General features: G+C 71.7%; 47 protein-coding genes and 1 pseudogene (2 of these 48 cut by a window edge). 33 read left to right on the top strand and 15 right to left on the bottom strand.

What is annotated here, in order from left to right; all coding sequences use genetic code 11:
* The 13 genes from R6Y94_RS24955 to eccB all read left to right on the top strand — a co-directional run.
* Positions 1-551 carry the end of a YcaO-like family protein gene (locus R6Y94_RS24955; protein ID WP_318398275.1) on the top strand. Its footprint begins 595 nt before the window's first position, so the window shows 551 of its 1,146 coding nt (coding positions 596-1,146); its start codon lies off the left edge, out of view; the stop codon is at positions 549-551.
* Positions 544-1,260, top strand: coding sequence for a TfuA-like protein (locus R6Y94_RS24950; protein ID WP_318398274.1), 717 nt, complete (start codon positions 544-546; stop codon positions 1,258-1,260). The genes R6Y94_RS24955 and R6Y94_RS24950 overlap by 8 nt, the downstream gene beginning before the upstream one ends.
* Positions 1,260-2,111, top strand: a complete 852-nt coding sequence (locus R6Y94_RS24945; protein WP_318398273.1) for a class I SAM-dependent methyltransferase — start codon at positions 1,260-1,262, stop codon at positions 2,109-2,111. Before R6Y94_RS24950 ends, R6Y94_RS24945 begins: the two co-directional genes overlap by 1 nt.
* Entirely contained in the window at positions 2,105-2,794 is a 690-nt protein-coding gene (locus R6Y94_RS24940) for a 2OG-Fe(II) oxygenase (protein ID WP_318398272.1), read from the top strand. Before R6Y94_RS24945 ends, R6Y94_RS24940 begins: the two co-directional genes overlap by 7 nt.
* Positions 2,795-2,805: 11 nt before the next feature.
* Positions 2,806-3,465, top strand: coding sequence for a TylF/MycF/NovP-related O-methyltransferase (locus R6Y94_RS24935; RefSeq protein WP_318398271.1), 660 nt, complete (start codon positions 2,806-2,808; stop codon positions 3,463-3,465).
* The gene (locus tag R6Y94_RS24930) at positions 3,462-4,361 is read left to right on the top strand and encodes a serine/threonine protein kinase (RefSeq protein ID WP_318398270.1); all 900 of its coding nucleotides are present in this window, start codon (positions 3,462-3,464) and stop codon (positions 4,359-4,361) included. The genes R6Y94_RS24935 and R6Y94_RS24930 overlap by 4 nt, the downstream gene beginning before the upstream one ends.
* 68 nt (positions 4,362-4,429) lie before the next feature.
* Entirely contained in the window at positions 4,430-5,293 is an 864-nt protein-coding gene (locus R6Y94_RS24925) for a hypothetical protein (RefSeq protein WP_318398269.1), read from the top strand.
* Positions 5,290-5,970 (top strand): dTMP kinase, encoded by a 681-nt coding sequence (locus tag R6Y94_RS24920; RefSeq protein WP_318398268.1) that lies wholly within the window; start codon positions 5,290-5,292, stop codon positions 5,968-5,970. The genes R6Y94_RS24925 and R6Y94_RS24920 overlap by 4 nt, the downstream gene beginning before the upstream one ends.
* Positions 5,963-6,415, top strand: a complete 453-nt coding sequence (locus R6Y94_RS24915) for an NUDIX domain-containing protein (RefSeq protein WP_318398267.1) — start codon at positions 5,963-5,965, stop codon at positions 6,413-6,415. Before R6Y94_RS24920 ends, R6Y94_RS24915 begins: the two co-directional genes overlap by 8 nt.
* On the top strand, positions 6,408-7,499 hold the full coding sequence (locus tag R6Y94_RS24910; RefSeq protein ID WP_318398266.1) for an aminotransferase class I/II-fold pyridoxal phosphate-dependent enzyme: 1,092 nt from the start codon (positions 6,408-6,410) through the stop codon (positions 7,497-7,499). Before R6Y94_RS24915 ends, R6Y94_RS24910 begins: the two co-directional genes overlap by 8 nt.
* On the top strand, positions 7,490-8,425 hold the full coding sequence (locus R6Y94_RS24905) for a Rossmann-like domain-containing protein (protein WP_318398265.1): 936 nt from the start codon (positions 7,490-7,492) through the stop codon (positions 8,423-8,425). The genes R6Y94_RS24910 and R6Y94_RS24905 overlap by 10 nt, the downstream gene beginning before the upstream one ends.
* Before the next feature lie 446 nt (positions 8,426-8,871).
* Positions 8,872-10,254, top strand: coding sequence for a type VII secretion integral membrane protein EccD (gene eccD / locus R6Y94_RS24900; protein WP_318398264.1), 1,383 nt, complete (start codon positions 8,872-8,874; stop codon positions 10,252-10,254).
* Between the two features lies 1 nt (position 10,255).
* Positions 10,256-11,680, top strand: a complete 1,425-nt coding sequence (gene eccB, locus R6Y94_RS24895) for a type VII secretion protein EccB (RefSeq protein WP_318398263.1) — start codon at positions 10,256-10,258, stop codon at positions 11,678-11,680.
* Between the two features lie 160 nt (positions 11,681-11,840).
* On the opposite strand, the gene R6Y94_RS24890 is transcribed toward eccB, so the two are convergent.
* The 3 genes from R6Y94_RS24890 to eccCa form a co-directional block, all read right to left on the bottom strand.
* Entirely contained in the window at positions 11,841-13,343 is a 1,503-nt protein-coding gene (locus R6Y94_RS24890; protein WP_318398262.1) for a hypothetical protein, read from the bottom strand.
* Between the two features lies 1 nt (position 13,344).
* Complete coding sequence (locus R6Y94_RS24885) at positions 13,345-13,665, bottom strand: hypothetical protein (RefSeq protein WP_318398261.1); 321 nt, start codon at positions 13,663-13,665, stop codon at positions 13,345-13,347.
* Between the two features lie 86 nt (positions 13,666-13,751).
* Positions 13,752-17,753 (bottom strand): type VII secretion protein EccCa, encoded by a 4,002-nt coding sequence (gene eccCa / locus R6Y94_RS24880; protein ID WP_318398260.1) that lies wholly within the window; start codon positions 17,751-17,753, stop codon positions 13,752-13,754.
* Between the two features lie 193 nt (positions 17,754-17,946).
* Between eccCa and R6Y94_RS24875 the strand changes: the two genes are divergently transcribed.
* Together R6Y94_RS24875 and R6Y94_RS24870 are read left to right on the top strand one after the other, a co-directional pair.
* Positions 17,947-18,297, top strand: a complete 351-nt coding sequence (locus R6Y94_RS24875) for a WXG100 family type VII secretion target (protein WP_318398259.1) — start codon at positions 17,947-17,949, stop codon at positions 18,295-18,297.
* 29 nt (positions 18,298-18,326) lie between these two features.
* Positions 18,327-18,623 carry a hypothetical protein gene (locus R6Y94_RS24870; RefSeq protein WP_318398258.1) on the top strand — a complete coding sequence of 99 codons (297 nt, stop codon included), beginning with the start codon at positions 18,327-18,329 and terminating at the stop codon, positions 18,621-18,623.
* Between the two features lie 168 nt (positions 18,624-18,791).
* Here R6Y94_RS24870 and mycP read toward each other — a convergent pair whose 3' ends face one another.
* Complete coding sequence (gene mycP, locus R6Y94_RS24865) at positions 18,792-20,084, bottom strand: type VII secretion-associated serine protease mycosin (protein WP_318398257.1); 1,293 nt, start codon at positions 20,082-20,084, stop codon at positions 18,792-18,794.
* A 126-nt stretch (positions 20,085-20,210) separates the two neighbouring features.
* Between mycP and R6Y94_RS24860 the strand changes: the two genes are divergently transcribed.
* The 7 genes from R6Y94_RS24860 (at position 20,211) to R6Y94_RS24830 (ending at position 32,998) form a co-directional block, all read left to right on the top strand.
* On the top strand, positions 20,211-20,603 hold the full coding sequence (locus R6Y94_RS24860) for a YbaB/EbfC family nucleoid-associated protein (protein WP_318398256.1): 393 nt from the start codon (positions 20,211-20,213) through the stop codon (positions 20,601-20,603).
* Positions 20,591-20,932 carry a hypothetical protein gene (locus R6Y94_RS24855; protein ID WP_318398255.1) on the top strand — a complete coding sequence of 114 codons (342 nt, stop codon included), beginning with the start codon at positions 20,591-20,593 and terminating at the stop codon, positions 20,930-20,932. Before R6Y94_RS24860 ends, R6Y94_RS24855 begins: the two co-directional genes overlap by 13 nt.
* Positions 20,933-20,948: 16 nt before the next feature.
* Positions 20,949-29,444 (top strand): hypothetical protein, encoded by an 8,496-nt coding sequence (locus R6Y94_RS24850; RefSeq protein ID WP_318398254.1) that lies wholly within the window; start codon positions 20,949-20,951, stop codon positions 29,442-29,444.
* Positions 29,441-30,043, top strand: a complete 603-nt coding sequence (locus R6Y94_RS24845) for a hypothetical protein (protein WP_318398253.1) — start codon at positions 29,441-29,443, stop codon at positions 30,041-30,043. The genes R6Y94_RS24850 and R6Y94_RS24845 overlap by 4 nt, the downstream gene beginning before the upstream one ends.
* A gap of 1 nt (position 30,044) precedes the next feature.
* Entirely contained in the window at positions 30,045-30,689 is a 645-nt protein-coding gene (locus R6Y94_RS24840; RefSeq protein ID WP_318398252.1) for a hypothetical protein, read from the top strand.
* Between the two features lie 10 nt (positions 30,690-30,699).
* Positions 30,700-31,251: a hypothetical protein gene (locus tag R6Y94_RS24835; protein ID WP_318398251.1), complete on the top strand. Its 552-nt coding sequence runs from the start codon at positions 30,700-30,702 to the stop codon at positions 31,249-31,251.
* A 268-nt stretch (positions 31,252-31,519) separates the two neighbouring features.
* Positions 31,520-32,998, top strand: a complete 1,479-nt coding sequence (locus R6Y94_RS24830) for a hypothetical protein (RefSeq protein WP_318398250.1) — start codon at positions 31,520-31,522, stop codon at positions 32,996-32,998.
* 487 nt (positions 32,999-33,485) lie between these two features.
* Here R6Y94_RS24830 and R6Y94_RS45295 read toward each other — a convergent pair.
* Positions 33,486-33,608: pseudogene (locus tag R6Y94_RS45295) on the bottom strand (helix-turn-helix domain-containing protein); the annotation flags it as partial.
* Positions 33,609-33,763: 155 nt separating this feature from the next.
* Between R6Y94_RS45295 and R6Y94_RS24825 the strand changes: the two are divergent.
* Both R6Y94_RS24825 and R6Y94_RS24820 read left to right on the top strand, forming a co-directional pair.
* Positions 33,764-35,458 (top strand): right-handed parallel beta-helix repeat-containing protein, encoded by a 1,695-nt coding sequence (locus R6Y94_RS24825; RefSeq protein WP_412102868.1) that lies wholly within the window; start codon positions 33,764-33,766, stop codon positions 35,456-35,458.
* Positions 35,459-35,676: 218 nt separating this feature from the next.
* Positions 35,677-37,365: a serine/threonine protein kinase gene (locus R6Y94_RS24820; protein ID WP_318398249.1), complete on the top strand. Its 1,689-nt coding sequence runs from the start codon at positions 35,677-35,679 to the stop codon at positions 37,363-37,365.
* Positions 37,366-37,372: 7 nt separating this feature from the next.
* On the opposite strand, the gene R6Y94_RS24815 is transcribed toward R6Y94_RS24820, so the two are convergent.
* Genes R6Y94_RS24815 through R6Y94_RS24790 form a run of 6 tightly spaced genes read right to left on the bottom strand, consistent with a single transcriptional unit; the run spans position 37,373 to position 45,641 of the window.
* Positions 37,373-39,601 carry a transglutaminase-like domain-containing protein gene (locus R6Y94_RS24815; protein ID WP_318398248.1) on the bottom strand — a complete coding sequence of 743 codons (2,229 nt, stop codon included), beginning with the start codon at positions 39,599-39,601 and terminating at the stop codon, positions 37,373-37,375.
* Complete coding sequence (locus R6Y94_RS24810) at positions 39,583-40,776, bottom strand: DUF58 domain-containing protein (protein WP_318398247.1); 1,194 nt, start codon at positions 40,774-40,776, stop codon at positions 39,583-39,585. Before R6Y94_RS24810 ends, R6Y94_RS24815 begins: the two co-directional genes overlap by 19 nt.
* 2 nt (positions 40,777-40,778) lie before the next feature.
* Positions 40,779-41,735, bottom strand: coding sequence for a MoxR family ATPase (locus tag R6Y94_RS24805; protein WP_318398246.1), 957 nt, complete (start codon positions 41,733-41,735; stop codon positions 40,779-40,781).
* Entirely contained in the window at positions 41,732-43,675 is a 1,944-nt protein-coding gene (locus R6Y94_RS24800) for a fibronectin type III domain-containing protein (protein WP_318398245.1), read from the bottom strand. Before R6Y94_RS24800 ends, R6Y94_RS24805 begins: the two co-directional genes overlap by 4 nt.
* 53 nt (positions 43,676-43,728) lie before the next feature.
* Positions 43,729-44,979, bottom strand: coding sequence for a HAMP domain-containing sensor histidine kinase (locus R6Y94_RS24795; RefSeq protein ID WP_318398244.1), 1,251 nt, complete (start codon positions 44,977-44,979; stop codon positions 43,729-43,731).
* Between the two features lie 5 nt (positions 44,980-44,984).
* On the bottom strand, positions 44,985-45,641 hold the full coding sequence (locus tag R6Y94_RS24790; protein WP_318398318.1) for a response regulator transcription factor: 657 nt from the start codon (positions 45,639-45,641) through the stop codon (positions 44,985-44,987).
* A 210-nt stretch (positions 45,642-45,851) separates the two neighbouring features.
* Here R6Y94_RS24790 and R6Y94_RS24785 point away from each other — a divergent pair, with 210 nt between their 5' ends.
* From R6Y94_RS24785 to R6Y94_RS24770, 4 genes are all read left to right on the top strand, one after another.
* A complete protein-coding gene (locus R6Y94_RS24785; protein ID WP_318398317.1) occupies positions 45,852-47,600 on the top strand; it encodes a BTAD domain-containing putative transcriptional regulator in 1,749 nt (582 codons plus the stop codon).
* A gap of 162 nt (positions 47,601-47,762) precedes the next feature.
* Complete coding sequence (locus R6Y94_RS24780; protein WP_318398243.1) at positions 47,763-48,500, top strand: helix-turn-helix transcriptional regulator; 738 nt, start codon at positions 47,763-47,765, stop codon at positions 48,498-48,500.
* A gap of 36 nt (positions 48,501-48,536) precedes the next feature.
* Positions 48,537-49,190 (top strand): response regulator transcription factor, encoded by a 654-nt coding sequence (locus R6Y94_RS24775; RefSeq protein ID WP_318398242.1) that lies wholly within the window; start codon positions 48,537-48,539, stop codon positions 49,188-49,190.
* Between the two features lie 303 nt (positions 49,191-49,493).
* Positions 49,494-50,987 (top strand): family 43 glycosylhydrolase, encoded by a 1,494-nt coding sequence (locus R6Y94_RS24770; RefSeq protein ID WP_318398241.1) that lies wholly within the window; start codon positions 49,494-49,496, stop codon positions 50,985-50,987.
* Here the strand turns inward: R6Y94_RS24770 and R6Y94_RS24765 are convergent.
* Both R6Y94_RS24765 and R6Y94_RS24760 read right to left on the bottom strand, forming a co-directional pair.
* Positions 50,974-51,408 carry a hypothetical protein gene (locus tag R6Y94_RS24765; RefSeq protein ID WP_318398240.1) on the bottom strand — a complete coding sequence of 145 codons (435 nt, stop codon included), beginning with the start codon at positions 51,406-51,408 and terminating at the stop codon, positions 50,974-50,976. The genes R6Y94_RS24770 and R6Y94_RS24765 overlap by 14 nt on opposite strands.
* Before the next feature lie 242 nt (positions 51,409-51,650).
* On the bottom strand, positions 51,651-52,292 hold the full coding sequence (locus R6Y94_RS24760) for a GNAT family N-acetyltransferase (RefSeq protein ID WP_318398239.1): 642 nt from the start codon (positions 52,290-52,292) through the stop codon (positions 51,651-51,653).
* Positions 52,293-52,677: 385 nt separating this feature from the next.
* Between R6Y94_RS24760 and R6Y94_RS24755 the strand changes: the two genes are divergently transcribed.
* The 4 genes from R6Y94_RS24755 (at position 52,678) to R6Y94_RS24740 (ending at position 55,039) form a co-directional block, all read left to right on the top strand.
* The gene (locus tag R6Y94_RS24755; RefSeq protein WP_318398238.1) at positions 52,678-53,691 is read left to right on the top strand and encodes an RNA polymerase subunit sigma-70; all 1,014 of its coding nucleotides are present in this window, start codon (positions 52,678-52,680) and stop codon (positions 53,689-53,691) included.
* A 5-nt stretch (positions 53,692-53,696) separates the two neighbouring features.
* A complete protein-coding gene (locus tag R6Y94_RS24750) occupies positions 53,697-54,071 on the top strand; it encodes a hypothetical protein (protein ID WP_318398237.1) in 375 nt (124 codons plus the stop codon).
* Positions 54,072-54,076: 5 nt separating this feature from the next.
* Entirely contained in the window at positions 54,077-54,523 is a 447-nt protein-coding gene (locus R6Y94_RS24745) for a DUF6069 family protein (RefSeq protein ID WP_318398316.1), read from the top strand.
* A 375-nt stretch (positions 54,524-54,898) separates the two neighbouring features.
* Complete coding sequence (locus tag R6Y94_RS24740) at positions 54,899-55,039, top strand: hypothetical protein (RefSeq protein WP_318398236.1); 141 nt, start codon at positions 54,899-54,901, stop codon at positions 55,037-55,039.
* Positions 55,040-55,363: 324 nt separating this feature from the next.
* Here R6Y94_RS24740 and R6Y94_RS24735 read toward each other — a convergent pair whose 3' ends face one another.
* Positions 55,364-56,032, bottom strand: a complete 669-nt coding sequence (locus R6Y94_RS24735) for a response regulator transcription factor (protein ID WP_318398235.1) — start codon at positions 56,030-56,032, stop codon at positions 55,364-55,366.
* On the bottom strand, positions 56,032-57,207 hold the full coding sequence (locus tag R6Y94_RS24730) for a sensor histidine kinase (RefSeq protein WP_318398234.1): 1,176 nt from the start codon (positions 57,205-57,207) through the stop codon (positions 56,032-56,034). Before R6Y94_RS24730 ends, R6Y94_RS24735 begins: the two co-directional genes overlap by 1 nt.
* A 132-nt stretch (positions 57,208-57,339) precedes the next feature.
* Here R6Y94_RS24730 and R6Y94_RS24725 point away from each other — a divergent pair, with 132 nt between their 5' ends.
* Positions 57,340-57,671, top strand: the 5' end (the start) of a protein-coding gene (locus R6Y94_RS24725) for an ABC transporter ATP-binding protein (protein WP_318398233.1). 403 nt of this gene lie beyond the right edge of the window; 332 of the gene's 735 nt are visible here — the first part of the coding sequence; the start codon lies at positions 57,340-57,342; the stop codon falls past the right edge of the window.

Here is a 57,671-nt window from a genome sequence, read left to right as displayed (position 1 = left end):
CCATCGACGAGTGCTCGCTGCCCGACCGACTCAGGGACCTGGTGGCGCGCGCTCGCCAGGCCGACGTCGCGGTGCGGCTACTGGTCGTCAGGCAGGAGTTGGGACTGCCGGTCGCGCACGTCGTGCTCTGGGATCGGGCCGAGACGGACCGGCGGTTCGTCAACGGCGGGCACGCCTGCGCGCGTTCACTCGAGGCGGCTCTGGAGCGTGCCCTACTCGAGGCGCTACAGAGCCGTGCCGCCTTCATGCACGGCGGCCGCGAAGATCTGCCGAGCCTCGTCGAGGTCGCGACGGAGCAGCCCCGGCCGGGTGACGGGTGCTCACTGTCCGACGTCAGGCATCAATTCAGCCAGGCGATACCCGACGACTGCGCTGGTCTCGCACACTGGCTGGCCGAACGCGGCGTCGGTCCGACGATCCGGTTCGTCCTCCGTGACGGGAGCATGGGCGGGCCGTGGGTGGTGCGCACCGTCATTGTCGGCTGCGAATCATACGTACCCCGGCTCTCGCCTCGAGTGGGTCCGAGGCTCGCGGCGTGGTCGCATGGCTGACCGTGACCTGATCTTCGTCGGGCCGACCGGCTACCAGTCGAACCGTCTCGGCGCCGCCTCCGAGCGGTACTCGGTGTTTCCGCCGCTGATCCGAGGCATGTTGGGACCGGTGCTGCACGATCACCCCTCAGGCCGGGTGATCCTTGTCGACGGTGGCTTCTACCACGAGTACGCGGTGGACCACCGGGAGATCTGCGCCGCGTTACGGGACGGACGCGAAGTGATCGGGCTGGGCTCCATGGGAGCGTTGCGCGCGGTCGAACTGCGGTCCCACGGCATGCGCGGCTACGGCGCGGTGGTGGAGCTCATCGGACGCTACGGGCTCTACGACGACGAGGTCATGCTCCTACACGGAGCCGAGCCGCCGTACCGGCCGGTGACTGTTCCTCTCGTGGAGGTTCGCGCGGCGCTCGGACATCTGCTGCTCGCCGGGCTCGTGGATGCCGACGATGTGGCAGGTGTCATCGCCGAGATAGCCGGCCTCTGGTTCGCCGACCGCAGCATCCCACGGATCCTGCAGGCACAGCAGCGCCGGACTCCAGGCCGTCCCCAAGCTGTGGAGGCGCTGCGCAACCAGTTGCAGGGACCGGCGCTGTTGAAACGAATCGACCTGGAGTGCCTGCTCGCCGGCTCAGCACCGCCTGCGGTCCGCCTGCTGCCATGCGGCGCGGTCGTTCCGGACTCTCCGCACGGGTTCGAGCCGGCCTGATGTTCACCGCACTCAGCATGCCCGCAGACTGGGCCCACATCTCCGCCAACGGCGTTCCCTATCATGATCCCGTCATCGGACCCCGCCTCGCCGAACTGCAGTGCCGCGACGACAGCGAGGTCGCCGGCCGCAGTGCGGCGGCGGTGCGCCGGGAGCTGAACTGGCTCGGACTCACCGGCGACGAGCGGATCTTCCACCCCTGCTGCGGCCCGGGAACCTACGCCCGCGAGATCGCGAACGGCACGGGCTGCCGCCGTTACCTGGGTGTCGACATCAACCCGGCAGCGATCGCTGCGGCGACTCGTCGCTGCACCGATCGGAGGTGCCGCTTCCAGCTCGGCGCGTTCGGAACAGACTCCGCTGTGCCGGCGCATGACCTCTGCCTTCTCAGCTACGAACTGATCAACCAATTCGCACCGCCGGCGCTCGTGGCGACGCTCGGTCACATCGCCGCCGGGCTCGCGCCCGGTGGGCGGGTCTTCGCCGACGTGCGCACTCGGGCGGGCTCCGGGATGCATCCGGTCGACAGCCGGTCGAGTCACTATCCGGCCGGCACAGGAATCTTCCTGCACGACGAACACGACGTCGAGTTCCAGGCTCGGTTCGCCGCCGAAGGGCGCCTCTACCTGCAGCGTTTCCGGATCACGCGGGACGACGGGACGGGACGAGAGTTCTACTCCTGGCTGTGGCTGTACGACCAGGACGAGGTCGCACGCGCGGCCGCATCGGCCGGCCTCGACCTGGCCGCGGCCGCGCACGTTCATGCCGGCACCGATATGCGGCCGCCGTCCGCGGCCGGCTCGATCCAACTGGTGTTCGTGAAGAAGAGGAAAGGCGCACGACCATGTTGACGACCTCGGAATCGCTCCTGGTGCACAGTATCGAGCAATTCCTGACCCCGACCGAGTGCCAGGCGGTCTGCGATGCGGTGGATGAGCAGATCGCGGCCGAGGGGCGTTCCGCTTTTGAAGGGCAGCGCTCCGTGTCGGTTCACGCCGTCGACGGAATGAGCACCCAGGACGTGATGGACCTCTATGAGCCGGCGGGCCGCCTGGAGCTGTTTCCGCTGCCCGAGGCGGCGACGACGGTGCTGGATGAGGCCGCAAGGCGCGCTCTTCCCCACCTGCGCAGCCTGTTTCCCACGGGCCGCCGGCTGACCTCCTGGATCTATCTCGAGTACGGCGTGGGCCAGTACATCACGCCGCACATCGATATGCCGTTCGACGAGAACCAACCGGATCACGTAAAGGTCGCCGGAGTGAGCATAACGCTCAACGACGGCTTTACCGGCGGCGAGTTCGTTGTCGAAACCTGCGGCAGCCCGGACTTGTGGACCGAGCCTACGGATGAATTGCGGAGAGTCCGTGAAGGAGGGGACTACACCACGCCGTGGTACAAGGCGCTACCGCGGACTCAATGGCGCACCCGCGTAACAACGGGCGACCTGGTCATGTTCGGCAGCCAGCTCAGCCACAGTACGGAGCCGGTCACCCAGGGACGGATCAAAAAAGTCATCGGCTTCTTCACCAACTGACGGAGAGTGCAATGGACGCGCGTCTCGCATACGAACTGGCTGCGCTCAATTCCAATATGTCCGATGTAGAGCGGCTGGTCTCACTGCACTGGGGCCTGTCCTCGGTCCTGCGGGCCGGGGTCGCGGGCGACGTTGTGGAGATCGGTTGCAACGCCGGTTACACCAGCGTCTGGCTCGCGACAACCATGCTGGCGCTGGACCCGGAACGTGAACTGGTGCTGTTCGACAGCTTCGCCGGGATGCCCGCGCCCGGGGATCTGGACACCCATCTGCCAGAGGGCGAGTGCCTGGCGTCGGCGGAGCAGGTCGAGCACAACTTCCGCACCCGGAGTCTGCCGATGCCTCGCGTCGTCGCAGGCTGGTTCGACGAGACACTCTCCCAACTACCCCAGCGGGTGTGTTTCGGTTACCTCGACGGCGATCACTACCGCTCCATCCAGCTGAGCCTGGAGCAGGTGTGGCCGCGCCTGGAGCCCGGTGGGCTGCTCGTCATCGACGACTACTGCGACTTGAGCCGCAACGAGCGGGCCTGGGATGGGCTGCCCGGTGTGAAGAAGGCTTGTGACGAGTTCTTCGCCGGCACCGGCTGCGCGGTGGAGGTCATCCCAGGCACCTCCGATCTGACGCTCGGCTACGTGTACAAGCCCGCGCCGCAGGGCGAGTCCCGATGACGGCCGACACGCCGGCGATGCACCTCGAGTCCCTGGCAGGAGTCTCGCCGACCCACGTGTTCCGCGACGTGCTGGAGACGACCACGGCCTACAAGTCCAGGTCGGTGGTCTCGTTCACCGGATGGAGTACCCTCCTGCTGGTCGAGCGGGCCGACGTCCCGGGCGTGGAGTTCGTCGCCAAGGGGTTCTTCGGCTACCACAGCGTCATCGACGCCGCCCCGGTCCAGCTGCGTGCGGAACTTCATGGCTACTACTGGTACCGGCAACTGCCGGAACAGGCACACCAGTATGCGCGGGACCACTTCGTTCAGGAGGCCGACCTGCTGTCGCGGCTGAGCGGCTCGCCGTACTTCCCCAACCTGGTGGAGATGAACCTCGCGGCCCCGGTGCCTCATTACGTGATGGACTACCTACCGCTCGGCTCGGTGCGTCAATGGCTCGCCACGCATGGGGCGCCGTCGCCGAACGCCGCCGTCGCCTTTGCACGCCGGCTGCTGACCGGGTTGGCCGTCCTTCATGACGCCGGGTATGTCCATCGGGACATCAACGCCGAAAACGTGCTGATGGCCGACGACGGGCCCGTCATCGCCGATCTGGGTTGCGTCCGCGCCCTCACGGCCGCCGAGCCACGATCGCCGAAGTCGGCCTTGATCTCGTGGCCACCGGAGTACGACGCGGGGTACCACGAGGCGGACTTTGCCAGTGATCTCTACTGTTTCGGAATGGTGATGTACGAGCTGCTCGCCGGCACCATGCCCCGGTACGGCGCTCCGCCGTTGCGCAGCGTGGCGACCGCGCACGACCCACGATTGGTCGATCTGGTCGAGCGGTGCGTGCAGTGGAGGCGCGACGGCCGGCCGCAGAGCGCCGCCGCCGCCCTGGAGGCGCTGTCGTGACTGCCCGGACACTCGCACCGCGTTCGCCGGTGACCGCCCCGCCTCATCCTGACGACCTGATGCGGCACATGTTTCTCGGCCGGTTGATCAGCCAACATACGATGATCTTCGAGCCTCTGGTGTACGCGGAGCACCTTCGCGTCCTGGCGAGGCTGGTCGACGACTCCGTGCTGACCCCGACCGGCGCCGGACAGCTCGCCGCATACACCCCCGCGAATGTGGCTACCGTATGTATGGCCGCCGCCGCTGGTGTGCCGGACGGCGGCTGGCCGGCATTCGCCACCAGCCTGCGATCCCACGAACTGTCCGTCGGCGTCCGTAGCCACCGGTTCGTGGTCAGTTCGTCCAGCACGGAGGACCTGCAATCTATGCGGGCGGCAGTAGAAATCCTCGTGGACGGCGACCTGAGCGCCCTGGTGGAACTGGGGACGGGTGGATTGGTACCCGTCGCGGCGCTGCCCGGGCAGGGAAGCCTGGGCGCCAGGCTGCTACTGGCGCGGGATCGAATGTTCGCGCCGGGCGCCTCCGTGCTGGAGTGCCTGCTGTACGAGGTGATCGCCGCCCCCGCGCGGATCTGGGCGGCAGTCGAGCCGTCCGTGTACGAGTGTCTTCGTCGCATTCTCGCCCCGGTCCGAGTCGAGGACGTCTTCGTCGCCGGCTGCGTGGCTCAACTACTCGAGCGGGCGGACGACCGCGGAGACAATCTCGCCGCGCGTATACCTGCACTGGTCGCACTGGTGGAGACAGTCCGTTCGCCGCAGACGAGCGCCGCTCGAACCGTCGCCCTGGGGCTGAAGGAGGCATCGTTGTTCGCCGAACTGCTGTGCTGCTGGTGGCCGGGAACCGAGCGGGCGGTGCATCTGTTCACCTCCCGGCTCGACTACCTGACACGACACCCAGCCGGGCATCGAGCGCAGGAGCGCTGGTCATGATCCCGGCGAGCCGGCGGGACCGGAGGTTTCCGTTCATCGCATTGGAGGGAACCGACGGCAGCGGAAAGTCGACGCTACGGATCGAACTGGCGAAGGCGTTACGGCGAGTCGCACCGACCGTGACGGAGCTCGGCCAGCACAGCTGGCTTGACGCCGCCTCCGCACGTGTCATCGTGGGCAACCGGATGGCTCGCAGCAGTTGGAACGCCGAAGCTGTCGTGGAGGCATACCTTCGGGACAAGCATCTCCACTTCGAGTTCAACATCAAGCCCGCTCTCGCCGTCGGTCCGGTACTCACCGACCGGTACGTGCTGAGCGATATCGTCTATCACCACGTCCTGCACGGTGTACCGATGGAACGCATCAGCGCCGCCATGGAAGCACTGCGAATGCCGGCCCCCGACGTGATCGTCTTCGTCGACACCCCACCCGCGCTGGCATGGACGCGGATCGGCACACGCAACAAGGAGCTGCGTCCCTACGAACGTCCGGACACACTCGTCCAGCTGTACGACGCCTACGACCGCGCTATTCAGGCCAACCTTGTGCCGACGCGCATCCTGCGATTCCGCAACAACGACCAGCTGTCGGAGAGCGCTGTACAGGGCCTCGTTGACTCGCTGCTGCCAGAGTTCCCACATTTGTCGACCAACCGAGAGGCGCCCACCGATGTCTGAGGTCCGAGTACGCGTTGCCGCCTATGTCGTGCGTGACACGCCCACGGGACCGGAACTGCTGGTGTTCGACCATCGCGATCAGCCCGAAGCAGGCACGCAGGTCCCTGCCGGAGGCGTGGACGCTGCTGAACCGCTCGAGGACGCGGTCATTCGCGAGGTGGCTGAAGAGACCAGTACCGTCGCGGTCACCGTGCGGAGAAGTCTCGGCGTACAGCAACGGCCACACCCGCACACCGGTGAGCCACGGGTCACCGTCTTCTACTACGCGACCACGACGGAAAGTCGGGACCGCTGGTCTCACCAGGTCGCGGGCAGTACCGGCACCGATGACGGGATGGTGTTCGACTGCTTCTTCATCCCGCTGACGCAGGCGCTGGACCTGCTGCCGGACCGGCAGGACGAGTTCGTTCCAGCGCTGCTCAAGCTTCTGCCCGAGAATGCATAGCGTATCCGCGGGCTCACCCAGGACGTCTCACCCGGCGTCGTCGCCGAACGACCTCTCGTCGGGCAACCCGGATCCGGACCTGCTCCTCTGGCGCCACGATCGCTGGCCCACCACGGTTCCATCCGAGCTGCTGCTCTACGGCACCCCCCGGATCGTCGATGCTCTGCTCATTCAGGCACAGGCATACCTCGCCGGCCAGGGGGTCGCCCGCGATCACATGACGCTACTGCCCGGCGGGCTCGAGGCGGTTGACCGTGCTCTGGCGACTCTGATGCGCTCCGGAGACCGCATCATCGTGGAAAGCCCCACGTACAACGGGGACCTCCCGCTCATCGCCGCGCTCGGTCTGGTGCCCGTGCAGGTACCTGTGGACGAGGATGGATTCCAACCAGAGGCGTTCGCCGAGGCGCTCGCGGATGCCACAGGCGTCCTGTACCGCCCGCGGGCGCAGAACCCCACGGGGGCGGCGCTCACGGCGCGGCGCGCCGAGACACTGGGTGCCATGATCCAGCAGCATCCGCAGCTGCTGGTGATCGAGGAAGACCACGCCGGGGGGATCGCGGGTGCCGACTATGTCTCCGCCATTCCCGCTGGGCACCCGCGATGGCTACACGTCGCGTCCGTGTCCAAGTGGCTTGCCCCCGACCTGCGGTTCGCGATGGTGTCTGGTGACAGCGAGTCGATCGGGCGCCTGGATCAGCGCAGGCTGCTGGGCGGCGGGTGGATCAGCCGCATGACGCAGCTCGCTGTGGCGGCCCACCTGGCCGACCCCGGACTTCCGGCCGACCTGGCCCGGGTGCGCGCGGAATACGGCACGCGACGCCGGCACATGCTCGGGCAGTTGGCGGAGCGCGGCCTGTGCGGGCACGGGCGCACAGGGCTGAACGTGTGGATCGAGGTACCCGATGAGGCGGAGACCGTGGCGCGGCTGGCTGCGCACGGTTGGCGCGTTGCCCCCGGATCGCGGTTTGCGGCCGCGGTGCCGGCGATACGGGTGACCGTGGCCGGCCTCGGTGCGGCGGAGGCGGGCCGGTTCGCCGATGACCTACTGTCAGCATGCCAGGGAGCAACACCGTGTCGCTAATCGAGGCTACGATCCGTCACGAGCTACGCAAAGCCGCAGATCATGGCAAGCGTTCGGTGGACGAGGTTCTGACGGGAAGGTCCTTTGCGGCCGTGGTACTCGACGACGGCAGCATCGGCGCCGCCATGGACTACGAGCGGTTCCGCCCCGGCGTCGCGTCACCCGCCGCAGTCACGAGTCTGCGAGGCGTCCACCTGGCCGACTACCTCGGGACGTCGCCCGGCGCGTCCCTGTTGGACTGTGACCTGGTGTGCACACCGGCGGCTGGTTCGGACCTGACCAGGCAAGCCGTCAAGATTGCTCTCCTCAGCGCGTTGTCTCGATCCTGGTTCCGGCATGGCGCGCTGGAGGAAGCGGGATTCGATCACCTAGTCGCGCCGTTCGACGAGGTACACCCTCATCAGCCGGGGTCAGCGGTGACGGAGGCACTGACCCGAGCTGTCGGAGACGCCGGTACAGTCGGCATCATCGGCTTCGGCGGGCTGATGGAGCACCTGGCCGAAATCGACGGTGTACGCCGCGTCCTGGTAGCCGACCTGCACGAAGCCCCACGCGCCGAGCGCGTCCGAGAGACTCTCGCCCGGTTCAACGCCAGGTTCGGTGAGCCGCGCATCCAGATGGTGGGCAACGATCTCCGCCGCCTGGCCGACGAGTGCGAGGTCGTCCAGATCACACCCTCGTCGCTCTGCAACGCCACGATGGACGAGGTACTTCGGACGCTGCGCGGGTTGCGGCTGATCGTCGTCGGGCCCAGCGGCGCCCTGCCACCGCCGGTGTGGCGTGGGTACGGCGCGGTCCTGGTCTGCACCGAACTCAAGGACAGCCGCTTCGTACGGGCCTACCACAACGACGACCATCTGTACGAATGGTTCGTGGAGTATGACCGTCGGCTGGTCTATTGGCCGACGAGCGGCGATGGCCGGTGATATCGGGCACCCGTCCTGTCGTCGATCCGGTCACGCCGTCCGGTTGAACTCGTGCGCGACACGGCAGCGGACCCACGAGGCCATTGATCGGTCGCCTGCCTCGGTGCGGCGCTTGACCTCGTGGCGCACGTCCGAGGGAAGCGTGCGGGGATGGGCGAAGTCACCCGCGCTTCGCGGCGCCCAGTGCTGTCACCGGCGTGCGGGTCTCCCCCGGCCGGCCGCTGACCCGTCGGACCCGCAGGTGCGGTGCGAAGCGAGCGTCAAGCTCGCCGAGGGGCCGGACGAGGCGGTGCCGGCGCCCGCACCCACCCTGCCCAGCCGCGTGGCCGCTAGCTGCCGACCCGCTTCCCCGGCGGATCGGGTCGAGTCAGGGTAGGTGCGTCCCCCGCCCCGGGTGGGCCCTCCGGCAGGTTGCTGCCGCCGGGGGCGAATGTCTCGGAGCTGCCATGAACACCACTGGCCTGGTCCGGGTGACCGTCGCGGCGCCCTCCCGACGGATCGACCTGGCCCTGCCCGAGCGGTCGCCGCTCGCCGAACTGCTGCCCGCCCTGTTGGCACACGCGGGCGAGAGCCTGGCCGACGCCGGGGTCGGTTCCGGCGGGTGGGTGTTGCGCCGGGTCGACGGCACGGCGCTGGACCCGGCCCGCACGCTGACCGGGCATCGGGTACGGGACGGCGAGGTGTTGTACCTGACGCATGCCCGTACCGACTGGCCCGAACTGGAGTACGACGACCTGGTCGACGCGATCGCCACCGGCTCCGCCCGGATCGGCGGCACCTGGGGCCCGCCGCACACCAGGGCGGCAGGCCTCGCCGTGGGCGCGCTGGCCGCCCTGCTCTGCCTGGTCGCGGTGGTCCGGGCGGGACCGCCGTGGTCCGGTCCGGCGTGGTGGGCACTCGGTGCGGCCGGCCTGCTGCTCTCCGCCGGTGTCGTGGCGGCCCGGGCGGGCGGCGACGCCGGGGTCGGCGTGGTCAGCGCACTGGTCGCGTTGCCGCTGGCGGCCGCCGGCGGTGGCCTGACCCTCGCCGGTGACCGCGCGCTGACCACGCTCGGCGCACCCCACCTGCTGGCCGCCGGAGCCGCGCTGCTCCTCGCCTCGATGGTCGGCCTGCTCGGCGTGGTGGACCGGGCCGCGCTGTTCGTCGGCAGCGCCACGGTCGGCCTGCTCGGGGTCGTCGGCGGCTGGCTCACCACCCTGGAGTCGCTGGAGGGGCACGAGACCGCCGCGATCGTGGCAAGTCTCGGCCTGGCGTTCTCTCCGGCACTCGCCCCGCTGTCGATCCGGCTGAGCCGGGTACCGATGCCGGTCCTGCCGCGCGTCGCCGCCGATCTGATGCGCGACGACCCACAGCCACCCCGGGCCGCGGTGTACGCCGCCGTGGTGCGGGCGGACAGCCTGCTCTCCGGCATGGTGGGCGGCCTCGCACTGGTCGTCGCCGTCTGCCAGGTGCTGCTGGTACGCGACGCCGGCACCGCCACGGTGGTGCTGGTGGCCGTCCTGACGGTCGGGTTCCTCCTCCGCGCCCGGCTCTATCCGATCGGACGGCAGCGGGTGCCCATGCTGGTCGCCGGGCTCGCCGGGGCAGTGTGCCTGGTCACCGGGCCGCTGATGGCGGACCGGTCGAACCTGCTCACCGTGACCGGACCGGTGCTGCTGCTGGTCGGCCTGCTCGTCGCGCTGGCCGCCGTATGGCACGCGACCCGCCGCCCCAGCCCGTACCTGGGCCGGTACGCGGAACTGCTGGAGGTGCTGGTGGTACTGGCGGTCGTACCGGTGGCCTGTGCGGTGCTCGGCTGGTACGGCTACGTACGCGGGTTGGGCGGCTGACATGGCGTCCAAGCGCGACCAGTTGCACGCACACCAGTTCCTGGTGCAGCGGGTGATCTCGGGGCTGGTGACCAGGGAGAGCGACCCGGAGCAGCCACCGTTCCGCCGGCCGGTCAACGCCGCATACGGCGGCATCGCCCTCGCGGTGATCGCGCTGGCCGTGGTCGGCATCTACGGGATCATCGTGCCCGGCGGCAACAAGAGCTGGCGCGGCGGCGACGCGGTGGTCGTCGAGAAGGAGACCGGGACCCGCTACGTCTACCTGGACGGCCGGCTGCATCCGGTCGCCAACTACACCTCGGCGCTGCTGGCGCTGGACCGGCACGCACCGACCCGGGTCGTGTCGCGCAACTCGATGGTCGGGGTGGGGCGCGGCCCCCGCATCGGTATCCCGGACGCGCCCGACGCCCTGCCCGCGCCGAAACGGTTGCTCGCCGGGGATTGGACGTTCTGCTCCCAGCCCGGCCGGGACCGGACCGGGGCGGCCGTCTCCGAGTCGGTGCTGATGGTCGGGCACCGGCCGGCGGCGGGCCACCCACTGGCGGATCGCGCGCTGCTGGTCGCGGTGGCCGGGACGGGCGAGCGTCACCTGGTGTGGCACGGGTACCGGCACGAGATCGGCAGGGCGGACGCGGTGGCCGTGGAGGTGGCGCTGCGCGCCGGGCCGGCGATCCCGGTCAACCCGGCGGTGGTCGACGTGCTGCCGGCCGGCCGGCCGATCGCGCCGATCGCGGTACGGGAGGTCGGCAAGCCGTCCCGGGCGGTGCCCGGCCGGAAGGACATCCGGGCCGGCCAGGTGCTGGTGGCGACGAGTTCCGGGGGCGTACAGCACTATCTCGCCGAGGTCGATCAGTTGCGGCCGATCAGCGAGTTGCAGTACGACATCCAGCTCGCCTCCCGTGGGACCGCCGCCGCCTACCCCGGGGGCGAGCCGACCGGCGTCCCGCTCAGCCTGCCGGAGGCGGCCGGGTCCAAGCAGGCGGCCGCCGTACCCGTGGCGGCCGGCAGCCCGCCAGTCCAGCGGCCGGAGTTCGCGACCGGTGCCACGACGACCACCATCTGCCTGGTGTTCGCCCCGCGCGGGCCGGTACCGATCGTGCTGCTGGATCCGGGGATGCCGGACGCCGACCCGCTGCGGCAGACCCCCGGCAGCACCGACCTGGGCACCCGGCTCGCCGACCGGGTGCTGGTGCCGGGCGGCGGGGCCGCGGTGGTGGAGTCGATGCCCGGCCCGGATGCTCCGGCCGGCACCCTGCTGCTGGTAACGGACCTGGGCATCGCCTACCCGATGGCCGAGCCGAAGGTCCTCGATGTGCTCGGCTACCCCGGCGTACGCCCGGTCGGCATGCCCGCCGGGGTGGTCAGCCGGCTACCGATGGGCACCACCCTGAGCCATGACGGTGCGCTGCGCCCCAGCCGGATCTGACCCCCGGTCAGCTCCACCGGACCGGCCAGACCTGAACCCCGGTCAGCTCCACCCCACCGCACCGGCCAGACCCGAAACCCGGCCCCTTTCCATCGGAGCAAGCCGGACGCGCCCCGGGGAGAAAAGATCCCCCGGGGCCGCGACGTGGGACGTGACGGGGTCAGTGGCGGTGGATCCGCGCCGCCGGGCGGGAGCCGTCGGTGCGCTGCTCACCGACCTGCCACAGGTCCTCGTCGATCAATTCCACGGTGGCCGGCGCGTCCGCCTCGCGGATCCGTCGCGACCGGGGTGGGACCGTGTGCGGGTTGCCCTTGCCCGCCTTGCCGCTCAGCATCGCGGGCATGCCGGGGGTGGGGTTCTGGGGTCCACGGCCCCGGCCGGTCGACGAGGACCTGGCCGCGCCCGACCCCGGCCCGGTGCCACCGCCCAGTCCCGCCCCGGCTCCGGCCGCCGGCGGCATCATGGGCGGCATCATCGGCGGGATGCCGGCGCCGGTGGCCGAAGCCCCTGCGGTCGTGACGGGCGGCAGCGCGGGCGGCGGGCCGCTCGGCGCGACCTGCGCCGGCACACCAACCGGGGCGGCCGCCTGCGGGATCGAGGCAGAGCCCACGCCGACACCACCGGAGACGCCCCCACCACCGAGGCCCGCCACCCCGGCACCACCACCGGGACCACCGAGGTTCAGCCCCGGGACGCGGGCGCCGCCGCCGAGACTCGCGGCAGGCACCCGCCCGCCTCCGCCGGCACCGCCGGTCGGCGGGCTCATCGGCGGGAGACCCGGGCCGATGCCGGGGCCACCGCCGATCGGCGGGACCGTCGGCGGGGCTCCGCCGGGGCCGGTTCCGCCGGGGGACGGGACGCCGGTCGACGGCAGTGTGGGGGTGGACGGCTGGCCGGAGAGCGACGGCGCCGGCCCGCTGCCGGTGGGTGCCGTGCTGTCGCTCGTCGCGGCATCGTCCGACTGGGTGGGTACGTCCGGCATGGTCTCGGGGACGCTGCCCGGCGGGACGGTGCCGGGGGCGGTGTCCAGAGTGTTGCCTCCGGGGGTGGTGCCGACCGTGTCGCCACCGGGTCCGGCGGTCCGGAGCGGGGCGTCGGCGGACAGCGGGTCCAGCGCGTCCGGGAGCCAGATGTCACCGTTCACGGCCGCCGCCACCGCGTTGGTCGCGTCGTCGAAGAGCTTGCCGAGCGCGGTCATCCTGGCGGCGGCAGCCTGGAGGTACCCCTCGATCCGGGCTGCGAGCTGCGCGGCACCCGCGGCCCAGCCAGGATCGGAGAGGCCCATCGGCGGGTTGTCGGCCACTTTGAGCTGTTCGATCAGCGGCTTGGCCAACTCGTACTGCTGCACCACGAAGGCGTAGGTGGGACCGATCTCCTCGCCCGCATCCTGGATCTTGTGCCATGGCGCCTGCCCGCCGATCTGGTCGCGCCAGCCCCCGATCGCCAACGCATCCTTCTCGGCGGCGTTGCGCATCTTGCCGCCGTTCGAATCGTCCCACGCCTCGTTCAGCGCGGCGGTCTCCTCCGTTATCGACCTCGACGCCTCGACCAGCTCGCCCCAGGCTCGGGTCCACACGCCGATCTGCGCCCAGATGGCCTCCTTGTGATCGTTCTCTGCCTTCATGGTCTGCACCATCTGCTCGAACTGTGCGGTGTAGTCCATGTCATTCCCCCTCCGGGCTCGGTGCGGGCGGGGTGGCGGGCCGTAGGCTCTCGATGGAGATCCGGTTCTCGTCGTTCGCGGCGAGGTACTGATGTCCGCCCTGACTGGCGGCATACTCGAACTGGTCGAAACGGCTGTTGACCATGGTCATGAAGTTCGTCAGGGTCTCCAGGGCTCTGGCGTTCGCGGTGACGAAGTTCTGGCATTCCGGCAGCCCACCGCAACCGGAGAGCTGCTGCTCCGGCGGAGTGGCTCTGGCGAGCGTGTAGCGCAGCATCGCGTCGGGTTGCCCGCTGAGCAGCCCGCCTGATGGATGTGTCATCTGTCCTCCCGGTCCAACTGGGTCGGTGCCGTTGGTGCAGTTCAGCAGCCTGGCCGCCGGGCCGGGTGCCCGACGACCGCAAGCGGTCAGGCCGGATCGGCGGGTGGCAGCCAACCGAGCTGGACGATCTGCGGCGCGCCGCGACGGGTGAGGAGCCGCCCGCGGCCCGGGGGCAGCGGCTCGGCCTTGAGCCCGCCGAGCAGTGGTCCCTCGTCCTTCGACCCGGACAGCAGCAGGCCGGCCGAGCCGACGTCCCGGACCCGGGCGACGAACGGGTCGTGCATCGCCCGGCCGGCCCCGCCGGTACGCCGGGTCAGCACCAGGTGCAGACCGATGTCCCGGCTCTGCGGCAGGTACGGCAGGAGGGGCAGCAACGGGTTGTTCGTCGGCGTGGTCACCAGGTCGTAGTCGTCGACGAGGACGAACAGCTCCGGCCCCTGCCACCAGGCCCGCCTGCGCAACTGCTCCGGGGTGACGTCGGGTCCGGGCAGCCGGTCGGCCATGCCCCGGGCCGCCTCCGCGACCAGGTGTGTCGTGGTGACCAGGTCGGTGCCGTAGCCGAGCAGGTACTCGTCGTCCACCTCGCCGAGCAGCCCCCGCCGGTGGTCGATCAGGATGAGCCGCACCCGGTCCGGCCCGTACGTGTGCACGATCCGGCGGGCGAGCATGCGCAGGAACCCGGTCTTGCCGGACTCGACGTCGCCGAAGAGCAACACGTGCGGTTCCGAGTCGAAGTTCAGCCGTACCGGCGCGAGATCCTGTTCGGCGATGCCGATCGCGAGTTGGAGGTTCTGCGGGTCGTCCGCGGGCGGCAGGGCGAGGTAGGGCACCCGGTCGGGCAGCATCCGCACCGCGGGCGCCGGATCGCCCGTCCAGGCGCCGCGCACGGCGTCGACCATTCCGGCCATCCCGGCGGTCAGGTCGTCGGGGGTCCGCCGGCCGTCGACGCGCGGCAGCGCCATCAGCATCTCGTGCTTGCCGACGCTGATCCCGCGGCCGGGCGCGTCCGCCGGCACCCGCATGGCGGTCTTCCGGTCGATCATGGAGTCGATGGGGTCGCCGAGCCGCAGCTCCACCCGGGTTCCGAAGAGGTCCCGCACCGCGGTCCGCAGATCGAACCAGCGCGAGCATGCGACGAGCAGGTGTACCCCGTAGGCCAGTCCGCGGGTCGCGATCCCGGCGACCACCTCCTCGAGGTCCTCGAACTCCTTCCGAAAGGTCAGCCAGCCGTCCACCACCAGGAAGACGTCGCCGTGCGGGTCGTCGGCGACGCCGCCGCCCGCGAGCAGCGCCCGGTAGGCGGTCATGCCGTCGATCTCCCGGTCGGCGAACCGGCGTTCCCGCTCGGTGAGCACCGTCGCCACCTCGGCGACCGTACGCCGGACCGCCGCCGGATGCTGCCGACCGGCCACTCCGCCGACGTGCGGCAGGCCCTGGAGCGAGCCGAGCGCGCCGCCGCCGAAGTCCAGGCAGTAGAACTGCACCTCGCCCGGCGGGTGGGTGAGCGCGAGGCTGGCGACGATGGTGCGTAGCGCGGTGCTCTTCCCGGACCGCGGCGCACCGACCACCACGGCGTGTCCGGCTGCGCCGGCCAGTTCCAGCACCAGCGGGTCGCGTCGCTGCTCCAACGGCCGGTCGACGACCCCCACCACCGCCCGCAACGAGCCGCGTCGGTCGGGCCGGGCCGCCACCAGCCCGCGTGCCGGCTCGGCGACCACCCCGCCGAGCAGCTCGTCCAGGGTCGGGGACTCCGCCAGCGGCGGCAGCCACACCTGGTGCGCCGGCGTACCCCGGCCGGCGATCCGCTCCACCAGGATGTCCAGCAGGCTCTCCCCGACGGCCTCGTCCGGATCCTCCTGCGGCCCGGTGGGCTCGGGCTCCGCCTCGACCTGCGGAGCGAGGTAGCTGGTCGAGTACTCCATCAGCCCGAGCCGTTCCGGCTCGCCCGGACCGGTGGCAGCGGCGACGGTCGGACTGTGCACCCCGGAGACGTACGCCGCCCGGAACCGCGTCATCGGTTCGGTGCCGAACTTCAGGAATCCGTGGCCCGGCGCCCGGGGTAACGAGAACGCGTCGGGTACGCCGAGCACCACCCGGCTGTCCATGTCGGAGAAGGTACGCAGACCGATCCGGTAGGAGAGATGGGCGTCCAGGCCCCGCAGCCGCCCCTCCTCCAGCCGCTGGCTGGCCAGCAGCAGGTGTACGCCGAGCGAACGGCCCACCCGGCCGATCTGCACGAAGATGTCGATGAAATCCGGGCGGGCCGACAACAGCTCGCTGAACTCGTCACAGACCACGAGCAGCGTCGGCACCTCGGACAGCGGCGCACCGGCCGCCCGGGCCTTCTCGTAGTCGCGCATCGAGGAGAAGTTCCCCGCCGCCCGGAGCAGTTCCTGGCGCCGGATCAGCTCACCGTTGATCGCGTCGGCCATCCGGTCGACCAGCGGCAGCTCGTCGGCGAGGTTGGTGATCACCGCGCTGGTGTGCGGCAGCCGGTCCATCCGGGCGAAGGTGGCGCCGCCCTTGAAATCGATCAGCGCGAAGTTGAGCATGTTCGGCGGGTGGGTCACCGCCAACGCGAGCACCAGGGTACGCAGCAGCTCGCTCTTGCCCGACCCGGTGGCGCCGATCAACAGCCCGTGCGGGCCCATGCCCTCCTGCGCCGACTCCTTGAGGTCCAGTTCGATGGGGGTGCCCTCCGGCCGGATGCCCAACCGCACCCGCAGCCGGTCCCGGCTGGGCCGCTGCACCCAGGTGTCCACGGGATCGAACGCGTACGGGTCACCGAGGTCGAGCAGGTCCTCGAGGCCGAGTTCGATGTTCAGCGGCTGCTCTCCACGGCCGCCACCGGTGAGCCGCAGCGGTGCGAGCTGGCGGGCCAGCGCCTCGGCGCCGGCCATCGACAGCGCGTCGGCCCGGCCCAGCTCGGTCTCCCCGTCGGTGGTCATGCTGGACAGCGAGCCGTCGTCGGCGATCTCCAGCACCACGGTGGACCGTTCCATGGCCCGGGGCGGTGCGGTGGTCAGGTCGACCACCGAGACGCCTTCGACGCCGCCGCCGGTCATCAGGTGGTCGGAGCCCGCGGTCGCGCCGCCGTCGAGCACCACCACGAGGTGGGGGCCGGCCACCCGGGCGCCCCCGTCGTCGGGGTCGAAGCGCGGGCGGTTGCCCAGCAGGTCGTCCAGCATCGCCTCGAGGGCGGTGATCGTCGGGGCGACCAGCCGGACGGGGCCGAGCGCGTCGACGCGGTCCGGGTGCAGCCCGTGCGGCAGCCACTTGAGCCATTCCCACTCGGGCCGGCACTCCGGCCCGGTGCAGACCGCGATCCGCAGGTCGTCGGGGGGGTGCAGGGTGGCAAGCTGGCCCAGCATCGCCCGGACCAGGCCGATGACCCGCTCGTGGTCGCCGCGCACGTGGATCCGGCTGAACCCGTTGACCGCCATCGCCAGCGGCAGGTCCGGGATGGCCGAGTGGGTGGTGATGAACCGGCGCAGGGCGAGCGCGGAGAGCGGCTCCAGTTGCTCCATCGGCTTGGTGTCCGGCGGGATCAGCCGGGTGGCCAGGCTCTGCCGGCCGACGCCGATCCGGGTCACGCCGAAGTCCGGGGCGTCCCGCCGCCGTTCCCAGAGCCGGTAGCTCGGCACCAGCGACCACAGCGTCGCGGGGTCCGGGTGCAGGTACCAGAGCGCGGCCCGCTGCCGGTCGGCGGCGCGACCGACGCGTATCCGGTGCTGGGCCAGGCCCCGCAGGTAGAGCCGGCGGGCATTGCCCATCTCGCGCTTGCTCGGCCCGCCGCTGTTGAGGAAGGCGACCGCCACCATGGCCAGCATCGCCACGCCGAAGAGCCCGAACACCACATAGCGCAGGGTGGCGTACCCGCCGGAGCCGCTGCCGCCGCCGAACATGCCACCGCTGAACATGAGCACCATCGCGCCCATCATCGCGATCATGGGCAGGACCATCAGCAGTTGCGTCCACTGCCGGGCCGGTGGCGGTGGGATCTCCGGGGGCGCTTCCAGCAACAGCTCTCCGGAGGGCATCTCCGGAGCCGGCCGGCGGGACGGCCTGCGCACCACCACCGTCGCCATGACCGTGACCTCCCTACGTCTTCCGCCTGCCGCGATCGTCGCCGCTGCCGAGGACGCGTGGGCCGGGATGGCAGGAAGGTGCCGACGGGGCCGCCGGTCGACCGGGTCCCCCTAGCGTCGACACCGGGTGCCGCATTCGCGGCCCGGGCCTTCCGGCTCACCAGCACCCGGCATCAGCAAGAAGGAGCAGCCGATGAGCATGCTTGCCGGTAGAACACCAGGGATAGATTCCGCGTCGCAGGCCACCAACGCCGTCGCCGATTCCATGGCGTCGTACATCTCCAAGTTGGAGGCGATCGTGGCGGAGGTGATGGAGACGTGGCGGGGAGGCGCGGACCAGGCATTCAGGGACAAGCACCAGGAGTGGCGCCTGGCCGGCGAGGACTGCGTCCGCAAACTCCGGGAGCAGACGGTCGCCCTGCAGAAGAGCAGCGGTGAGTACCAGGGCGCCAACACGGAAGCGGCGGGGCTGATGAGGGGGACGCAGCACGGCGGCGGGTCCGCCCCGTTCGCCGGCGCCCTCGGCGGCCCGGTCGGTCGATAGTCCGGACACCGGCAGAGAGGATTCGGCACATGACAGACTGGATCAGAGCCGACTTCGGGGCCCTTGACGGACTCCGGCAGGGCATCGCCACGACCGGCGCCGGCTTCGACGACGAACACGACAGCTGGTCGTCCGTGATAGGCCAGCTCACGCAGGACTGGCCGGACCTGGCCGGTGCCAAGTTCAACGAGGTCACCACGGCGGCGCTGAACTTCGACCGGGTGAACAACGAGTTTCTCGGCATGCTGGGCATCGCCGTCGACCGGGCGAACCAGCTCTACCAGGGCACTCTGGCGGAGGTCAGCAGGCTGATCCCGGACACCTGATCGGTGCGGAGCCGGCGCGGCGGTCCCGGGGAAATCAGCCCCGGGGCCGCCGCGCTGACGGCCGTCCCGGAGATGCGCCCTCCGGGGCACCATCCGGAGCGGGTACGGCAACAGTCAACTCCGGGGCGTCCCTTCGACCGGTCAACTCCGGGGCGTCCCTTCGACCGGTCAACTCCGGGGCGTCCCTTCGACCGGGGGCAGCGGAAACAGGAAGATCTGCTCCGGTGGTTCGTCCCGGGGCAGAGCGGCCGGCAGCAGTTCCGCCCGCCCCGGCAGCCAACGGCGGCGCCGGCCCCGCGGCAGCGCCCAGGCCAGCACGGCGGTCAGGGTGAGGGCCATCGCGCCCGCACCCGCGCCGAGCTTCGCGCTGACGCTCGCCCGGTCCCACCAGCCGGCGACGCGGACCGCGTCCGGATCAGGCGCCGGGAGTACCACCTCGGGCATCGCGAGCGGTTCGCGCCCGGAGAGCCCTTCCGTCACCGCCCGGTACGGGTCGACGACGCCGGCGCCGTACTCCCGGCTGGCCCGGCCGCCCCGGGCCGGTGCGGCGGTCGCCATGAGCCGCTGGGCCACCTGTGCCGCGGTCAGCTCGGGCCAGGCCGAACGCACCAGGGCGGCGGCGCCGGCCACGAACGGTGCGGCGAAGCTGGTGCCGTCGTGGTACGCGTGTCCACGGACCCTGGCCGCGCCGGCCACCCGGGTTCCCGGCGCCACCAGGTCCACGTAGTCGCCGACCTGCGAGCCCGACGAGCGGGCACCGGCGATGTCGATCGCGCCGACCCCGAGCACCCCCGGATAGGCCGCCGGAAACGACGCGGCCGGCCCGCGGTCCTGCCGGTTGCCGGCCGCCGCGACCAGCAGGGCGTCCTTGGACTGGGCGTAACGGACGGCGTTGCGTACCGCCGGGAAGTCGCCGTAGCCGGAGAGCGACAGGTTGATCACCTTGGCGCCCCGGTCGGCGGCGTACCGGATGCCCTGGGCGACCGCGCCGGGATCGATCGGGCTCGGCTCACCCTGGTCGTTGAGTTCGCGGTCGGTGATGCGGACCGGCAGAATCCGCGCCCCCGGCGCGACCCCGCGGAAGCCGACCCCACCCGCCGGTCCGGCGGCGATGATGGAGCCGACCGCGGTGCCGTGCGAGACGCAGTCGAAGTTGCCCGGCAGGTCACCCGAGAGGAAGAAGTCCGCACCGGCCAGCACCCGACCGCGCAGTTGCGGATGGTCCGCGTCCACCCCCGAGTCCACCACCGCGACGACGACGCCGGCGCCCGTGCTGTGCCGCCAGGCGCTCGGCAGGTCGAGTAGTTGCTGCGCCCACGGCAGGTCGGCGATGACCGGCCGCGCGGGCTCCGGGTCACGGCAGGCCCCGGCCGGTGGCGCGGCCGACGCGGGCCCGACCGAGACCGGCGGTACGGCCGCCGCCACCGCGATGGCCAGCAGAACGGCGGTGGGTCTCTTCATGGTGACGCATGTTCCGGTCACGCACCGGGTCCTGGCCCCCCGTGACCGGAACAGGTCAGCGCCGCCCGACGCGGCCAGGGGCACGACATGCTGACGATCGGGTGTGGAGCACAGTGGGAGGCCAGGTTGGACATCTCTGTTGCCGAGCTGTCCGCGCGGCTCGCCGAATACTCGCGGCTGACCGAGGACCTGCTGGCGATGCGCGAGGGAATCGACCAGATCCGTGTCACCGCCTACTCGCCGGACGGACTGGTCACCGTCACGGTCGGCGGCCGAGGTGAGCTGGTCGACCTCGAACTGGACCCGCGGATCTTTCGTGAACCGGACGCGACGGCCCTGGCCGGAAGCATTGCCGGGACCATCCGGGACGCGGCCGACGCGGCGGCCCGGGACGCGGCCCGGATCGCCGCGCGGCTGACCGGAGCCGAAACCGACGACGAGGTGGACCCCCTGTTCGACCCGGTTCTGCGGCTGCTCGACGGTGAGCCGGAGAGGAGTCAGCGGCTGTGGCGGGGATGACCGGCGACGGCATCGGAATGGACATCGGGTCGACCCGGGCGGTGATGGAGGCGCTCGGCCAGGTGGCCGCCGCGTTCCGGGCCGGCTGGACCAGCAGCGAGGCCGAGATCGAATCTCATGCCGGCCAACTCGGTAACGACCGGCTGGGCCGGAGCTTCCGCGAGTCGTTCGACCCGGTGGCGGAGCAGCTCGGGGTCGATGTCGACCTGCTGATCGGCAAGGTCGAGCGACGGGCGGAGACGGGCCGTCTCTCCGTGGACCGTTACGAACTCACCCGGACGGAGACCGAGCAGGTCGTCAGGGACGTGCCCCGAGCGGGCCAGTCGTAGGGTCGGCGGGTACGCCATGGACATCCCCGAGCCGCCCGACCCGAGCGGGTTGTGGGCAGAGGTCAAGGCGCTGGCCAACCCGTGGCCACAGGACAGCGAGACCCGGGCGTACGCGCTGGGGGATGTGCTGGAGACTGCCGCCGGAGTGATCGAGGGAGCCGACGACGACATCCAGGCGATCGCCCGTCAGCTCTTCACGGTCTGGACGGACACGGCGGGATTCAAGTTCGCGGAGACGCTCCGTGTCCTCGACGCCGAGCACATCCCGCTCGTGCTGGTCCTGCGCGAACTGGCCAAGGGCGCCCGCGAGTACGGCCGAACGATCATCGAGACGAAGATCAGCATCTGGATCGAGATCGGCGCCAACGCCGCGCTGTTCCTCGCCCTGAGCCCTATTCCAGGCGGTAGCGCCGCGGTGGCGGCGCGGGTCGCCGGACGCCTGGCAACGCTGGTCGCGGAAAGGGCCGGACAGGTGGCGGCCAGCGGCCCGCTACAGGCGGCGAAGCAGATCGCCACCCAGGCCGTTCTCGGGGCCGCTTCCGAGGCGGGCAACGCGGGCACCACACAGCTGATCAGTATGGCCACCGGTAACCGTGATCAGTTCGATGTCAAGGACGTCCTCGTCGCCAGCATTGCCGGGGCCGGCGGGGAGGTGGCCGGGGACGCCCTCCGGAGGGTGGCCACCGGTGCGATCACGGAGGCCGTGGAGCGGGGCCTCGAGCGGATCGGCGTCCCCGCCCCGATCGCCAGCCATCCGGCGATCGCCGCGGAAGCGATCGTCAACAACGGCCTCACCTCACCGACGGCCAGCTACGCCGCCGACAATGCCGTGAACGGCGACTGGGCGGCAATGACAGACGTCGACGGCTACCTCACCGCCGTGCGGGACGGCGGGTTGAGCGCCGGACTCATGGGTGCGGGCGCCGCCAACACCCTGCATCTCGGCATGCAACTGAACCAGCTCGGCTCGGCGCCCACGACGGTACCCGTCGGTGGGACCGGATCGACGCTGCCGACCGACGGGCTCCCACCGGCCAACCAGCCTGCGGCGCCGCTGCCGGACCGGGCCACGGCTCCCTTATCGCCCGACCAGACGGTGGGGCCGCCAGACGCGGCGGTGGCACCGCCGGTGGACCGGACCGTGACCCCGCCGGTGGGCGATACGGGCTCCGTTGGACCGGGCACCAACGAGCAGGGACAGAGCGCGCCGCCCGCGACCAGCACCGCTCCTCCGGCGGCTCCCCAGGGCGCCGGCACGCCGGGGTCGATGCCGAGCGACGCCGGGACGACCGGATCCGACGCCTCGGCTCCCACGCGGTCCGAGACCGCCGCCGGTCCGGCGGTGAGCCCGTCCCAACCCTCCGGCCCGGTGGCCGTGCACCAGCCCGAGACGGTAGCGCCCGGCGGCGCCTCGGGGACCACCGACGCACCGGTGGACGGCGCAGCGGAGGCCGGTCCGTCGGCAGGCAGCCCACCCGGAGGCGGCCCACCGGGAGGCAGCACACCGGGAGGCAGCACACCGGGAGGCGGCGCACCGGACGCCAGCCCGTCGGCGGCCGGGCCGTCGGATGGCGACCCAGCGGCAGGCGGCCCTTCGGCAGGCGGCCCTTCGGCAGGCGGGCCAGCGGCAGGCGGCCCGCCGCCCGTCGGAGCGTCGGTGGGCAGCCCGTCCGCACCGATCACCGCACCGGCCACGCACACCACCGTGCACCCGACCGCGTACTCCGCACCGCATCCGACCGGCCCGGTCGGTGCGGCCACGAGCGGGCCCCCGGCGGGACAGGCTCCGGTCGCCCCGACCGTCCCGGCCGGGACCGGCGCGGCCACGGCCGTACCGACCGGACCCGCCGCGCCACCGAACCCTACGACGCCCGGCGCACCGACCGTCGTACCGACCGGCCCGGCGACGAACCCCGGCGGTCCGGGCACCGAGTCCGGCACCGGCCGAGGACGGAACGGTATCGCGGCCAGCTCGCCCGGCCCGACACGCGACGGCGGCGACCGGCAGGCCGAGCCCGTCGCAGAGACGGCCAGCCCCGACCCGGCACGGCCTGCCCTGCCCGGTACCCCCGTCGTCCCCGACTCGGCAGCGGCCGGTGCGCTCGCCGCAGCGGCGGCACCGGCCGTCAGCCCGGTAACCTCCGCCGACTCCTCGGCGCCGTCGACGACGACGCCCACGCACACCCGGCTCGCCGGTCCACCCACCCCGGTCGGTCGCGCCGCCGGCCAGGACACGACCACCCCGGGGGTCGCCGACGCCAGGCCCGCCGACCCGGCCGACCCCGACCCGGCGGACCCGACCGGCCCGCCCGACCCCGACCCGGCGGACCCGACCGGCCCGCCCGACCCCGACCCGGCGGTTCCCGATCCGGCCGACCGCGCGGCGACTTCCACGGACGGGCCGGGTACCGCCCCGAACGGTCCGGACCCGGTGTGGGATGTCCGGTCCGGCGACGGGGGGCACATCCGGCCCGACGAATTCGTGTTCCTGGACGACGAGTACGAGCGGCTGGACGCCCTGCTCGACGCCGAACTGGAGCGGCACGGGCTGCGCCGGGACCCGGACAGCGACCTCGTGCGGGTCGGCGTCCTCGACGGGCAGGATCCGCGCGGAGTACTGGTCGGTGCCCTCGCCGCGCGGGCGTTCGGCGGTGGCGACGTACGCACCGAGCTTGCCCAGCGCCTGCCCGAGGCGCGGTTCGACCTGCTGCACTCCGGACTCGGGAACCTCTCGCCCGACCAGGCGCGGCAGGTGTTCACCACCGACGTCGGCACCGTCCTGGACACCCTGGGCCGTTCGGGACCCGATCGGGCGGCGTACCTGGTGGTCACCGACTCCAATGGACAACAGCGCGGGTACGCGCTGTTGTCGCGGTCGCGGGACGGCGAGCGTGTCGTGCTCGGATACGACCCGCAGACGGGCCGGGAGGCGGCAGTCGCGGGCAGCGCGCCCGACACGGTGCCGGTCGACGATTTCCTCGGGGTCAGGTCGCCGGCCCGCAGCGAGGTGATGCTCCTCGGTGACCGGCCGATCCCCTGGGACGACCCGCGGATTCCCGAGTCGGCGCGGGTGCTGCGGGCCGAACAACAGGCGGTCGAGTGGGATGGGTACGCCGTGGTCGGTCACGGCGGCGGCCAGCCGACGGAGGTCATGCAGAGCGGCGGCTCGATCCGCCCGCGTGACGTGTTCGACATGACCGCCCAGAATCGCTGGGCCGCGCATGCGTACGACCGGTTCCGGTCCGATCCGACCGACGTGGCGCGGATCGCGGAGAACCTGGCACAGGTACCGCGTGCGGACGGCTCGGCCGGCTTCAGCGCGCCCGAGATCCAACAGGTCAAAGAGCACCTGTTCGTCAACGAGCACCTGCTGAACGTGTACGACGACAACGGTGACGTGGTCGGTCACCAGATGGGCCACTTCGATCCGGACGCCGACATCGCCGAGGCGTGGCTCCGACTCCGCCGTGGTGAGCCGTTGCCGCAGGACGTACTGCTGCTCGAACACGAGCTGCGCGAGTTGCGTTACGCGGCCGAACACCCGGAGGCTACATACGCTGAGGCACACACGCACGCGAACGAGCGGTTCGACTGGGAACGGAACATCCCCGAGCGTACCGGGGAAGATCTTGACGGCTGGGGATACCAGGATGGCGATACTGCAACGCTTCCGCAAGGCGGAGGAGACCGACCAGGAGGTCCACTACCTCTTCGGCTATCCGGAACTGGACCGGAGGTTGACCATCAACAAGCTGGACCGGACGTTCCGGGTGACGGACCAGCGGGAGGACCACGCCTTCAGAGCGGTGGTACGACGAATCCTGGCCCGGGAGGCCGCGGAGAAGACCTGGCCGCCGGGGGGCGGGATCCAGTCCTAGCCCGGGGCTCGGGAGGGCGAGGTCCGCACCCCGGCCCTCAGGCGGACAATTCCCATACCGCGACCGAGTTGCCGGGGGCACCCGCGCACGATGGTCCGTCGGCTCCCCGACCGGTGTTCAGAATGCTGACGCAGGCGTTGCGGGAACACGGTCCGCTGACGGTCGACCGCAGGAATCTCACCGCGACCCTGCGGTTGCCGGGCAGGCCGCCGCTGCGGTTCCGCGTCGGCACTCCGCCCGAGGGCAAACGATCGCACCGGTCCGACGTCGTGATCGGTGGCGAAACCCATGTCGACGTCGTGGTCTCGGCCAGGGCGCCCACCGGTTCGGCGGGCGCCCGGTGGGCCGCCCGCGTCGTCGGCCACGAGTTGGACGAGGACGCCGCCCTGCGCAACGAGAGCTTCGTGACCCGGGCAAAGGCGAAACTGCGATCGCTGACCGACGGACCAGCGCATCCCGACGCGCTGCGACGCGGGGCCGATCCGTCGCGCAGGAGGCTCAGTCCGCACGACGAGGGCCACCGGGCCGAGGTGAAGCTCCTTGTCGCGGAACTGACGACGGCGAAGGCATTGGCGGCGTCGGGGTCGGCAGTCTCCGCGAGAGCGGTGAAAGACATCGAGGTCGAGTTGGGCCTGCTGCTCGACCACCTCGGCATCGGGCATCCGGACCCGAACGCCCCGGACGCCCGGCACGCCAGACATCGGCTGGGCCTGTTGAACCTCAGCGTCGACGAGTTCGCGACGGTCCGGCGACTGTCGAGCCACGATGCCGAGTGGCGCTCGCCCGGGCGGCGGGTGGCCCAGTTGGCGCGTACCGGCGAGGTCGCGACCATCGAACTCCGCGACGGTACCCCCGTGCCGGTGCGGTTCTCCCGACGTCAGGTCGGGAGCGGGACCCGGTTCACCGTCAACCCGCCGAGCCCGCGACCCGGTCCGGACGGAGTGCCGGTACGCGGCTCCGACGGGCTGGTGCTCACCGGCCCTGCCGAGGTCGTCTTCGACCGGCACGCGAACATCCCGGAGTTGGCGCAGGACGCGATCGAACGACTGCGGACCGAACTGGAGCCGCCCACCTTCGTACCGTGGATGTCGCGGGTGAACGCGTCGCCCCAGGCGCGGGTGAACACGTCGGCGGAGTCGACCCGGCTGCGCGGTGCGTACTTCTCCGCGAAGACCGCGATCGAGGACGGCCTGGCGGCGGTCGACGGGCATCGACTCTTCCTGCTGGAGTCGACCTTGCCGGTCGGCCCGCCCTGGAACGGCGAGGGTCATGTCGTCTGGGTCGACAGCGCTCGGCAGGAGCGGCGAGCCGACGACGGCCCGCTCGCCGTGGTACTGCGGATCGGTCCGCTACCCACGGGTCAGGCATACCGCGTGGAGCCGGTTGCCGGCCCCGGTCCCGGTACGGCACGCCAGGTCCGGGTCGTGGTCGCGGAGACGGTCGGTGCGGACGCGGACGCGTTGAAGGCGATCGTCGCCGAGGCGGTGCTGCGGGCGGTCGAGACGGTCCAGCACGGCGACGACCGGGGGCTGCTGGCGGCCGTCGAACAGGCCCACCGGACGGGCGACGGCGAGCGGGTCCTGAAGCTTCTCGCCGAGGCGGAGCTGCTCAGCGACCAGCCCGGGTCCCGGCGGCACGTCAAGGGACTGCGGAACTGGCTGGCCGGGAGGGCTGAGCCGGCCATCGCGCTGAGGATGTTCGACACCCGGGCGAGGCCGAACGACAGCTTGGGGTTGAAGGTCCTGGATCTGGCCCTCGACCGGGCTGCGGCGGACTTCACCCCCGGCGTGCGTGGTGCCCGGATCCGCGACCTGTCCGACCCGGTGGCGTTCGTCAGGATCGGTGCCTCCTCCTACCAGGTGCCGGTCAAGCCGACCGGGTCCGACCGGCGCGACTTCGCCGTACGGCTCGAGCCCGATCCGGGGGCTCCGCACGGGTACCGGCTGCTGGTGCGTCCGGACGCCAGTGAGGCGGCGATCCTCGTCGAGACCGCCGGCGCACTGGCGGAGTTCGCCACTCTCGGGCCGCGGGCCGGCTCCGGCCAGGCGCCCGCCAAGGCGACGCGGGGGGCTGCCGGCAAGGCGGCGCGCGATGCCCGGGTCAGGGTACTCACGTCGCTCTACCGCGTCGCGACTCCGGCCGAACGGATCATGATCGAACGGTACGTCGACGCGACAATGCCCGACCTGCTCAGTGGCACCGTCACGCACAACCTGCGCGAGTCGGCCGGGCGTCGGCGGGCCAGGATCGACCAGTCGTTGGTGGCCCGGGTGGGGCGCAAGCCGTACTGGCCGCCCATGTTCCGTCGGCTCGTCTCGTCGGTCGGCAGCGGCGGCAACACCCTGATGGTGGGTTTGGAGTTCGGCCGCGACCCGGTCGGCATCGCGACGAGCGTGGCGTCGGGCTTTGCCAACAGTGTCGCCCAGGCCGACGCCGACGCGAGACTCGGCAGCGCGTTGCCGACCGTCCGGCTCGTCACCGACCCCGACAGGTCCCTGGTCGGCGAGGCGCGCAAACCACCCGAGCGGGAGCAGGGCGACCCGATCGCCAAGAACCTTCAGAAGCGCACGCCGGCGGCGCTCGCCGGCAGCGGCGCGACGGCGGCAGTGCAGTCCTCCGGCGGTGACGTGCAGAAGACCGCTGCCGGCGGTGCGATCACGCTCGGGGCGTCGCTCCTGCAGGCGGTCGCGGACAAGGCCGCCGATCCGCGCGAGTTCGACGCGACCAAAAAGCGCACCGCTCTGGAGAAGCAGGAGCCGGACACGGTCCGCAACATCTGGGCGGAAAACGTCTACCACCAGGCCCGGAGGTTCTACGACGACGATCCGACGCTCGACGCGGATCTGGAGCGCGATCTGAAGGCGGCCCGCGGCCACCTCGAAGAGGCGATCAAGGAATCCGAGGCCGAGGTCAGGGACAAGATCGAGGCGCTGAGGCGGCGCCGCAGCGCAATCGTCCAGCCCGCCAGGACCCTGTGGAACCACACGGGCGGGCGGGTCTCCGACTCGTGGAAATTCGATCCACCGCCGGGCCTGACCTACGAGCTGGTCCACCTGCCGAAGGCGAGGGCGGCCCTCCCGGTCAATCCGCTCCGGGTCGGGTCGCAGCAGGCGCTGATGCAGGTGGCATCGCTGTACCTCGGTTTCGCCACCACCCCGGAGCTGCTCACCGCGAACATGCTGATGCAGGCGGGACGCGGCCTCGGCTATGGGGCAGGCTGGACGCCGCTGTCGGCGTGGGAGGCCGACGACAGGACAGCGGCGGCCGCCGCCCGAGCCCTGTACCAGCTCAGGGAGTCCAAGCAGATGATCGACGAGTTGCTCGCCCGCGACCGGCATCCGGAGAACCATCCAGGTGTTCCGGCCGGGCGCCTCGCGATCTTCAAGCAGGTCCAGCAGGACCGGTCGGCCGCGGTGATCGAGGGCAAGGACGGGATCACCGGGATCCCGCAGGAGCAGTCGTTCCGGTCGCAGTCGGTCAAGCACGTCGCGGGCCTGGCCGGCGGGGTGGCCGCCGCCGCTCCGTTGCTCGGGGTGGGAATCCCGATCGGCGACGAGATGATCTGGCTGGTCGGGCAGGCCGGCTACACCGCTGCGTACGCCGCCGGCGAGGGAGTCATGCGGGTGGTCAGCCCGATCATCAAACGGATCGATGCCGACGCACAGCTTCGTGCCGAGGCCGACCGGCTTCCGTTCACACCGCTGCACATCGCGCAGGACCTGAGCAGGATGGCCAGGAATGCCGCCGAGGCGGCCAAGCAGATCACACCGATGCCGAGACCGGCGGACGAGCGGGCGTCGCTGCCGAGCAGGTTCGCCAAGGGCGCGGCCCGGGCAGGGGTCGGCGGTTGGCGTCTCTTCACCGCTGGTACGGCGTTGCGGCCCGGTGACAATCCCCCCGGTCCGGTGCTGCTGGATCGGCAGGACGCCGTGGCGGTCAACCGCCTGGTCGAGCACGCCCGGTACCTGCACCGGATCGCGGCGGCAGAGCAGCAGGGGCAGCGGATCCCCGTCGGCCTGAACCCGGTCATGCTGCGGGGATACCTACGGCTGGAGATGGAGCGCCTGGGGCTGCTGGTGGAGCAGGCCGGTTCTACGGCGCGGTGGGACGCCGTAACCGAGGACGCCAGGCTTCGGTTCGGCCTGGACCTGAACGGGACGACGGAGCTGGGCACGCTGCGCGAGGAGCCCGACCGCTGGCCGAGCGGCACGAAACCGAAGGAGGTCACGGAGTTCGTGGCCGAGGAACGCGAGGGCGACAAGGTGGGATACGGCGTGACCCGGGCGATCGACGTGATGACCCGCGAGGGGTGGTTCAGTTCGGACCCGAACACGCCGGGCGGGGTCCGCCAACTGCGTCTCGTCGCGGAGAACACGGTACGGGTCAGCACCGATCACGGCCGCTTCGAGCTGCGGGTGGGATCCCGCGAGAACGGGGCCGACGGCGGCCTGGCCGTACTCGAACCCCGGCCGAGCGGGGCGCATCAGCTCTACGTCGACAGGTCCGTGATCGCCGACCCGCAGCGACTGGCGATCGTGCTGCGTGGCGCCGTCGACACCTGGCTCGCCGACCGGTTCGGTGGCGCCGCGGCCCTGGTCCTGCGGGACCCGGCCGAGCGGTGGCCGGCACCGTGAGCACCTCCGTCGCCGTACTGGTCGCGATCGGCCACTACCTCGGCCTCTTTCCCGCTGAGCAGGGCCAGTGGGGTCACGAGGTCCGGCGCGGACCCGACATCGAGCGGCTCACCGAGCCGGAGGCCAGGGCCTGGGCGGCACCCGGCGACCCGAGGCACCAACCGTCCATCCTCGACAGCCTGGTCGGCCGCGGCCTGCTGGTGCCGGTCTCCTGGGCCGACGCCACCGGGTTCGCCCGGGCCCATCGGCTACTGCCGCTGCTCTCGGGGCTCGGCCCCGATCCGGACGATCCGGACCGCCGCCGCATCGGCACGTTCGGGCAGCCGATCGTCACCGTGGACCGGCTCGGCTACGAACTGTGGGCCGAAGCGGGCGGCCAGCCGTCACTGTGGGCCGCCTGCCAGGGGTACGCCGCCGGCACCGAACCGGCCCTGACCGACCCGTACACGGTCCTGCTCGCCCTGCTGGACCGGCTCGACACGCTCATCTCCGCCGGGGCGGCCTGCCTCGACCTCGCCGTGCCCGCCGACGAAGACGTAGCAGAGGCCCTTCGCGGCCCACGGCCGGGCGACCAGCTCCGCGGCCCGGGACCGGAGTGACATGCCCGGTAACGCAGCGCCCCTGATGTTCCCCGTCGGCCACTACCTCGGGCCGGCCGTCGACACCTCCGGACCCGTCGCCAACCCGCACCGGGTACGCCTCGCCGGGCAGATCCATCCGCTGCCGGGCGGCGACCCGTACACCCTCTGGCTGCTCGCCCACGGCGTCGCCGGCGGACCACGGCCCTGGACCCCGGCCCACATCGCCGCCTCGGCACCGTGGCTGACCCGGGCCCGCTTCGACCGGGCCGTCGCCCACCTCGCCGAGCGCCGGCTGCTGCTCGTCGTCGACCCCGACTCGGCCGAGGCCGCCGCCGTGGCGCGGTCCTACCGGTGGCACAGCATGCTGCACGGGCACGGCATGCGACTCGGCTGGCACGGCCGCTACGGAATCGGTGGACCCGACCGGCCGTGGATTCTCGTCGACAACCTGGTCCACGACATCTGGCGCTGGGCACCGGTCACCCCCACACTGTGGGACGCGTGCGAAGCCCTCGCTCCGGCGTACGCGCATCCGCCCACCGACGACGATCCCACCGTGACCGGCCCCGACGAACTGCTGCCCCACCTGCTCCGCGGGTTGCACATGCTGATCTGCTCCGACGCGGGCTTCCTCGACGAGGCGCGCCGAGAGCCGGGTGCATAGCATGGGGGGCATGGCGTTGCGGCTGGCGCGGACGAGCGCGGAGGCGCACCTCTACATGGAGCTGCACCCGTGTGAATCCTGTGGGGAGAGCAGTTTCGACCCAGCCAGCTCGGTCGTGGCAGCCGAGGGCGAGCTGGCCAGCCGGTACAGCGGCACCTGCCTGTCGTGTGGCGCGGCCCGCGAGTTCATGTTCCGGCTCCCCGGGGAAGTCCTGCTGCCCGACGACGAGGACCCGCGGTTCGGCGACGATCGGCCGTCCGAGCTGCTGGACGCGGGCGAGTGGCTGTGGCTGGCGGACGTGCTCGCGAGCGGCATGCCGGCCGACCCCGCCGGACCGGACGCCGACGGGCGCCGGAGCGCCCGCGTCGACCTGCTCTCCGCGGCGGCGGCGCTCTCCGAGGTGCTGAAGTTCGTGCCGGCGGGTGCCGACGCGGTACCGGCGGAGGCGTTGTGGAGCGGCCGGGGCCATGAGGTCTACGCGGCCGAACCGGGCCGGTTCCGCCGGATCCGCCTCGAAGCCGTGCGCGACACCTACCGCGACATCGCGGCACGGTTCGGCTGAACCCCGGCCTGACACGATCCGTCGGATGGCGGGCCGCACGTCATGGAAACCTCATGTGCCCGGTCCGATCGTGTACCCGGTGGCGCGAACGCGCCGTCCGGCCACGACGGACAGAGTGAGGACCCGGTGCGCTCTCCCCTGGTGATGGCCACGCTGGCCAGGACCGCCGGAAGCACGTCAGGCGACAGCACGTCAGACGGCCCGTCGCGACGCGACGGGATCCGTCCGGCACGGGACACGGGCGGACCGGCGGGGCGGGAGGTCGGCCGTGGACGCCGCTGACCGGGCCGCCCCCGGGTCAGCCGTCCCGACGCCGGACGCGGGGGTGGCGCCACCGGCCGCCGGTCAGAGCGCGCCCGCCGCTCCGGTTCGGGTCGCCCCCGCCACCGCGCGGCTCACGGTGGCGGCCGCACGGCAGCCGGCCGGCCAGCTGACACGCGCACGACCAGCGGCCGGCCGGGCGACATCCGCCGCACCGGCTGCCAGCCCTGCCACATCCGCCCCACCGGCTGCCAGCCCCGCCACATCCGCCCGACAGGCTGGCGACCCGGCGACATCCGCCCGACAGGTCAGTCGGCCTGCCCAGGCGACCCCGCGCGCCCAGCACCGGGCCCTGCCCCGGACGGCCCCGGCGCACCCCTCGACCGCCGCGACGGCCGTCGCCGCCGGGCCACCGGCGCACGAGGCACCGGTCGACGGTTGGGGTCGGGACTTCCTCGCACATCTCCACCTGATACAGGTCGTCTGCTGGCAGGTCGCCGGGCTGGCCGTGCTGCTCGCCGTCCGGCAGCCGCTGCCGGTGCTGGTCTGCGTGTCGGTCGGCGCGGCGGTGCTGGTCGTGCTGACCACGGTACGGATCGACGGGCGCTGGCTCCCCGAGCATGGCGCGCTGGCCCTCGGCTACCTGTCCCGTACCCGCCGCCGCGACCTGCCGGAGGACGCTGCAAAGACCCCGACGCTGCTGGACCTGCTGGTCCCGCGTTGCACGGTGCGGGCCGTCGAGACCGGCCACGGGTCGGCCATGACGACCAGCCACCGCAGCGGCCTGACCGCCGTGCTGCGACCGGCCGCCGGCGGCACGGACCTCGTCGACCGGTTGCCCACGCCCGCGGCGCTGCTGCCGTTGGTGGACGGGCAGCAGCGCCCGTTGGGCGTCCAGACGGTGTACCACGCCGGCGTCGGGCGGGACGCCCCGGTGAAGGTGTGGCTGGCCGTACACGCCGCCCGCAGCGTCGAGGTGCCCGGCGACGACGAGCTGGCACTGATCCTGCGCAACGCCGTACGCCGGATGCGGCAGGTGCTGGGTCGCGCGGGCGTACCGGCCGAGCCGCTGACCGAGGAGGCCGCGTTCGCGGTGATCACCGGCCTGGCCCACGTCACCGGCGGCCGCAACCAGATACGCGAGGAGTGGCGGTTCTGGCGCACCGGGGCCGTCTGCCAGGCCGCCGTCCAGCTGCGAGGGTGGCACCGACTCGCCGATCCACAGGCGAAGCGGCTGATCACCGACCTGCTCAGGGTGACCGTCGACGCGGCCGCCACGGTGACGGTCACCGCCCGTTCGGGTCGGGACGCACCACGGGTGGACGCCGTGCTGCGGCTCGCCGCGACCACCGAGGCCGCCGTCGAGGCGGCACTGGCCGGAACGGCGACCCGCGCCGCGCGCTGCGGCGTCCGCCCCGCCCGACTCGACGGTGCGCATGCCCGTGGCGTTGCCGCGTCGCTTCCGATCGGAGTTTTCCTGACTTGACTTCCTCCCCACTCTGAAGGACGGGGAGTCCCTGGGACGCCCCAGAGGTTTCCTGTTTCCCAGCCGACCGCAGAAGGGAGGACCCTTGCTGTCTCACATCAGCTCCGCAGGCATCGCCGGCATCGCTCCCGGCTGCGACTCGACCAGCCGCAACGATGTTCTTGACGGCGAGGTCTTCGACGGCGATCAGGTCTGCGGAGCGGACCAACCGGCCGCTGGTCTTGTGCAGGAAGTAGGCGCAGACGTTACGTACCTTGCGGTGGGCGGAGCGGGTGTAGTGCGCCGACTGGCGGCCGTGCCGGGACTTGAAGCGCGGGTAGCGGGCACGGCCGGCGAAGAAGTTGGCGTACACGGTGTGCTCGTGGCGCAGCGTCTGCTGCAACGGCACGGAGGACACCTCGGACAGGAACGCGAATTCGGTCGTCTGTTTCCAGCCGGTCAACGCGGCGTCGGCCTGCCGGTACGAGGTGCGCTCGCCGCGCTGGTGGTAGTCGGTGTGCCGGTCGGCGAGGGTGCGGTTCCAGACCAGGCGTACGCAGCCGAAGGTGCGGTTGAACACCGCCGCCTGTTCGGGGCTCGGGTAGACCCGGCACTTGTACGCCGTACGCATGTTCGAAACTTCACCCGAGGAGGCGAGTTGAGTAACGCGACACGCCGCAGGCCAGCGGGCTTCGCCCTCGGACCGTCCCGGCTCCGCCGGGCCGCTCCTGGCGCAGTCCGGATTCCTCCCCGGCCTGAAGGACGGGGCATCCTCCGGAGGATCCGGTGAACGCACCCACCGTCGACGACGGTCCACACCAGACACCCGGGCCAGGGCCCGGCCGGAGTTCCCGGACGCTGCTGGTCGCGCCGGGGCGGCACGGCGCGTACCGCACGATCGGTGCGGCGCTGCGCGACGCGCCGGACGGGAGCGTCATCTCGGTCGCCGACGGCAGCTATCCGGAGACGTTCGAGCTGCTCGACCGCGCGCTGACGGTACGGGCGGTGGACGGCGCGACGGTGCTCCTGGACGGCTCCGGCGGCGACTGGCCGGTGCTGGACGTCCGGGGCGGGTCGCTGGTCCTGGACGGCATCGACGTGCGGGCGGACCTCGCCGCCCTCCAGGCGGAGAACGCGAATGTGACGGTCGAGCGGTGCAGCCTCACCGCCCGGATGGGTCCGGCGATCAGCGTGCGCGGCTGTCCCCGGTTCGCGGTACGCCGGTGCAGGATCTCCGGTTCCGCCCAGGGCATCGTGGTGGAAAGTTCCTCCGGCCGCATCGACGACACCTCAATCGACGACGTGGCCAGCGACGGTGTGGTGGTGGGGCTCGGCGCCGATCCGGAGATCCGCAACTGCGTCATCTCCGGCTGCGGACAACGCGGCATCTACGTCTACCAGTACGCCCGCCCGGTCATCGAAGGCTGCGACATCTCCCGTACGACTGGCGCGGGCATCGCGGTGGCGCACCACAGCCGGCCGGTCGTACGCCGTACCCGGGTGCGGGACGTGCAGGACGTCGGTATCGCGTTCGGCCCCGACTGCGCCGGCTCGGTGGAGGAGTGCCAGCTGGACAACACCGCCGAACCGGCCATCGAGGTCGCCGAGGGCGCCACGCCGACGGTGACGGAACCCGCGCAGCGAGCGGCCGCCACGGGGGACGTCGGGCTCGACGACCTCCTCACCGAACTGGACGGCATGGTCGGCCTGGCCGCGGTGAAGGCGGAGGTCCGGGCGCTGGTGGACGAGATCCAGGTCAACGAGTGGCGCCGCAAGGCGGGGCTCCCCGTGGGCGGCGTCAGCCATCACCTGATCTTCGCCGGGGCGCCCGGCACCGGAAAGACCACGGTGGCACGCACCTACGGAAAGCTACTCAAGGCGCTCGGCGTACTCGCCCGCGGCCAGTTCCGCGAGGTCTCCCGGCGCGATCTCGTCGGCCAGTACATCGGGCACACCGCGGAGAAGACCGCGCAGGTGTTCGAGGCGGCCAGGGGCGGCGTGCTCTTCATCGACGAGGCGTACACGCTGTCCCGGCAGGCCGGCTCCGGCGGTGACTTCGGCCAGGAGGTGATCGACACCCTGGTCAAGCTGATGGAGGATCACCGGGACGAGGTCGCGGTCATCGCCGCCGGGTACACCGACGAGATGACCGGCTTCCTCGCCGTCAACCCCGGTCTGGCCTCGCGGTTCTCCAAGACTCTCGAGTTCGAGAACTACACACCGGAGGACCTGCTCCAGATCATCGGCAGGATGGTCGCCGACGGTGACTACCTGATGGAGGACGAGGCACGCCCGGTGCTGCTGGACTACTTCGGCCGGATATCGCGCGACGCCAACTTCGGCAACGCCCGGGACGCCCGCCGGCTCTTCGAGGGGGTACGCAAGGCGCAGTCGCAGCGGCTCCGCACCCTCGGGCGGGTGCCGGACGTGCTCGAGCTGCGTACGGTGACCGCCGAGGACGTACGGGCGGCGACTACCTGACCGGACGCGCCCGCCCACGGTGGGGCCTGCATCGGGCCGGACGACACGCGGCGCGAACCCGGGGTCCAGCACGACCACGGCGTCCGGCTGGACGCCACGGCAGCAACCTGCCGCTGGGCGCCGGCGCGGCTGCTTCGTTGCCTACCATGGGGCGACCCGCCGGAGGGGAACCTGCACGGCGGCCAGCGGAGATCGGCCCGGAGAGGACGACCAGGACCATGACGACCGATCCCGAACACGGCGAGCTGGTCCCGCTGGGAGACGGTCCGGTGGCCACGGTGTTGGCGGGAGTGGACGGGGCGACCGGTGAGGCGTTCGCGCTGAAGGTCTTCCCCGGCGGGCTCGACCGGCGTACCCGAGCCGACCTGGATCGCGAACTGACCCGGCTCGCCGCGCTCCGCGCCCACGCCCCGGTCCTCGTAGCCGATCGCGTCGAGGAGCGCCCGGACGGGCGCTGCGCCCTGCGCATGGAGCTGTGCACCCAGTCGTTGCCGGAGCTGCTCGACTCGTTCGGCCCGCTCTCCGTGGCGGACACGCTGGTATTGGGCACCGTGCTCGCGACGGCACTGGCGGCCGCGCACGCGGCCGGGCTCGTGCACGGCGGGGTCCTCCCCGGGAACGTGCTGTTCCGACCCTCCGGCGAGCCGGTGCTGTCCGACTTCGGTCTCACGCTGCGCCACGCATTCCCCCGCGATCCCCTGCGAACCGCAGATCTCCTGCCGCCGGAGACCGTGCGGGACGGTTCCGCCGACGAGCGGTCCGATCTCTACGGCCTCGGCGTGGTCCTCTACCTGGCCCTGTCCGGCCGGTCCCCGCATCAGGGTCCGGCCGGCGAGGAGCCGGAAGCACGCCTGCTACGCGTACTCGGCGGACCGGTGCCACCGCTCGATCGCCCCGGGACGCCACCGGAGCTGGCAAAGTTGATCTCCGTGCTCCTGGCGAGGGACCCGGACGCACGCCCGGACGCCGCCTCGGCGGTCGCCGAGCAGTTGGACGCGCTCCGGATACGGATCGCACCATCGCCCCCGGACCACCAACCGCCGGCCGTGGAGCAGCGCGGATTCGACGACTTCGCCGCGTCCGGCCTGCCCGGGGCGGAACCGCCGAGTCCCGGCACGGAACCACAGTCCAGCGCAGCCGCACCGAACCCCGAAACCGAACCACCCAACCACGGCACCGAACCACCGAACCCCGAAACCGAACCACCCAACCACGGCACCGAACCACCGAACCCCGAAACCGAACCACCGAACCACGGAGCCGAACCACCGAACCCCGGCGCGGAACCGCCGGAACCTGGCCCGGAACCACCGGCCGGCGCAGTGACACCACCGACCCCCGCAGCGGGACCGCCGGCCACCGTGACGGCGCTGCCAACCTCCGCAGCACAGTCGCCGAACCCCGCGGCGGAGGTCTCCAGTCGGGCCGCGCCCCGCCCCCACGGCGAGCCGATTCTCGTCTTCGGCGCGGAAAAACCGCTCCGGCGGGTCACCCGTACCCGGTCCGTGCTGATCGGGGTCGGTGGCCTCGTACTGCTCGCGGCGGTGGCCGGGCCGGTGCTGCTGAACCGGACCGGTGAACTCACGGTCCCGCCGGCCCCCGCGCAGACCGGGGTGGCCAGCCCGGCGACCGCCTCGCCCCGGGTGGTACGGCTGGAACTGGCCGATCCCGCCGATCGTGGCAACGTCGTGGAGCTGTCCTGGCAGAGCAGCGAGCCGCTGGACTTCGCCGTGATCGTCGCGGCCGAGGGTGAGCGGGCCCGGGCGCTACTCGCCCAGCGCAACACCACCTATCGGGTGCCCGTGGATCCGGTACGCCGGTACTGCTTCCTCATCCAGGGCAGCGACGGCAATCAGGTGTACGAGAGCCAGCCCAAACCGATCCGGGGCGCCAACTGTGTGAAGTGACGAGCATTCAGCGACGCGGCGGCAGCAGTACGCGCGGATCGAGCAGCGCCCGCAGTCGCGCCCGCCAGCCGCGCCGGGCCAGTCCACGGCGTACCGCCCGCACCGCCGCCCACGCCTGGCGGCCATCCTGCTCCCCCGGCGCTGCCGGTGACCACAGCGCCCGGTCCACGACGACGGCCAGCCTCCGGATGTCGTCCACGGTGGTCCGATCGGCGACGGCGACCGCGCTGGTGGCCAGGTCGCGTACCGTCATCCCGGCCGACACCGGGACACCGTGCGCGCGTAGCCGGTCGCGGACCTCCGCCCAGGCACCCACCACCGCGGCCGCTCCCGCACGGCGTCGGCGGCGCCAGGCCCGTCCGGCCGTCGCCGAGGGCACGCCGACCAGCCAGGCTGCCAGCATCAGCACCGAGGCGCCGAGCAGCACCCGCCACATCGCGGCACTCGACACGGCGCCGTCGTCCGGTCGCACGGCGGCGGCCGGACGCGGCGCGACCGGTGGATCGCGGAGCTCCTCCGGTGCGGGGAGCTGGGCCCGTACCCGCGCTGCGGCGGCGGCCAGCCCGACACCGGAGACGGCGGTCGACGCCGACGGCGCGACTGCCGGATCCAGCGGTACCCAGCCGACCCCCCGCACGGCGACCTCGGGCCAGGCCAGTACGTCGCCGTTGCGGACCGTGTACCGCCCGTCGGGATCGGGAGCGCTGGGCGCGCGGAATCCGACGGCCAGCCGCGCCGGGATGCCCCGGATCCGCGCCAGCGCCACGTACGCGGCGGCGAACTGCTCGGTCGTGCCCCGCCCGCTGCGCAACAGGAAGTCCGTCAACTGTGGCCAGGAGTGCCCGGTGGGCAGGTCGAGCCCCGTCGCCAGCCGGTAGTTCTGCCGGAGGAAGCGCTCCAGCACCAGGGCTGCCTGGAAGGACGGCCGCAGCCCGCCCGTCGCCCGCTCGGCGAGTTCGGCGACCCCGGCCGGCACCGTGCCCACGCCACCGAGCCCGCCCGGGACGAGCGGGTCGATCGCGGCGGCGGCGAGCGCCTCGGCGTCGACCGCCGGCTGCCACCAGGTCAGCGTGTACCTCGCGACGCCGTCGGCCCCGGGCAGCAGCAACGTGCCCTGCTCCTCCTCCACCAGCGGCTCGACCCCACGTACCCCGGCGGGCCAGGTCTGACTCGGCAGCCACGGGCCGGCACCGGCGGCGAAAGTGTCGATCTCGGCGGACCGGGTCCGCACCGGTACGCTCACCGCGCCGCCCGGCCACAGCTCGGTGCCGAGCCGCCGGTACCGGCCACCGGGCTGCCAGTTGACTCCGTCGAAGGCGTCGAACACCACCAACGGCCAGCGGTCCACCCCGGCCCCGCCGCTCACCCGGAACACGGCGGTGCCGGGGTGGGCGAGCCGGTACGCGATCTCGTCCAGCGGGCTGGTCACCCGGGTCTCGGCGAGCGGGACCGCCTGGTCCGCGCGGAGCGAGTATCTCGGTGGCACGGTGGCCGGCAGCAGCCCGGCGAGGATCACCGCCACCACGGCCAGGACCACCGACGGGACGGCCCTCGGCAGCAGCGCCGCCGCCCCGCCCCGATCCGAATCGCCCGGTCGATGCGGGTGGCGGTGCTGACCGGGGCCGACGCCACGCTGCACCGCGACTACCGCTCCACTGTGGAAGGCCAGTAGGACTCCGCCGACCGCGGCGTAGCCGAGCGCCGCGGCGACGGCCGGACCGGACGGCATCGGGGCGTAGAACTGACTCAGCAGGGTGACCGCGAAGCTCGGGGCGAGCGCCAGCACCGGGCTGTCCAGCCGGTCCAGCAGCTCGACGCCGAGCACGGCGGCGAGCACCACCAGCAGCGGGACGAACAGCAGCAGCGCCGGATCCGGCCGGGCCGGCCAGGTCGACTGGAGGGCGAGCTGCCAGGAGTCGGTGATCCCGGCGGCCAGGGCACGCAGCGTACGCCCGGTGGGCAGGCCCGCCACCGTCGTCGACCGGAGCACCGTCTCGGCGACGGCCAGCAGGCCGGCGACCGCCAGCAGCAGCGGCCGCCAGGGCAGCAGAGCCGCATGCCGGGCGCAGGCCAGCGTGGCCAGCAGCACCGCCACCGCCGGCACGCCGACCGGGAGCAGCAGCGCGGGCACGCCGAAGACCGGCGCGAAGAGCATCCCCGCGACGACGGCCGCGAGCACCGCGCACGAGGCGGGTACCGCCCGGAGCACCGCGCTCATCAGGGCAGCTCGTTCCATCGGCGCACCGCTTCTTCGGCGCCTTCCGCCACGAGCACCCGGACGCCGGTCGCCGGGCCGGATGGGGCGTTCGGCGGCGCCGGTTCGGAGCGTTCGACACCGTGCGGCGCCCCGGAGCCGTCGCCGGTACCGGTCAGGACGATCACGACGATCGCCAGGAACCGGTGCCGCGAGCCGGCCAGCGCGACCGGCGGCGTCGTCCCGCCGGTGACCGCCACCAGGCAGCCGCCGGCCGGACCGCCCACGGCCAGCGACACCGGCACAAGATCGGCTTCCCGCCCGCCCTCCTGCCCCAGCTCACACAGCACGTCGAGCAGCCGGCGTACGCTGTGCGCCCCGCCCGGCGTGCTCAGGTCGAGGCCGGACGAGGTGACCAGGCGGCTGTGGTGTCCCGCCCGGGCGGCGGCACCGAGCAGGGACGCCGCCAGATCCACCGCCTCCTCGAACTCGGCGGCGGTCAGTGCGTCGGGACGGGTGTCGAGCAGCAGGGCGAACCTCGGCTGTTCCGGATCGGCCAGGTCGCGCACCATCAGCCGGCCCGTCCGGGCGGTCGCCTTCCAGTGCAGGTGCCGTACCTCGTCGCCGGGGACGTACTCCCGGACGTCCAGGAGCTGCGCCGAACCCCGCGGCGCGCGGTCCGTGCTGGTGCCCTCGTGGTGGTGCCGGGGGTAGCCGACCATCGGCGCCCGCGCCGGAAGCTGCCGTGGATGCGCCCAGAGGGTCGCGGTCTCCCCGGTATGTGTCTCACTGCGGGCCAGCCCGAACGGATCCACCCGGTGCAGCGTCAATGGACCCACGGTCAGCCGGCCACGCGCGGTGGTCGGCAGCTCGTAGTGCTGGACCGCCTCCGCGCCCGGCGCCAGCGCCCGTACCCGGACGGTCCGGATCGCGCTCCCGGTCGCGTCGGTGGCCAGGAACCCGGCCAGCCGACCGCCACCCGGATTACGCACCCGCAGGCTGGCCAGGGCGGGGCGGCCCCGTTCGACCCGTTCGGGGTAGACCGAGCGCCGCACCTCGACCGTCCGGCGGCCTCCAGTGAGCAGGATGGCGGCCAGCACGGCACCGAGCAGGACCGCACCGAGCGCGCGCAGCATCGGGTATCCGCCCCAGAACCCGAAGGCGAGCAGCGGCGCTGCGACGGCGAGCAGGACGAGTCCTCGGGGGGTCAGGCGCACGGTCAGCGGGCCGCGCCGGCAGCGGGCGTGGGGATCGAGGCGAGCAGCTCCGTGACGATCTCGGCGCTGCCACGCCGGTTCATCTCGGCCTCCGGAGTGAGCACGAGCCGGTGGGCCAGGACCGGCACGGCGACGTCCTTGATGTCGTCGGGCGTGACGAAGTCGCGTCCCTCGATCGCCGCGAGTGCCTGCGCGGTACGCACCAGCGCGATGCTGCCCCGTACGCTGGCGCCGTAGCGCACCGCGGAGTGGTTGCGGGTCGCCGCGGTGAGCCGGGCGGCGTACTCGCACACCGCCCGGTCGAGGTGCGACGTCCGTACCTCGACGATGGCCTCCCGCAGCGCCTCGATGTCGACCACCGCCGGCAGGTCGTCCGGGCCCACCCCGGCGCAGTCACCCAGCATCACCAGCACCTCCGAGTCGAGGTCCGGGTAGCCCACCGAGAGCCGCATCAGGAACCGGTCCAACTGCGCCTCGGGCAGCCGGTAGGTGCCCTCCAGTTCGATCGGGTTCTGGGTCGCGACGACCAGGAACGGCCGCGGTACGTCGTGTCCGGTCCCGTCCACCGTGACCCGGCGCTCGGACATCACCTCCAGCAGCGCCGACTGGGTCTTCGGGGTACCGCGGTTGATCTCGTCGGCCACCACGATGTTCGCGAACACCGCGCCCGGGTGGAAGGTGAAGGTCTCCTCCGACTGCCGGTAGACGGTGACCCCGGTGATGTCGCTGGGCAGCAGGTCCGGGGTGAACTGGATGCGGCTCCACCGCCCGCCGATGCTGCGGGCGAGGCACCGGGCGAGGCTGGTCTTGCCGAGGCCCGGCACATCCTCGATCAGCAGATGACCTTCGGCCAGCAGTCCGGCGATGGCCAGTCGGACCAGCTCGGGCTTGCCACGGATCACCCGTTGCACGTTCTCGGAGATCCGCCCGGCGATCTCCGCCGCCCCGGAACTGTTCATCCCGCACTCCAGAGGTAGCGGTTGGACTGGACACCGTCGACGGTGACCCAGACATACGACCCGACCGAGTCGAACGGAAAGTCCTCGAAGGTGAGGTTCCCCCGACTGTCGGTACGCCGGGTGGCGCCCGGATTGAAGTCCGGCCACCTGCTGGAATCCGGCTTGATGTGGTAGTCGGTGTTCGGGCTGAATCCGCGCAGCACGATCCGGAAGTACGCGCAGTCCGGCTCTTCGCACCTGTCCTCGTAGGTGGTGTCGCTGCCCCGGGAGACCGTGACCGACCGGGGTGGCGGCGGCACGGTGGCCCGGACGGTGGCCGCCGACCCGCGCCCCGCCGAGTTCTGCGCGGCCACGGTGATCCGGTAGGCCGTGCCCCTGGTGAGACCGGTGATCGTCATCGAGCGGGCGCTGCCGGGCCGGGTGGCCGAGCGGGCGGTGCCGCCCGAGGCCGGCGTCCAGGTGACCCGGTACCCGCTCACCGCTGCACCGTTGGCGGCGGCGGCGCTCCAGGTGACTCGCAGGTCGCCGCCCTGGGCGGTGGCGCGCAGATTCGCCGGCATCCCGGGTGGACTGGCCGGTATCGACCGGGGTTCGGGGGGTGTCCGCCGCGGCGAGGCCGGGCCGTCGCCCCGGGGCCGCTCCGGTGCCGGCGGACCCGGGCTGGGCGAGCGCGGGGTAGGGCTGGGTGAGCGCGGACCGGGGTCGGGCACGGAGGACGGGGACACCGGCGTACCCGACGGCACCCGCCTCCCGTCGCCGACCACCGGGACCAACCCGACCGCACCGTCGGGGTCCACCACCAGCACGTGCCGGCCCTCGGCACCGTCGACGTAGACCCGTTCGTCCTCACCACGACTCAGGGTCGGCTCACCGGCCTCCGGCGGCACCGGGATGGCCCGCTGCTGCTCGCCCGCACTGTTGTACGTGAGCACCGCATTGCGGTCCAGGTCGAGCAGTACCACGGACGACCCGGTGACCGACGGGGCCGAGTACGCGCCGTCGGGCAGCGCGACGGTGATCGGCGCGGCACCCGACCGGCTCGTTTCCAGACCACTCGCGTCGACCAGTCGCATTCGCCGCCCTGCGGGGTCGAGGATGGCGACCCGGCCGCCGACGTCCACCGGCGCGACCCGCACGGTGGGCGGGATGTCCACCCCGATCGGCGTCGGCCGGCCGAGGCCGTGCTCGGCCACCCGGCTCAGCGTGTCCGCGGTGGTGTCGACGAAGACGGGCCGCTCGCCGACCACGGTGAGCGCGCCGGTGTGGCCGGCGGGCGCGACGGCCGGGCAGGAGATCCGGTCGGCGCCGGCGGCCAGCCGGCAGAGCACGCCGGAGTCGACGCGGTGCAGCCAGAGCGTGCCGTCCGAGGTGGTGACGGGTTCACCGAGTGCGCCACCCGCCGGAATCGTCGCGGGTGGATCGCCCAGCCGTACCACCCGCCCGGCCTCCCGGTAGACCAGGTACGGACCGCCCGGCGCCTCCACCCCGACCGGTCGCTCGCCGGTCGGCGGGGTCAGCGTCCGCTCGACCGACAGGCTCGACTTGCCGAACTCGACGATCCGGGAGCGGCCGACCACATAGCCACTCGTGTCGCCCTGCACCACCTGACTGCCCGGCTCGATGCCGGGCACCGCCGCCTGGGCATCCACCCGACGCGCGGAGCCGTTGACGTGGACGACGACGCCCAGCGACGGGCTCGCGACCCAGTGCCCGCCCTGGGCGACCTGCAGGCCGGGCGCTGGCGCGACCACCCCGGAGGCGGCCGCCGTCACGGCGGCGAGAGCGGCAGCCACCAGCAGCACCAGCGGCAACCGGCCGCGACGCAGCGGTCCCCGGTCACGCCACGAGCGGACATCGACCCAGGTGCGCAGGTGACGCGAGAAGCGCGTGCCACGCCAGGAGGGCAGAGGCAGGCGAAGCGAATTGCCCAGCTTGGTCACCCGCTGAGCATAGAAGGCCGGATACACGATCGGTCCATCCTCGGTACAACCGTTCAGGAGTCGTTCGTGGGCAGTACGAGTTCGAAGATCGCGCCGCCCTCTTCCGCGTTGTAGACGCGCAGCATCCCGCCGTGTGCCCGGGCCACCCAGCGCACGATGGAGAGGCCGAGCCCGCTCGACCCGCCACCGCTGCTGAACCGGTCAAAGGTCTCCTGCGCCACCTCGGCATCGATCCCCGGGCCGTGGTCGGCCACCACGAGGCGACCACCGGCGACGGTGATGTGCACGATCGCGCGGTCGCCCGGCCGCCGGCCGTGCCGTAGCGCGTTGTCCAGCAGGTTGCCGACGGCCCGCTGTACCAGCCCGGGGTCGACGTCCACCTTGGTCGGCGCGGCGGTCACCGTCACCTGCGCCCCTTCGGTGGGAGTCTCCTCCACCACGGTGGTGACCAACTGGTCCAGCCACACCGGTTGGATGGCGAGCTGCTCGACACCGGCGGCCAGCCGCGCCCGCACCAGCAGCCCGTCGATGATGCTGCCCATCCGGCCCGCGAGCGCAACGGTGCGCGGCAGCAGGTCGGCGCGCTGGGTAGGGTGTTCCAGCGCCGTCTCGGCGAGCGCGCGCAGCGCCGCCACCGGCGTACGCAGGTCGTGCGCCGTGTCGGCGAGCAGTACCTCCTGCTGTTCGAGAGCGGCCACGGCGGGCCGGATCGCCCAGCCGGAGAGCAGGTGCCCGGCCGCCCCGGCAGCGGTCACCAGCAGCACGCAGCCGATGATCGCGATCAGCACCGTCCGGTTGTGGCGGTCCCGCTCCGGCCCCGCGTCGACGGCCGCGACCACGGCGCCGATGTACTGCCCACGGGTGTTGCGGAACGGCTCGGCACCGACCCGGACCAGTTCCCCGTTCGTTCCCCGGACGTAGCCGTTGAGCAGGCGTCCGGTCCGCGCCGCCTCCGCCGCCAGGCTGGCGAGCAGCGCCGGATCCACCGGTACGCAGCTCTGCTGACTGAAGTGGCCGGTGAACCGCTCGGCGCCCCCGGGCAGGATCGCGAACTGCGGACACCGGGTGTTGAGCTCGTCCTCGCCGACGAACGCCGTGATCAGGGTGCCGTCGTACTGGACCAGTCGGGTCGCGGTCGAGGTCACCCGACGCAGTTCGCCGTCCAGCCGCTGCTCCCCCAGCTCCGCGTCCCACCCGACCGCGACCCACGCGAACACGATCGACCCGGCGGCGGTCAGTACGGCGAGGAAAAGCGTGAGCCACCGGCGGCGGCGGCGCAACCGGACGGTCGTCGGAGCGGTCACCGGGGTCACTCCGGCCCGGCGAGCCGGTAGCCGTGCCCCCGTACGGTGTGGATCAGCTCAGGTTCGCGCAGCTTCGCGCGCAGCCGCCGAACCACCACGTCGACCACGTTGGACATCGGGTCGGTGCTGGTGTCCCAGCAGTGCTCGATCAGCTCGGCCCGGCCCACGGCCTGCTCCGGCCGGGCGACCAGGTATTCCAGCACGGCGAACTCCTTCGCCGTCAGGGTGAGCAGGACACCCGCGCGGCGGACCTCCCGGCGGGCACAGTCCACGACGAGGTCGGCGTGCCGCAGCACCGAGGGGCGGCCCGAGCCGGCCCGGCGGACCAGCGCGTGCACCCGGGCCGCCATCTCCGCCACGGCGAACGGCTTCACCAGATAGTCGTCACCGCCCTGTTCGAACCCCGCCACCCGGTCGGCGAGACTGTCCCGCGCGGTCAGGAACAACACCGGTACGGCCCAGCCCTGCTGCCGGCGGCGGTGCACGTACCCGACGGAGTCGCCGTCGGGCAGCATCCGGTCGAACACGACGCAGTCGTACCGTCCGGCGTGCAGCGCCGCGTCGGCGGTGGCGATGTCGGCCGCCTGGTCGACCCGCAGTCCGGTCCCGAGCAGTTCGGTGGTGACCGCCAGCCGCAGGTCCTCGTCGTCCTCGACCACCATCACCCGCACCGGGGACCTCCTGCGGATCGTGTCATCGGAACCTCATGTACCGGAACGGATGGTAGTGCCGACCGGAAACTACCGCTCGGGGTGCTGACGATTGAACCTTTTTTCAACCTGGACAGCGCGGTGCGTCGCCCCGACTCCCACCTGCGGCCACGACGAACCGCAGGGGGAGGTCGAAAGGTTCATTGGGGAGGTCGTGAGTTGGTGCTCTTCCATGTGCTGGGCCCGATCGAGGTGCACGGCGGCACCGCCGTACGCCGGATCGGCGGGAGCAAGCCCGGTGCCCTGCTGGCAACCCTGCTCACGAAGCCTAACGCCTGGATGACGACCGACGAACTGGTCGCGACCATCTGGCCGGAACAGGCCGCGCCGGCCTCGGCGGAGGCCAACCTGAAGACGTACGTCTGGACCCTGCGCCGCGGCTTGCCGGAGCACGACGGTGGCCCACGGATCGAGAGCCGTCCCGGCGCGTACCGGATCCGGGTCGGTCGGGGCGAGCGGGATGTCGACCGGGTCGGCGAACTCGCCGAGCAGGCCCGATGCGCCTCGGCGGGCGGTGACGCCGGCACGGCGGCCACCCTGCTCGACCAGGCGTTGCGGATGTGGCGCGGACGGCCCTTCGCAGACCTTGAGGGAAACGCGGCCACCGGTCTGCTGGCCCATCTCGAAGACCTGCGCCTGGGGCTGGCGGAACGGCTCGCCGAGGCTCAGCTCGCGGTGGGCCGGGGACAGGACGCGGTGGCCACCCTGCGGGCGGTCACCGCAGACGCTCCGCTGCGGGAGGAAGCCTGGGCGCTGCTGGTGCGGGTGCTGCACGAGACGGGCCGGCGGGCCGAGGCGCTGGCCGAGTACCGGCGTGCCCGGCAGCTCCTCTGCACCGAGTTGGGAGTGGAACCGGGAGCCGCGCTCGCCGAGGCGCACCGGCTGGCGCTCGGCGCCGCCCGGATCGGGCCGGTACGCCGGGAGCTGCCCCGCGACGTGCCGCTCGCCGGCCGCCGGGCCGAGCTGGCCGTCGTGGGCGAGGCCGCGCGGGACAGCCCCGCGCCCGTGGTGCTGGTGCACGGCATGGCCGGGGTGGGCAAGACCGCGTTCGTGGTGCACGCGGGCCACCGGCTGGCGCCGGACTATCCGGACGGTCAATTTTTCGTACGCGTGGCCGGAAACGCCGACGGCGGTACGCCGGGAGCGGCGGCCGCGCTGCACCGGCTGCTGCGCGGCGTCGGGGTACCGGTGTCGGAGATCCCGCCCGACCTGGACGAGCGGTCCGCGCTGTGGCGCTCGGAGCTGGCCCGGCGGCGCGTCCTGCTGGTGCTGGACGACGTCCCCGACCCGGATCAGCTGACCCCGCTGCTGCCCGCGACCCCCGGTTGCCTGACCCTGGCGACCACGACGAACCGCGGCTGGCATCCGGACGGCGCGACCCGGGTCGGCCTGGCACCGCTGCCCACGGAGGCGGCCGCCGCGCTGTTCCGGTCCGCACTCGGCGCGCGGCACGAGGAGGCGGACCAGCGGAGCGTCCTGGCCGTCGCGCAGCTCTGCGGTGGTCTACCGGCCGCGCTGCGCGATGCCGCCGCCCGGCTGCTGTGTCGGCCGCACTGGACGACACGGCGACTGGTCGACGAACTCGACGAGGATCCGTGCCGGGTCCTCTCCGACGCCGTACGGCGCTCGATCGTCGACGCCCGCCGGCCGCCGGCCGGTCGGGAACTGGCGCTGTGGTACGCCCTCGGCGACCTACCGGGCGAGTTCGGCACCGCCGCCGCCGCGCGGGCGCTGGGGGTCACCCCGGGTGCGGCACGACCGGTGCTGGAGGCACTGGTCGACCGGGGACTGCTGGACGTCGCCGCGGCGGAGCGCTACCGCAGCCATGTCCTGGTGCGGCATATGGCCCGGTGCACCGCGCCGGTCGGCGGCCCGGTCCGGGAACACCACCGTGGCCGCCGGGTCGCGTGAGGCAGACGATCCGCCGATGACCGCCGAACCACGCAACCGCCCGAGTGGCCCAGCGCGAACCACCGGCCGAGGCCGCGGGCCGGGCCCCGGCGCCTCGCCACCGTTCGTAGGGGTCCGTTTCCTCCCCCGAAGCAAGGTGGGGGTAGCTAAGGAGGTGACCAGATGACCGCGAACCCGCTGGCCGTCGTCCGCGACCGGCACCGATCGGTCCGACCCGCCCGCCCGTCGGGACCGAGCCGCCAGGACACCCAACCGCTGGTGCTGTCGACGCATGCCGGAATAGCTGCGACGCTGGCCGCGGCAGGCCACGACGTCCTGATCGCCAGCACGCGCAGCACGGTCCGCGACGATCCGCTCGGCATGCTCCGGCGTATCGACCACCGGAACCTGCGGCGCGGGGTACGGTACCGCGTACTGTTTCCGGACCACGCCCGTACCGTCCCGGCACTGGCGCTGCGGCTGGGCAGCCTCGCCTTGGCCGGGGCCGAGGTACGCACCGTACCCGACGTGCCGGCGGACGCGACGGTGGTCGACGAGGCGGTGGCCATGCTCCCCTCCGAGTCGCGGGACGGCCGTGCGGGCGGCGTCGCGGTGTTCCGCCTGCCCAGTGTGGTGAACACGGTCGTTGAACTCTTCGAACGGGTCTGGCCCTCGGCCGTGTCGCTGATGGCGTCCGACGTACCGGACGGCGCCGGGCTCACCGAGCGCGAGCGGGAACTGCTCACGCTGCTCTCGGTGGGCTGCACCGACGAGTCCGCGGCGGCCCGGCTCGGCATCTCGGTCCGTACCGTGCGCCGGACGATGTCCGCGATCATGCACCGGCTCGGCGCCCGCAGCCGATTCCAGGCGGGAATCAAGGCGGCCAACTCCGGTTGGCTCGTACGGCCGGAGGGCGGATAACGGCCACGGCGCGGCAGCGGGCTACCGTAGATGGTTGTGCGCGTACTGGTCACTGAGGACGACGCCATTCTCCGGATAGCCCTGGACGCGTCGTTGCGCGGTGCGGGGTTCGCCGTGGACACCGCGGTGGACCTGCCGCAGGCCGACGAGGCGTTGAGCGTCAACGGCTACGACTGCGCTGTCTTCGACCGGATGCTGCCGGCCGGGGACTCGCTCCGGTACGTGGCGGACCGCCGGCGTACCGGCTGGGCCGTGCCCGTCCTGTTCCTCACCGCCCGGGACGCGGTGAGCGACCGGGTCGACGGGCTGGCCTGGGGCGACGACTACCTGGTCAAACCGTTCGCGACCGCCGAGCTGGTCGCCCGGGTGGGCAGCCTGTGCCGGCGGGGCGACACCGGCCGGGCCCCGGTGCTGCGGCATGGGGACCTCGAGCTGGACGTCGGACGCCACGAGGCCCGGCGCGGCGACCGGGTACTCACCCTGACCGCCAAGGAGTTCATGGTGCTCGAGCGATTGCTGGCCGCGAACGGGGAACCGGTCCGCCGCACCGAACTGATCGCGATCGCCTGGGACGAGTTGGTCCCGCCCGCGTCGAACGTGCTCGATGTGCTGATCGCACAACTGCGTCGCAAGCTCGGCCCACCATCGGTGCTGCACACCATACGCGGAGTCGGCTACCTGCTGCGCTGAGCACACAGGCAGGTACGCGACGTTCATTCGTACCTGGCTGTGCACATCAATCCGTACGCCGACAGGAGCCGGCAGGGTGTGGTGCTGCGGTTGCCGTGCCGGCACCGGTAGCCGGCATGGTTGTCGACCCAGTGCGAGTCCATCAACCGTCCGCACAGCCGGCACCAGATCAGCCCCACCAGCAGATAGTGACTGCCATCGAAATTCAGCAGGCCAGCGTCGTTAGCCTTGCGGCCACATTAGGCTTTCTGTAACGCGATCTGACACTTGACGCCATGAAGCAACACCGGCAAGCATTGTTGAATGCCGATGCCTGGAGGCACCCTCGGTAGGGCCGTTGCCGTCGCGGGGGTGCTCGCCGCCACCGTGGTGGCCGCTCCGGCGTCGACCGCGCTGCCGGAGTACACCACCGCCGAGGCGGGCAACCCGATCGTGGCCGGGTGGTACGCCGATCCCGACGTGGCGGTCTACGACAACCGCTTCTACGTGTTCCCGACCGCCTCGCGCCCGTACGCGGAACAGACCTATCTCGACGCCTTCTCCTCGACCGACCTGATCACCTGGACCAAGCACCCGAACGTCCTCACCACCGCGAACGTGAGCTGGGCGCGGTACGCCGTCTGGGCGCCCGCCCCGATCGCCCGCAACGGCAAGTACTACCTGTACTTCGCGGCCAACGACATCCAGAGCAACAGCGAGCTCGGTGGAATCGGGGTGGCGGTGGCCAACCGGCCCGAGGGGCCCTACACCGACGCGATCGGGCGGCCGTTGATCGCGCAGTTCGTCAACGGCGCCCAGCCGATCGACCAGGACGTCTTCATCGACGACGACGGGCAGGCGTACATCTACTACGGCGGCTGGGGGCACGCCAACGTCGCCAGGCTGAACGCCGACATGACGAGCCTGGGCACGTTCGCCGATGGCACGACGTACAAGGAGATCACTCCGAGCGGGTACGTCGAGGGCTCCCAGATGTTCAAGCGGAACGGCAAGTACTACCTGATGTGGTCGGAGGGCGGCTGGACCGGGCCCGACTACTCGGTGGCGTACGCGATGGCCGGTTCACCCACCGGCCCCTTCACCCGCCTCGACAAGGTCCTGGCGCAGGACTCCGCGGTGGCGCGCGGCGCCGGGCACAATTCGGTGCTGAACATCCCGGGCACCGACACCTGGTACATCTTCTACCACCGCCGGCCGCTGTCGGAGACTGACGGCAACGCGCGGCAGGTCGCGTACGACCGGATGAACTTCAACGCCGACGGCACGATCCAGCGGGTGAAGATGCTCGTGGAGGACAACTTCGCCGACGGCAACGCGCTCGGCTGGAAGACGTACGGCGGGGCTTGGTCGGTCAGCGGCGGCCAGTACCGGACGACCGCCTCCTACGGCGGCAAGTCACTGCTCGACGACAACCACGTGAACGCGACGTACGACCTCGACGTCACGGTCGCGTCAGGCATCGGCGACGCCGGGCTGGTGTTCCGGGCCGCCAACGTGGGGACCGGAACCGACGCCTACCGCGGCTACTACGCCGGCATCACCCCGGCCGGGCGGGTGATCCTCGGCCGGGCCAACAACAACTGGATGCTGCTCGGCTCGGCGCCGCTGCCGGTCGCCGCCGGCCAGCAATACCACCTGCGCGTGGTCGCCGACGGCTCGTCGATCAAGGTGTACGTCGGCGACCTGACCACTGCCAAGATCTCGGTCACCGACGCCACCTACACGTCCGGCAAGTCGGGCGTTCGCGTCTACAACGCGGCCGCCGCCTTCGACAACGTCGCCATCACCAACCAGTAGGCGCGGCAGAAGCAGATACCGGCAAGTAGAGTACGCAGCACGTCGCGATCTGTAGCGGCACGTACGCGGGTGGCCGAATTTCGGCCACGGATTCGTCCCACGCTCGGGCCAGGACCGATCGGTATTGGTCGTCGCGGTACTTCTCGTTGGGGGCGTCGCGGTACTTCTCGTTGGGGGCGTCGCGGTACTTCGCGTTGGGGGCGTCGCGGTACTTCGCGTTGGGGGCGTCGCGGTACTTCTCGTTGGGGGCAAGGGACACATCGCGCGCCAGTCGCAGCTCACCGCGACTCCGCAGAGCGGCGTCCGGATCCTCGGGCGTGTCGTACGCGTACGGCTCGTAGTCGAGGTTCTGCTGGCGTTGGTGGTTCGTCGGCAACAACCCGAACGGGCCGATCAGCTTTCTTGTGATCAGCCGGTGCACCGCCGGATGCGTACCCCGGATGGGCTGGGTGTACCGACGGTGTGGCTGCCGTGCCGGGGCGGCGGGTGCGAGGACAACATCCAGCAGCTCGCGGACGACTGGAACGACTACCCTCAGCGACTCCAGCTCCCGGAACGAGGTAGAGCCGCTGGGTCCCCGGACTGACCGGTCGTCCAGCCGGACTCTGCCTTCACCATCTGGTCACATGATCCCTACGGGTGCCTTCGGGCGACCCCGGCCAGTCACGGCTGCCAGACCATCGTCTGCTGGTGGAGTTGCCTGCCGCCCTGCCTGGCACCGGGGACCAATGGAGTCGGACCATGTCTGGCGAAGCCGACCCGTTCGAAGAACCGTACCGCACGCGTGTTCTCGGCCAAGGTCTGCAGATAGCACCCGGGTGAGTCGGTCTGGACGAGTCGATCGAACCATCGCTTCATCAGGCCATCGGCGGCGCCGGTTCCCCGGGCCAGGGGCGTCACGTTGATGTGCAGATGGGCCGGCCAACGGGCATCGTCGAAGCCCCTCGCGGTGGGCTTTCGCCGGACCGCGGCCGACGCCAGGTCGACCATGCCACGAGCGAGGAAGGCTGCGGGCTTGGGTCGGAATACCAGCCGATACTTCGCGATCGCCCTCTCCATCCGCTCTTTCTCGCTGGGAAAGGTCGAGCTGTCCAGGCATCCCGCCAAGTAGCCGACGACGTGGCCGCCCGTCACGGCGACAAACAACGAGTCCGGTTCCTGGCTCATGTACGGCTCCAGGTACATGGCCGCCTCCGACTCTTCGTGCCCCCACAACAAGGAAGACGGAGAGCCCTCGCCCGCCCGGCCGAACAGCTCACGCAGCGCGGCGCGGTCAGTCTCCGCGAAGCTACGGATCTCGATCATCCTGGACCACTCCCCGACGCCCTCCCCCGGCTGATCCGACCAGTCTGCCACGTCCATGACCAGGGGTTTCCAAAGACGATCTTGCGGGAGCGAGCAGGAGGTCCCGAAGACGATCTTGCGGGATCTGCCGCTGCCCCCGGATCCACTCGTGACGGGGCACCGGTGTCCGGCGCACGTCGTGAACCAGGCGACGCCGACGCGCGCCAGGCGGTCGCGCACCCGCGCCCACTCCGGCGGACCCGCGCCCTCCTCGCCGTACCGCGCGTCGTGCTCCGCCATCGGATCCGTCACTGGACCAACCCTGCCGACCGCCCCGAGTGATGAGTTGTCGCGCCCGCACCCGTCACACCTACGACGGGACACGACGAGGCGGAAGGATGACGCGATGAGTGCGGACACACGGCTGGAGGAGCTGGGCGTGAGCGGTCTGGGTGGGAGCGGGCTGGGCGAGGTCGACGAGTCGGCGTTCTCGGGGCTGGCGGAGCGGCACCGGCGGGAGCTGCACGTGCACTGCTACCGGATGCTCGGGTCGTTCGAGGACGCCGAGGACACCGTGCAGGAGACGTTCCTCCGTGCCTGGCGGCGGCGGGAGACCTTCGAGGGGCGGTCGACGTTCCGGGCCTGGCTGTACCGGATCGCCACCAACGCCTGCCTGGACCTGCTCGCCAAGTGCCGCCCGGCGCCTGCGACCGGCGGCGAGGTGCTGTGGCTGCAGCCCTACCCGGACCGGCTGCTCGACGAGCTGCCCGCGGGCGACGCGGACGAGCCGGAGACCGTCGCCGTCGCGCGGGAGACGATCGAGCTGGCGTACCTGGTCGCAGTCCAGCACCTCGCGCCGCGCCCGCGGGCCGTGCTGATCCTGCGGGACGTGCTCGGCTGGCCGGCGAAGGACGTCGCGGGGCTCCTCGGGGACTCCGTCAACTCCGTGAACAGCGCGCTGCAGCGGGCCCGCGCCGGCATGCGGGAGCACCTGCCCGCCGAGCGGCAGGACTGGACCGGCGCCGAGGAGGACGCCGGGACGCGCGAGCTGGTACGCCGCTATACCGACGCCAGCGTGGCCACGGACATCGACAGGCTCGCCGCACTGCTGCGGGCCGACGTCCGCTGCTCGATGCCGCCCACGCCGGGCCTGTACGTCGGCCGCGACACGGTGGTGAACGACTGGGTCGAGAGCGGCTTCGAGGGCCTGAAGGGGCTGCGCGCCGTCCTCACCTCCGTGAACCGGCAGCCCGCCGTCGCCTTCTACCTCTGGCGGAAGCGGGAGAGCGCGTACCTGCCGCTGACGATCGACGTCCTCCGCGTCACCGGCGGGGCGATCACCGAGATCGTCACGTTCCACGACGACCAGTTCCCGCGGCTCGGGCTGCCGGAGCGCCTGCCGGCGGACGGCACCGAGTAGTCCCGGTGTGGACGCTCGCGCTGCACGGTGGCGCGCGTGTCGCGGTGGTCGCTGCCGATCATGTGCAGCGGCCCGCCGGCCCGGTCGGGATCGGCATCCGGTCGGTCGGCCTGACCGCACCGTCCATCCGCGCGGAGTGGTGCGACGCGTTCGGCGCCGTCACCCGCGGGCAGGTGCCGCTGGAGCTGCGCGCCGGTGAGCCCGGGCCGGTCCTCGGGCGCGACGCCGGGTTCTGGCTCCGCGGCGCCGGCGTCCGCGTCCTGCGGAACCCCGACCGTCGCACGGCGAGGGTGCGCATCGTCGCGCCCAGGGCCAGGACCGTCACCTGCCAGTCGACACACCCCGTACGCCAGTTACCCAATGATGGAGGAACGACGTGAACAGCATGAATGACAGCGGGGGCGTCGCAGGCCCGGCATCGGGCCAGACCAGCCACGCCCACCGACTCCGCGGGCTCGCCGTCACCGGCTTCATCGCCACGCTCGCAGCGATGGTGGCCACCACCCTCGCTGCTGCCCTTGCCCAGGCCGTTGGCGTCGACTTCGAGGTCCCCGATGGTGGCGAGACGATCCCGTTGTCCGGGTTCGCCGTCGTGACCGGCTTCTTCTCGGTCGTGGGCATCGTCATTGCCATCGCCCTTCTTCGTTGGAGCGCTCGCCCCGCCGAGCGATTCGTGTGGACGGCAGTGTCGCTGACCGCGATCTCGTTGGCCCCGCCCTTCCTTTCCGGGGCAAACACCGCCACCACCGCCGCCCTCCTCGGGCTACACCTCGTCCCTGCGGCGGTGATGATCCCCACCCTGACCCGGAGCCTCCGCACCCGGACCGATTGACGCGCTGACTGCCGGGATGCTCGAGCGGAACTACCACCGCTGGTTCACCAACCACGAAAAAGACCGCTCGCCACAGCGCTGCGGCTATCCCGCCCAGCCGAACACGTAGTGACGACGATCGTCAACGGCGACTGCCACGTCTGTACGATCAGCTGCTCATTTAGCCGCCGAGCGGGCGCCAGGACTGCCAATTCTCACCTATCGTCGTGGGTATCCCCGGCGTATACCAAGCCCCGGCGCACCCGTCTGGCGGTTGGAGGGGACCAGGGCACGTGAGTTCCATGCGGGAGTCCGTTGCCGCGGGTCGCGCGATTCGGTGATGCCTGAGCCCGGCGCGTCAGCGTGAACGACGGTGTTGGAAGGGGTGACCCAGCGATGGACGTCCTCGACCAGGTGCTCGTGCAGACCACCGCCGATCCGCGGGTTCGCGGCGTGGTCCCGACCGGTTCGCGTGCCCGCGGCGTAGCCACCGCAGGTGTGGGTTATCGGCGATCTTGTCGTTCGCCGGGCGGCTGACCTGGGACTTGCCGGGGTCTCTCAGCGGTTTGTCGGTCCGTCCTTCTCATCCATCTGTCGTCTTCTTGATGACCAGCGGTGGTGGGCCTGCGCCGGGTCACCGGGCTGGGGCGTCGGCGGGTACGGACTGGGCGATGGCCGTCGTCCGTTAGCCGCGGCGCATCCCGAAGCGCTGCGCCTTTACGGGTAACGCCGCCGCCCACCCCGGCGCCGGGACGGCGCGGGATGACCGGTGCGTCACGGGCAGTCGCATTCATCCTTCACCGTGAACAACTTGTATCCAAGGTGAGCCTGCTTTCGCGCATCTCGATGTCGGCATCTACTTCAGCTCTGCGAGTTGCGGAAGGAGAGCCAGGTCAGGGTGGCGAGAACACGGCGGTTCCCGTCGGCAGGGGTGATGCTCAGCTTGTCAAAAACGTTACGGATGTTTTTCTCGATGGCACCCATCGACAAGTGGAGATCTTCACTGATCTGCTGATTGGTGCGTCCGCGCGCCACCAGGGTGAGGACATCCCTCTCGCGCGGTGTGAGCTGGTCGAGCGGGCGGCGGTTACGCATGACCAGATCGTCGATGACCTTGGGATCGACGACGACCCCGCCGGCAGCCACGGTGTGAATGGCTCGGTCGAGTTCGGTGAGGTGGCCGATGCGGTCCTTGAGGAGGTATCCCACGCCACCGGGCTGTGTCTCTGCTCGCGTGAGGAGGCGGGAGGCATATTCCCCGCCGAGGTACTGGGACAGGACGAGGATCGCCACTGTGGGGTGGCGCTCTCGTATCGCCAGTGCTGCCAGCAGGCCTTCGTCGGTGTGGGTCGGTGGCATGCGGACGTCGGTGATGATGACTTCAGGAGGGTCGGTTTCCAAGGCGTCCACGACGCTGCGGAGTTGTTCGGCGTCCTTGGCGGCGTGGACGATCTCATGGCCGAGGGCGCCAAGCAGCGTAGTCAGACCGTCGCGCATCAGGGCAGCGTCTTCGGCGATGACGATGCGCATCAGTCGGGTTCCGTTCCGGGGTGGGGAATGGTGACTCGGACCGATGTGGGCCCTCCTGCGGGACTGGTGATGGTCAGGCCGCCACCCAGGGAGCGTGCTCGCATCCGCATTCCGGTGACACCGGTGCCGCGATCGGCGTCGATGCCACCAGCACCATCGTCGTGAATAGTGAGAACGATTTGATTCATGACTCCACGGGCGGTGATGGTCACTGCTGAGCAGCCGGAGTGGCGCAGGGCGTTGGTGACCGCTTCCTTGGCGATGAGGAGCAGCACAGGTTCAACCTCCGCGGTCAGCGGGGGAATGTCGACGTCCGCTGTACCGGAGACGGGCAGCTTGTCCACCAATCGCGTCAGGGCCGTAGTCAGTGAGGCTGGGGCGTCCGGACGCAGCCCGCTCGCGACCGAGCGCACGTCATCCAACGCTCGCTCGTTCTCATTGCGTGCGGCTTCGAGGTGCTTGACGAGCTGCGACCTTGTGGTCGGTTCGCCGACCTGTTGCAGGGTGAGCTCGATCATGCTCAGGTGCATGGCGGTCGCCGCCAGGTGCAGTTGCGCCCCGTCGTGGAGCGTTCGTTCCAGTCGGGCCCGTTCGCCTGCGGCGGCCTCGTCCATGACTACCTGCCGGCGCGCCATCTCCTCGATGTGTGCCTGGAGAACCTCCTCCCGGGTCCACAGCGTCCTGGTCGCGATGGCGCTGGTAACGCGTGCGACGACCGCGGCGAACCAGCTCGTCGCTGCCAGGGCCAGGAACCCAGCCGTGACCGCGAGTACGGCGGCCAACGGGCCGGTCGGGCCTGATGCCCCGCCGATGACCGGTTGGTCGGCGAGTGCTCTGAGGGGCGCCTGCACGACCACGCCTCCGGCCGCGACCAGGATCGTCCAGGCCACGGTGCCGATGGCTGCCACCGGGATGCTGGTCAGAGCGTGCGCCATGACGCGCCATGAGTCGTTGGTCGGCCGTGATGCTGGAGGCGGCGCCACCAGCCCTGCCCGCCGCAGCGGAACTTCCAGATTGGCAGCAGCATGTGCCCACAACGGGAACAGTGGAAGCGCGATCACTGCGAGGACCGCCAGCCACCCGAGGGCAGTCTGGGCGGTCAGGTACGCCAGGTGGCCCGGAACCTCGCGCGGGGACACCGCCACTGCATGCAGCCCCGGCGCGCCTTCACTCATAGGACACCAGGATAGGTGAGCACACTTGACACTTCCGAGAAGGCTGCCCGCCGCTCAGCGGTGGGGTTTTCCTTACCACAGACGGGAGGCCAAGGGGCTGGGGCCAAGTCCTGAGGCTGCTGGGATGGAGACATGCCACCTGCTGCTTCCACCCACCACCTGTCCAAGTCCTTCAGACCACCTGGCGGAGGGGAACCGACCGTTGTTCTCCACGATCTCACTCTGGACGTTCCCAGTGGCGGGATGACCGCAATTGTTGGCCCCAGCGGGTCCGGAAAATCCACCCTCCTGTTCTGCCTGAGCGGCTTGGAGAAGCCCTCCGCCGGTGAAGTCACACTTCTCGGGAAGCCGCTGAGCAGAATGCCAAGAACACAACTGGCCCGACTTTTCCGCGACGAGGTCGGCTTTGTATTCCAGTCCTACAACCTGGTGCCATATCTGAGCGCCGAGGACAACGTCCTACT

This window comes from Plantactinospora sp. KLBMP9567, from assembly GCF_033446045.1.
Taxonomy (GTDB): domain Bacteria; phylum Actinomycetota; class Actinomycetes; order Mycobacteriales; family Micromonosporaceae; genus Plantactinospora.
The sequence above is the reverse complement of the archived record's forward strand: the minus strand, read 5'-3'. Positions and strand labels throughout refer to the sequence as shown.

Bases quoted from the DNA above. Each gene is read 5' to 3' on its own strand.
- R6Y94_RS24740 (WP_318398236.1), top strand. From the start codon at position 54,899: ATGGACGTCCTCGACCAGGTGCTCGTGCAGACCACCGCCGATCCGCGG.
- R6Y94_RS24755 (WP_318398238.1), top strand. From the start codon at position 52,678: ATGAGTGCGGACACACGGCTGGAGGAGCTGGGCGTGAGCGGTCTGGGT.
- R6Y94_RS24935 (WP_318398271.1), top strand. From the start codon at position 2,806: ATGGACGCGCGTCTCGCATACGAACTGGCTGCGCTCAATTCCAATATG.
- R6Y94_RS24870 (WP_318398258.1), top strand. From the start codon at position 18,327: ATGACAGACTGGATCAGAGCCGACTTCGGGGCCCTTGACGGACTCCGG.
- eccCa (WP_318398260.1), bottom strand. From the start codon at position 17,753: ATGGCGACGGTGGTGGTGCGCAGGCCGTCCCGCCGGCCGGCTCCGGAG.
- R6Y94_RS24730 (WP_318398234.1), bottom strand. From the start codon at position 57,207: ATGAGTGAAGGCGCGCCGGGGCTGCATGCAGTGGCGGTGTCCCCGCGC.
- R6Y94_RS24815 (WP_318398248.1), bottom strand. From the start codon at position 39,601: ATGGAACGAGCTGCCCTGATGAGCGCGGTGCTCCGGGCGGTACCCGCC.
- R6Y94_RS24780 (WP_318398243.1), top strand. From the start codon at position 47,763: ATGACCGCGAACCCGCTGGCCGTCGTCCGCGACCGGCACCGATCGGTC.
- R6Y94_RS24735 (WP_318398235.1), bottom strand. From the start codon at position 56,032: ATGCGCATCGTCATCGCCGAAGACGCTGCCCTGATGCGCGACGGTCTG.
- R6Y94_RS24745 (WP_318398316.1), top strand. From the start codon at position 54,077: ATGAATGACAGCGGGGGCGTCGCAGGCCCGGCATCGGGCCAGACCAGC.
- R6Y94_RS24925 (WP_318398269.1), top strand. From the start codon at position 4,430: ATGTTTCTCGGCCGGTTGATCAGCCAACATACGATGATCTTCGAGCCT.
- R6Y94_RS24840 (WP_318398252.1), top strand. From the start codon at position 30,045: ATGCCCGGTAACGCAGCGCCCCTGATGTTCCCCGTCGGCCACTACCTC.
- eccB (WP_318398263.1), top strand. From the start codon at position 10,256: ATGGCGTCCAAGCGCGACCAGTTGCACGCACACCAGTTCCTGGTGCAG.
- R6Y94_RS24850 (WP_318398254.1), top strand. From the start codon at position 20,949: ATGGACATCCCCGAGCCGCCCGACCCGAGCGGGTTGTGGGCAGAGGTC.
- R6Y94_RS24790 (WP_318398318.1), bottom strand. From the start codon at position 45,641: ATGGTGGTCGAGGACGACGAGGACCTGCGGCTGGCGGTCACCACCGAA.
- R6Y94_RS24875 (WP_318398259.1), top strand. From the start codon at position 17,947: ATGAGCATGCTTGCCGGTAGAACACCAGGGATAGATTCCGCGTCGCAG.
- R6Y94_RS24950 (WP_318398274.1), top strand. From the start codon at position 544: ATGGCTGACCGTGACCTGATCTTCGTCGGGCCGACCGGCTACCAGTCG.
- R6Y94_RS24930 (WP_318398270.1), top strand. From the start codon at position 3,462: ATGACGGCCGACACGCCGGCGATGCACCTCGAGTCCCTGGCAGGAGTC.
- R6Y94_RS24835 (WP_318398251.1), top strand. From the start codon at position 30,700: ATGGCGTTGCGGCTGGCGCGGACGAGCGCGGAGGCGCACCTCTACATG.
- R6Y94_RS24805 (WP_318398246.1), bottom strand. From the start codon at position 41,735: ATGAACAGTTCCGGGGCGGCGGAGATCGCCGGGCGGATCTCCGAGAAC.
- R6Y94_RS24770 (WP_318398241.1), top strand. From the start codon at position 49,494: ATGCCGATGCCTGGAGGCACCCTCGGTAGGGCCGTTGCCGTCGCGGGG.
- R6Y94_RS24885 (WP_318398261.1), bottom strand. From the start codon at position 13,665: ATGACACATCCATCAGGCGGGCTGCTCAGCGGGCAACCCGACGCGATG.
- eccD (WP_318398264.1), top strand. From the start codon at position 8,872: ATGAACACCACTGGCCTGGTCCGGGTGACCGTCGCGGCGCCCTCCCGA.
- R6Y94_RS24940 (WP_318398272.1), top strand. From the start codon at position 2,105: ATGTTGACGACCTCGGAATCGCTCCTGGTGCACAGTATCGAGCAATTC.
- R6Y94_RS24915 (WP_318398267.1), top strand. From the start codon at position 5,963: ATGTCTGAGGTCCGAGTACGCGTTGCCGCCTATGTCGTGCGTGACACG.
- R6Y94_RS24910 (WP_318398266.1), top strand. From the start codon at position 6,408: ATGCATAGCGTATCCGCGGGCTCACCCAGGACGTCTCACCCGGCGTCG.
- R6Y94_RS24820 (WP_318398249.1), top strand. From the start codon at position 35,677: ATGACGACCGATCCCGAACACGGCGAGCTGGTCCCGCTGGGAGACGGT.
- R6Y94_RS24890 (WP_318398262.1), bottom strand. From the start codon at position 13,343: ATGGACTACACCGCACAGTTCGAGCAGATGGTGCAGACCATGAAGGCA.
- mycP (WP_318398257.1), bottom strand. From the start codon at position 20,084: ATGAAGAGACCCACCGCCGTTCTGCTGGCCATCGCGGTGGCGGCGGCC.
- R6Y94_RS24945 (WP_318398273.1), top strand. From the start codon at position 1,260: ATGTTCACCGCACTCAGCATGCCCGCAGACTGGGCCCACATCTCCGCC.
- R6Y94_RS24920 (WP_318398268.1), top strand. From the start codon at position 5,290: ATGATCCCGGCGAGCCGGCGGGACCGGAGGTTTCCGTTCATCGCATTG.
- R6Y94_RS24760 (WP_318398239.1), bottom strand. From the start codon at position 52,292: ATGATCGAGATCCGTAGCTTCGCGGAGACTGACCGCGCCGCGCTGCGT.